The organism is Micromonospora costi (genome assembly GCF_003626655.1).
GTDB lineage: Bacteria > Actinomycetota > Actinomycetes > Mycobacteriales > Micromonosporaceae > Micromonospora > Micromonospora costi.
Genome location: NZ_RBAN01000009.1, coordinates 57,407 through 105,181, shown reverse-complemented (window position 1 = coordinate 105,181; position 47,775 = coordinate 57,407). Strand labels below are relative to the sequence as shown.

At 74.5% G+C, this 47,775-nt stretch carries 26 protein-coding genes (1 of these 26 running past the window's edge); 21 read left to right on the top strand and 5 right to left on the bottom strand.

Annotated features, from left to right (window positions below):
- The 12 genes from D7193_RS31160 to D7193_RS31105 form a co-directional block, all read left to right on the top strand.
- Positions 1–2,829: carboxyl transferase domain-containing protein (locus D7193_RS31160; RefSeq protein WP_277749934.1), on the top strand; the 2,829-nt coding region annotated here is incomplete at its 5' end.
- A gap of 159 nt (positions 2,830–2,988) precedes the next feature.
- On the top strand, positions 2,989–3,387 hold the full coding sequence (locus D7193_RS31155; RefSeq protein WP_120783247.1) for an NUDIX hydrolase: 399 nt from the start codon (positions 2,989–2,991) through the stop codon (positions 3,385–3,387).
- A gap of 580 nt (positions 3,388–3,967) precedes the next feature.
- Entirely contained in the window at positions 3,968–4,366 is a 399-nt protein-coding gene (locus D7193_RS31150) for a DUF2267 domain-containing protein (RefSeq protein WP_120783246.1), read from the top strand.
- A 326-nt stretch (positions 4,367–4,692) separates the two neighbouring features.
- Entirely contained in the window at positions 4,693–8,247 is a 3,555-nt protein-coding gene (locus D7193_RS31145; RefSeq protein WP_120783245.1) for an AMP-binding protein, read from the top strand.
- Positions 8,244–11,408, top strand: a complete 3,165-nt coding sequence (locus D7193_RS31140; RefSeq protein WP_120783244.1) for a thioesterase domain-containing protein — start codon at positions 8,244–8,246, stop codon at positions 11,406–11,408. The genes D7193_RS31145 and D7193_RS31140 overlap by 4 nt, the downstream gene beginning before the upstream one ends.
- The gene (locus tag D7193_RS31135; RefSeq protein WP_120783243.1) at positions 11,405–13,714 is read left to right on the top strand and encodes a lantibiotic dehydratase; all 2,310 of its coding nucleotides are present in this window, start codon (positions 11,405–11,407) and stop codon (positions 13,712–13,714) included. Before D7193_RS31140 ends, D7193_RS31135 begins: the two co-directional genes overlap by 4 nt.
- Entirely contained in the window at positions 13,711–17,220 is a 3,510-nt protein-coding gene (locus D7193_RS31130; RefSeq protein ID WP_120783242.1) for a non-ribosomal peptide synthetase, read from the top strand. The genes D7193_RS31135 and D7193_RS31130 overlap by 4 nt, the downstream gene beginning before the upstream one ends.
- 11 nt (positions 17,221–17,231) lie before the next feature.
- Positions 17,232–22,709, top strand: a complete 5,478-nt coding sequence (locus D7193_RS31125) for a type I polyketide synthase (RefSeq protein WP_120783241.1) — start codon at positions 17,232–17,234, stop codon at positions 22,707–22,709.
- A 24-nt stretch (positions 22,710–22,733) separates the two neighbouring features.
- The gene (locus D7193_RS31120; protein ID WP_120783240.1) at positions 22,734–23,687 is read left to right on the top strand and encodes a TauD/TfdA family dioxygenase; all 954 of its coding nucleotides are present in this window, start codon (positions 22,734–22,736) and stop codon (positions 23,685–23,687) included.
- Positions 23,687–23,875: an MbtH family protein gene (locus D7193_RS31115; protein WP_120783239.1), complete on the top strand. Its 189-nt coding sequence runs from the start codon at positions 23,687–23,689 to the stop codon at positions 23,873–23,875. Before D7193_RS31120 ends, D7193_RS31115 begins: the two co-directional genes overlap by 1 nt.
- Positions 23,872–26,997 carry a non-ribosomal peptide synthetase gene (locus D7193_RS31110; protein ID WP_120783238.1) on the top strand — a complete coding sequence of 1,042 codons (3,126 nt, stop codon included), beginning with the start codon at positions 23,872–23,874 and terminating at the stop codon, positions 26,995–26,997. The genes D7193_RS31115 and D7193_RS31110 overlap by 4 nt, the downstream gene beginning before the upstream one ends.
- A complete protein-coding gene (locus D7193_RS31105) occupies positions 26,994–32,516 on the top strand; it encodes a non-ribosomal peptide synthetase/MFS transporter (RefSeq protein ID WP_120783237.1) in 5,523 nt (1,840 codons plus the stop codon). The genes D7193_RS31110 and D7193_RS31105 overlap by 4 nt, the downstream gene beginning before the upstream one ends.
- A gap of 212 nt (positions 32,517–32,728) precedes the next feature.
- Here D7193_RS31105 and D7193_RS31100 read toward each other — a convergent pair whose 3' ends face one another.
- On the bottom strand, positions 32,729–33,973 hold the full coding sequence (locus tag D7193_RS31100; protein ID WP_120783236.1) for a hypothetical protein: 1,245 nt from the start codon (positions 33,971–33,973) through the stop codon (positions 32,729–32,731).
- Between the two features lie 193 nt (positions 33,974–34,166).
- On the opposite strand from D7193_RS31100, the gene D7193_RS31095 reads away from it, so the two are divergent.
- From D7193_RS31095 to D7193_RS31085, 3 genes are read left to right on the top strand one after another with little or no spacing between them, the layout of a single operon-like run.
- Positions 34,167–36,365: a hypothetical protein gene (locus D7193_RS31095; RefSeq protein ID WP_120783235.1), complete on the top strand. Its 2,199-nt coding sequence runs from the start codon at positions 34,167–34,169 to the stop codon at positions 36,363–36,365.
- 4 nt (positions 36,366–36,369) lie between these two features.
- Positions 36,370–37,392, top strand: coding sequence for a hypothetical protein (locus D7193_RS31090; protein WP_120783234.1), 1,023 nt, complete (start codon positions 36,370–36,372; stop codon positions 37,390–37,392).
- Between the two features lie 35 nt (positions 37,393–37,427).
- Positions 37,428–37,913 (top strand): type II toxin-antitoxin system PemK/MazF family toxin, encoded by a 486-nt coding sequence (locus D7193_RS31085; protein WP_120783254.1) that lies wholly within the window; start codon positions 37,428–37,430, stop codon positions 37,911–37,913.
- A 9-nt stretch (positions 37,914–37,922) separates the two neighbouring features.
- On the opposite strand, the gene D7193_RS31080 is transcribed toward D7193_RS31085, so the two are convergent.
- Complete coding sequence (locus D7193_RS31080; protein ID WP_120783233.1) at positions 37,923–38,573, bottom strand: flavodoxin family protein; 651 nt, start codon at positions 38,571–38,573, stop codon at positions 37,923–37,925.
- A 178-nt stretch (positions 38,574–38,751) separates the two neighbouring features.
- On the opposite strand from D7193_RS31080, the gene D7193_RS31075 reads away from it, so the two are divergent.
- On the top strand, positions 38,752–39,225 hold the full coding sequence (locus D7193_RS31075; RefSeq protein ID WP_120783232.1) for an SRPBCC family protein: 474 nt from the start codon (positions 38,752–38,754) through the stop codon (positions 39,223–39,225).
- A gap of 97 nt (positions 39,226–39,322) precedes the next feature.
- Here D7193_RS31075 and D7193_RS31070 read toward each other — a convergent pair whose 3' ends face one another.
- The 3 genes from D7193_RS31070 to D7193_RS31060 form a co-directional block, all read right to left on the bottom strand.
- Positions 39,323–42,628: a polysaccharide deacetylase family protein gene (locus tag D7193_RS31070; RefSeq protein ID WP_120783231.1), complete on the bottom strand. Its 3,306-nt coding sequence runs from the start codon at positions 42,626–42,628 to the stop codon at positions 39,323–39,325.
- Positions 42,625–43,209 carry a hypothetical protein gene (locus D7193_RS31065; RefSeq protein ID WP_147434483.1) on the bottom strand — a complete coding sequence of 195 codons (585 nt, stop codon included), beginning with the start codon at positions 43,207–43,209 and terminating at the stop codon, positions 42,625–42,627. The genes D7193_RS31070 and D7193_RS31065 overlap by 4 nt, the downstream gene beginning before the upstream one ends.
- Positions 43,210–43,492: 283 nt before the next feature.
- Complete coding sequence (locus D7193_RS31060; RefSeq protein ID WP_120783229.1) at positions 43,493–44,185, bottom strand: GGDEF domain-containing protein; 693 nt, start codon at positions 44,183–44,185, stop codon at positions 43,493–43,495.
- A 259-nt stretch (positions 44,186–44,444) separates the two neighbouring features.
- On the opposite strand from D7193_RS31060, the gene D7193_RS31050 reads away from it, so the two are divergent.
- The 5 genes from D7193_RS31050 to D7193_RS34675 form a co-directional block, all read left to right on the top strand.
- Positions 44,445–44,684, top strand: a complete 240-nt coding sequence (locus D7193_RS31050; protein ID WP_120783227.1) for a DUF397 domain-containing protein — start codon at positions 44,445–44,447, stop codon at positions 44,682–44,684.
- Positions 44,685–44,805: 121 nt separating this feature from the next.
- A complete protein-coding gene (locus tag D7193_RS31045; RefSeq protein WP_377456382.1) occupies positions 44,806–45,678 on the top strand; it encodes a helix-turn-helix domain-containing protein in 873 nt (290 codons plus the stop codon).
- Between the two features lie 101 nt (positions 45,679–45,779).
- On the top strand, positions 45,780–46,847 hold the full coding sequence (locus tag D7193_RS31040) for a LacI family DNA-binding transcriptional regulator (protein WP_120783225.1): 1,068 nt from the start codon (positions 45,780–45,782) through the stop codon (positions 46,845–46,847).
- 2 nt (positions 46,848–46,849) lie between these two features.
- The gene (locus tag D7193_RS31035) at positions 46,850–47,053 is read left to right on the top strand and encodes a hypothetical protein (RefSeq protein WP_174242781.1); all 204 of its coding nucleotides are present in this window, start codon (positions 46,850–46,852) and stop codon (positions 47,051–47,053) included.
- Positions 47,054–47,272: 219 nt separating this feature from the next.
- Positions 47,273–47,775: the 5' end (the start) of a serine/threonine-protein kinase gene (locus tag D7193_RS34675; protein ID WP_120783223.1), read on the top strand. The gene runs 958 nt beyond the window's last position; 503 of the gene's 1,461 nt are visible here — the first part of the coding sequence; it begins with the start codon at positions 47,273–47,275; the stop codon falls past the right edge of the window.

Below are 47,775 nucleotides of genomic sequence, written 5' to 3'. Positions count from 1 at the left end.
CGCTGGGCCGCCCAGCCGATGCTGCGCCGCAAGCGCGCCGAGGTGTACGCGGGCGTGCGTGGCCACCTCCGGTACCTCGACCGGAACCCGGCGGCGCCCGACCGCGCCGAGCGGATCGCGAAGATGGTCGCCTCGCCCGAGCCGCTGGTCCGGCTGCTCGGCCAGCGGATCGGCAAGCCGGGCGTCGACCACGGCCCGATGCTCGAAGTCCTGAGCCGCCGCTACTACGGCAACCGGGGCGCGAGCGACGCGCGCTGCGTCGAGGTGGACGGCGACTCGTATTTCACCGCCGAGTACGACCGCGACGGCGAGCGCTTCCGGCTGGTCGCGGCGGCCACCGACCTCGCCGGGCTGCCCGCGGTCCTGGAGAAGGTCGCCGGACTGTCCACGGCGGACTCGGTGGCGGACGTGTACCTGACGTGGGCCGACCAGCCCGACGCGGACGCCATGGCCGCGATCCTCCGGGAGATTCTCGACCGCGCCGGGCTGCTGGACGTGCTCCAGCGGGTGACCGTCTCGGTGGCCGGGCACACCGGCACCGTGATGCACCACCACTTCACGTTCCGTCCCGGGGTGGGCGAGGACCGGGTCATCCGCGGGCTGCACCCGCTGATCGCCCAGCGCCTGCAACTGCCGCGGCTGCGCACCTTCGACCTGACCCGGCTGCCGTCCGCCGACGAGGAGGTCTACGTCTTCCACTGCGTGGCGCCGGACAACCCGGCCGACGAGCGGCTCGCGGCGATGGCCCAGGTCCGCGACCTGACCCCGCTGCGCGACGTCGACGGCCGGATCCTGGCCCTGCCCGCGGCCGAGGGCGCGCTGGACGCCTGCCTCGACGCGATCCGTACGGTGCAGGCGCGGCGGCCCGCGAAGAAGCGCTTCGACACCAACCGGATCACCATCTACGTCTGGCCGCCCAGCGAGCTGACGATCGAGGAGCTGAAGGCCGTGGCCCAGCGCGTCCTGCCCAGGACGGCGGGCGCGGGTCTGGAGGAGGTCCTCTTCCTCGGCCGCCAGCGCGACGCGGCCACCGGCGAGCTGACCGACATCGCCGTGAAGATCTCCTACGACGCCGGCATGCGGGTGTCGGTCACCGAGCCGACGACCGAGCCGATCCCGCCGGTCGACGACTACCGGCAGAAGGTGCTCTCGGCGCGGCGGCGCGGCACCACGTACCCGTACGAGCTGACCGACATGCTGGCCGGCCCCGGCGGCACGTTCACCGAGTACGACCTCGACGACGCCGGTGCGCTGGTCCCGGTCGAGCGGCCGAAGGGCCGCAACCGGGCCGGCATCGTGGCCGGTGTGGTGAGCACGCCGACCGAGCGGTACCCGGAGGGCGTCACGCGGGTGGCGCTCCTCGGCGACCCGACCCGGGCGCTCGGCGCGCTGTCCGAGCCCGAGTGCGCCCGGGTGATCGCGGCGCTCGACCTGGCCGAGCGGATGCGCGTACCGGTCGACTGGTTCGCGCTGTCGGCGGGCGCACGGATCGCGATGAACTCGGGCACCGAGAACATGGACTGGGTGGCGGCCGCGCTCAAGCGGATCGTGGAGTTCACCCAGAACGGCGGCGAGATCAACATCGTGGTCGCCGGCATCACCGTGGGCGCCCAGCCGTACTGGAACGCGGAAGCCACGATGCTCATGCACACCAAGGGCATCCTCGTGATGACCCCGGACTCGGCCATGGTGCTGACCGGCAAGCAGTCGCTGGACTTCTCCGGCGGCGTGTCGGCCGAGGACAACTTCGGCATCGGCGGCTACGACCGGGTGATGGGCCCGAACGGCCAGGCCCAGTACTGGGCACCGGACCTGCGGGGCGCCCGCAACGTGCTGATGGCGCACTACGACCACGCGTACATCGCGCCCGGCGAGTCCCGGCCGCGCCGGGCGGTCACGTCGGACCCGGTCGACCGGGACATCTCCGACTACCCGCACGCCGTGCCGGACAGCGACTTCGCCACCGTCGGCGAGATCTTCTCCCGTGAGCGCAACCCCGACCGGAAGAAGGCCTTCGACATCCGTACGCTCATGCGGGCCCTAGCCGACCAGGACCACGCGGTCCTGGAACGGTGGGCGGGCATGGCCGACGCGGAGACCGCGGTGGTGCAGGACGTACACCTCGGCGGGATCCCGGTGTGCCTGCTCGGCATCGAGTCCCGGTCGGTGCCGCGGCGCGGTTTCCCGCCCACCGACGGACCGGACACCTACACGGCGGGCACGCTGTTCCCGCGCTCGTCGAAGAAGGCCGCGCGCGCGATCAACGCGGCCAGCGGCAACCGGCCGCTCGTGGTGCTCGCGAACCTGTCCGGGTTCGACGGCTCGCCGGAGTCGATGCGGCAACTGCAGCTGGAATACGGCGCGGAGATCGGTCGTGCCATCGTGAACTTCCGCGGCCCCATCGTGTTCTGCGTGATCTCGCGGTACCACGGCGGCGCGTTCGTGGTGTTCTCGAAGGCGCTCAACCCGAACATGACGGTGCTCGCCGTCGAGGGCTCGTTCGCCTCGGTCATCGGCGGGGCGCCCGCGGCGGCCGTGGTGTTCGCCGGTGACGTCAACGCCCGTACGGCGAAGGACCCGCGCGTGGCCGACCTGGAGGCCCGGGTCGCGGCGGCGACCGACGCGGAGCGGGCGGCGCTGGTCCCGCAGCTCATGGACGTGCGGGCCGCGGTCCGGGCGGAGAAGCTGGGTGAGGTGGCCGCCGAGTTCGACGCGGTGCACAGCATCCAGCGGGCCGTCGAGGTCGGCTCCGTGGACGCCATCATCCGGCCCGAGGAGCTGCGCCCGCAGATCATCGCGGCCATCGAGCGGGGTCTCGCCGTCGCCTGACGGAAGGGCCGGTCCGCCGGTCGTACCGGCTCGCCGCGGCGGCCCGGTACGACCGGCGACCACGACGGCCGGCGCGCGTGCCGAGGCCGAGGGTGTCGGTTGTGGCGGTCCGTGTCTCGGCTTGACCGAGGACTTCGACACCCTAAGGGGGAGATGTCAGTGCGTGAGATCGACAAGGTGGCCTGGATCCTGCTCGTGGACGGGCGGATCCTGAGCACCCGGTCCCGGGGCCGGGACGTCTGGTACCTGCCCGGCGGCAAGCGCGAGCCGGGCGAGAGCGACCAGGACACCCTCCGCCGCGAGGTCGCCGAGGAACTGAGCGTCGAGGTGGACGCGGAGGGCGCCGTGCACGTCGGCACGTTCACCGCGCCGGCGCACGGCCAACCGGTCGGCACGACGGTGCGGATGACCTGCTACCGGGCGGACTACCAGGGCACCCTGCGGCCGGCCGCGGAGATCGCCGAGGCGGCGTGGCTGGCGTACGCCGATCGTCCCCGGGTCTCGCCGGTCGACCAGATCATCTTCGACCACCTGCACGCCGCGGAGCTGCTGCACTGAGCGCCGGTCACCCCGGCGTTGCCTGACCCGCCGCAGGGTGATCCACACCAGATCGGCGAAATGGCGGGCTCCCTCTCGCTGGGACCCCGCCATATCGGCGAAAGGGAGTCGATCACGTGCTATTTCCGGTCTGTGTGTCGGTGATCGACTCGACGTCCTTGAAGTCGCGGTGTTCACCTGGCCCGGATGCCGCGAGATGCACGTAACTCGTGTCGATCACCGGCCGCGAGTCGGCCGGGAGGGCTGAATTCCCGCAGGCGCCGGGATGGTCCCCTTCCGTCCACCGGGTTCCTCGCCGGATCGGCGATGTGGGGGGCCCTCGCCGGGTCGGCGATATGGCGGAGTCCCTTTCGCTGGGACCCCGTCATATCGGCGAAAGGGAGTCGATCACGCGCTATTTCCGGTCTGTGTGCCGGTGATCGACTCGACATCCGTGAAGTCGCGGTTCACCTGGCCCGAACACCGCGAGATGCACGTAACTCGTGTCGATCATCGGCCGCCTGGAACCGGCGGTCCGGGTTCATCGTTTGTCGTCCGGGCCGCCGGGTAAGCGCGGTGCCGGTGACGAAGGAGGGGCGGCGTGCGGTTTCCCCGCTTCATCGACGCGGTGTCCCGCCGGTCCGGGCTCGCGCCCGAGCAGGCCGCCACCGTTGCCCGTGCCGTGCTGCAGACGATGGCCGAGCGCGTCACCGGCGATCCGGCGGACGACCTGGCCGGGCGGTTGCCCGACGAGGTGGACGACTACCTGGGCGGACCGGCGGCCACGCCCGGCGGGTCGGCGGTCGGGCCGGCGGAGTTCCTGCGCCGGGTGGGGGAGCGGGCCGGGGTCGACGAGGCGACCGCCCGGGTGGGCACGGGCGCGGTGTTCGCGACCCTGCGAGAGGCCGTCACCGTCGCCGAGTTCCGGGAGATGGTGGCCCGTTTGCCGCGCGGCGGCGGCGGCATCGAACCGGTGCCGCCCTCACCGTACGATGGCTGAGCGGGCCAGCCCGACCCATCCTGTCCAAGGTCCGACATGCGCCCACCTTGTGGGAAATTTGCCGGTCAGGCGTCTTAACAACCGTAAGATTACTTGCCAGTACCGGCGTATGCGGTAATTCCTCTAATCGGTAGCCGGATGATCGGACCGTTTACGCGGCCCGTCGACCGAGGCGCCGATCGGCCCTTCGGCCGGACTCTCATCGATGATCTTTCGGCCCAGGCATCGAGCCCTATGCTGCTTCCATTGTGAAGTCCTGGGGGGGATCATGATCACGGTTGTCGAACTCTGCGCGAAAGTCCTTTGTGGAGTGCGCGCGTTCTGACATGGCGAACGAGACGCTGATCCATCGCTTCGGCGATGTCGCTGCCGCCTGCCCCGACCACGCCGCCGTCCTCGGTGAGACCCAGCAGCTCAGCTACGCCGAGCTGGCCGGTCTGGCCGGTGGGTACGCGGATGCGCTGCTCGGGGCCGGGGCGCGCGCGGGTGACCGGGTCGCGCTGCTGACCGCGCACGGCCCCCGGACCATCGCCGCCATCCTCGGCACGCTGGCCGCCGGGTGCGCGTACGTGCCGCTGGACCCGAACTTCCCGCCGGCGCGGCTGCGGCACATGCTCGCGACCGCGGAGGTGACCACCGTCCTCTGTGGGGCCGAGCACGAGGACCTCGCCCGCGCGCTCGGCGCCGACGCCTCCGCCCCGCACGGCGCCGACGCCTCCGCCCCGCACGGCGCCGACGCCTCCGCCGCGCTCGGCGCCGACGTGTCCGCCCCGCGCGTCGTCGTCGTGGACGACCCGCGGCCCGCGCCGCTGCGGCCGGTTCCCGTCGACCCGGACGCGCTCGCGTACGTGCTGTTCACCTCGGGCTCGACCGGCGTGCCCAAGGCGGTCGGGCAGACCCACCGCAACCTGCTGCACGTGGTGCGCAACCAGATCCACACGCTCGACCTCGGCCCCGCCGACCGGCTCAGCCTGCTCGCCTCGTTCAGCTTCGACGCGGCCATCCCCGACCTCTACCCGGCGCTGCTCACCGGCGCCGCCGTCGTCCCCGTCGATCTGAGACGGCACGGCCTCGCCCACGCCGTCGAGCAGCTCGCCCGGCACGGCGTGACCGTCTACCACTCGACCCCGACCGTCTACCGTTTCCTGCTCGACACCCCCGGCGTCGAGCGGCTCGACCGGGTCCGTGTGGTGCTGCTCGGTGGCGAGCAGGCCACCCACGCCGACGCGGCGCGCGGCCGGGGCCGTTTCGCCCCCGGCTGTCTGCTGGTCAACGGGTACGGCGCCACGGAGATGACGTTCGCGGCCCGGTACGCGCTGCCGCTCGCCGAGGCCGACCCGGGCGCCGCCGGCCCGCTGCCGATCGGCACCGCGCTCCCCGGCTACCAGCTGCGCCTCGCAGACAACGGCGAGATCGTGGTGCGCGGCCCCCACCTCGCGCCCGGCTACCTCGACCGGGACAGCGACCGGTTCTTCACCGACGCCGACGGCGTGCCCGCGTACCGCACGGGTGATCTCGGCGAGCGGCTGCCCACCGGTGAGCTGGTCTGCCTGGGCCGGCTCGACCGGCAGGTCAAGGTGCGCGGCTTCCGGGTCGAGCTGACCGAGATCGAGGCCCTCCTCGTCGCCGATCCGGGTGTCGCCGGGGCGCGGGCCATCGCCCGCGACGGCGAGCTTCTGGCGTACGTACGCCCGGCCGCCGGCCCGCTGGCCCCGGCCGCCCTGCGCGCCGCGCTGGCCCGCCACCTGCCCGACTACGCGCTGCCGCGCGCCGTCGTCGCGGTCGACGAGTTCCCGCTCACCGTCACCGGAAAGATCGACGAGCGGGCGCTGCCCGACCCGGCCCCGGTGGTGCCGGAAGGCGCGGGCCCGGCGACGCCGACCGAGCGGGCCGTGCACGACATCTGGTGCGGGGTGCTCGGCCGCCCGGCCGTCGGCCGCACCGACAGCTTCTTCGACGTCGGCGGCCAGTCGCTTCTGCTCGGCCAGGTGCAGCAGCGCATCGCCGAGCGGTTCGGCATACGGCTGCCGATGCTGCGCCTCTTCGAGCACCCCACGATCGCGGCGCTGGCGCGGCTGCTCGACGATCCACCGGTGGCGGACCGGGCGCCGGTCCCCGCGCTGGCCGCCCCGCCCGCGCCGTCGGCCGCCGCCCGCGAGTACACCGGCGACGAGATCGCGGTGGTGGGCCTCGCCGGCCGTTTCCCCGGTGCCCCCGACGTGGCGACCTTCTGGTGGAACCTCTGCGCGGGCGTCGACGCGATTCACGATCACACCGACGCCGAGCTGGCGGCGCTCGGCATCGGGCCGGCGCTGCGGTCCGACCCCCGGCACGTACGGGCCGCCGGCCGGCTCGACGGGGTCGCCGACTTCGACGCGGAGTTCTTCGCGTTCGGCGAGCAGGAGGCCGCGCGTACCGACCCGCAGCACCGCCTGTTCCTCGAGACCGCCTGGGAGGCCCTCGAGGACGCCGGCCACGACCCCACCCGCTTCCCCGGGCTGGTCGGCGTGTTCTCGGCGACCTCCGCCAACCGCTACTTCCTGTTCCACCTCATGGACAACCCGGCCGTCGTCGGTGACGTCGACCCGGACGACTGGGAGGCCCGGCTGATCGGCCGGCAGTTCACCGACCACCTGCCCGGGCAGGTGGCGTATCGGCTGGGGCTGACCGGGCCGGCGGTCGCCGTGCAGAGCGCCTGCTCCAGCTCCCTGGTCGCGGTCTGCCTCGCGGCGCAGAGCCTCGCCGACTACCAGTGCGACATCGCCCTCGCCGGAGGCGTCAACGTCACCTGGCCCCGCTACCGGCACACCCCCGGCGGTCTCGCCTCGCCCGACGGGCGGTGCCGTGCCTTCGACGAGGCGGCCAGCGGCTCCGGCTTCGGCTCCGGCGCCGGGGTGGTCGCGCTGCGCCGGCTCGCCGACGCCCAGGCCGACGGTGACCGGATCTACGCGATCCTGCCCGGCTGGGCGGTCACCAACGACGGCCCGGACCGCGCCGGCTTCGCGGTGCCCGGCCCCGCCGGGCAGGCCGCCGCCGTGGCGAACGCGCTCGCGGCCGCGGAGGTGGCGCCGGGCGAGGTGCGGTTCATCGAGGCGCACGGCAGCGGCACCCCACTCGGTGACGCCATCGAGGTGGCCGCGCTGCACGAGGTGTACGCGGGCGGCCCGGCCGAGACCTGCGCGCTCGGCTCGGTCAAGACCAACATCGGGCACCTGGACGCCGGCGCGGGCATCGCCGGGCTCATCAAGGCGGTGCTCGCCGTGCAGCACGGCGTGATCCCGCCGAACCTGCACTACACCCGCCCACACCCGGAGATCGACCTGGCCAGCGGCCCGTTCTACGTCCCCACGAAGGTGCGGGACTGGCCCGAGGCGCCGCGCCGGGTCGCCGGGGTCAGCTCGTTCGGGCTCGGCGGCACCAACGCGCACGTGGTGGTCGAACAGCCGCCGCCGGTGGACCCGGTAGACGGGCCGCCGGCCGCCGCGCACCTGCTGCCGGTGTCGGCGCGTACGCCAGCCGCGCTGCGCGACGCGCTGTCCCGGCTGCGGCGGCACCTGGCCGGCGCCGCGCCCGCGCTGCCCGAGGTGGCGGCCACGCTGGCCCTGGGCCGGCGCGCCCTCGACCACCGCGCGGCCGTGGTCGCCACCGACCTGGCCGGTGCCGTGGCCGCCCTCGACGACCTGCTGGAGACCGGCGCCCGGGTGGCCGGGGCCGGGGAGCCCGCAGAGCTGCGCGAGCTGGCCGCGGCGTGGGTGGCCGGCCGGGACGTGGACTGGACGGCGCTGCACCCCGAGGGCGGTGTGCGGCGCACCGGCCTGCCGACCTACCCGTTCCAGCGGCAGCGCTACTGGATCGACCCTCCTCAGAAAGGCGCACGGTGAACTGGTTCGTCTCGCCCGGAGGCCGTGACGCGGCGCCGGTCCAGCTCTTCTGCCTGCCGTACGCCGGCGCCGGCGCCAGCGCGTTTCGCCGCTGGCAGGACGGCCTCGGCCCGGACGTCGAGGTGTTGCCGGTACAGCTGCCGGGGCGGGAGAACCGGATCACCGAGGACCCGCGGTTCGAGGTGGCCGACGTGGCGCGCGCCATCGCGGGTCGGGCCACCGGCCCGTACGCCCTCTACGGGCACTCGATGGGCGGCCGGCTCGGGTTCGAGGTGGTCCGCGAGCTGCGCCGGCAGGGTCAGCCGCTGCCGCTGCGCCTCTACGTCGGCGGGGCCCGCGCCCCGCACGTCACCGCTCCCAGCCTGTTCGACGGCCTGTCCCGGGTGGACGACGACGAGCTGCTGCGCCGGCTCGGCGTGGGCGGCGGCCTTCCCGCCGAGGTGCTCGACCACCCCGAGCTGGTGGAGCTGCTGCTGCCGCTGCTGCGTGCCGACTTCGGGCGTGTGGACGGCTACCGCTACGTCCCGGGCGAGCCGCTGCCGGTGCCGATCGTCGTGTTCACCGGCCGCCACGACCGTGCGGTGACCCGGGAGCACAGCGCGGCCTGGCGGGAGCACAGCGCGGCCGGCTTCACCCTGCACGAGATCGACGGCGGGCACTTCTTCCTGCACGACGCGCTCGACGACCTGCTCACCACGATCCGCACCGACCTCGACGCCGCCGTTGCCGACGCCGCCGCCGCCGACACCGCCCGCAGCGGCACCGCGGCCGGCACGAGCACCGGCACCGCGGCCGGCACCAGCACCGCGGCCCGCAGCGGCACCGCCGCACCCGCCGGCCGGGCCGGCGGGCACCGCGTCCCGCTGGGCGACACCGGTTGGTCGGTCTGGCGGGACGCCATCCTGCGCACCACCGGCTTCCCCGCCGACGGGCTCACCATGCTCTCCGCCCCGCACGCCGCGGCGGCCGCCGACGAGCTGCTCTCCACCGGCGCCGGCGAGGAGCAGTTCGACAAGGAGTTCGCCGAGGCGGTCACGGCTGCCGGCCGCCGGTTGACCGAGCTGGCCGGTGACCCGCTGCTGCGCGAGGCGGTCATCTGGCAGAACCGCAACGCGATGCTCGCCCTCGACGGGCTGCGCCGCGGCGGCCCGGACGCGCCCCGCAACGTGCGCCGGCGGGACCGGGAACGCGCCCTGCTCAAGTACTGGCAGCGGTACTGCGGCAAGAACGAGACGGTCGGCTTCTTCGGCCCGGCCTGCTGGGCCACCGTCGACCCGACCCGGCCGGACGCCGCCGAGGTGCGCCCCGGCGCGGCGCTCACCCGCCGCCGCTGGGTGTGGTTCGAGTCGTGGGCGCTGACGGCGTACGCCGATCACGTCGGCCGCGACCTCGCGGTGCGCTCCTGGTGGCCGCCGAGGCTGGCCGCGCACCTGCGCCTCGTCGACCGCGCGGTGCTGCGACCCGGCCGGCCGCCGGTGGCGCTCTCCCCGGTCGAGGCGGCGCTCCTGGCCGCCGCCGACGGCCGTCGCGCGGCCCGCGACCTCGTCACCGACCCGGCCGTCGGGCTGCGCCGGCCGGAGGACGGGTACGCGCTGCTGGACCGGCTCGTGGAGCGCGAGCTGATCACCTGGGACGCCGCCCTGCCGGTCAGCCCGGAGGCCGAAGGCGTGCTGCGGGAGCGCATCGCGTCCGTCGGCGACCCGGTCGCGCGGGAGGCCGCCCGGGCCGGCTTCGACCGGCTCTGCGCGGCCCGCGACGCCGTCGCCGACGCGGCCGGTGACCCGGACCGGCTGCGCGCCGCGCTCGACGGCCTCGACGCGACGTTCACGGCGCTGACCGGCCAGCCGCCGCGCCGCCGCGAGGGCCAGATGTACGCGGGCCGCACGCTTTGCTACGAGGACACCAGCCGGGACCTCGACGTGGTGTTCGGCGCGTCGCTGCTGGACGGCGTCGCCGCGCCGCTCGGCGTGCTGCTCCAGGCCGCCCGCTGGCTGGCCGCGGCGCTGGAGGACGCGTACGGCGCGGTGTTCCGCGAGTTGTACGACGAGTTGCGCGCCGAGGCCGGCGACCGCCCGGTGGCCCTGTCCGACCTGTGGTTCCTGGTGCAGGGGATGTTCTGGGGCGACGGCGAGCGACCCGTGGACGCGGTCGCCGCGGAGTTCGCCGGCCGGTGGGCGGGCCTGTTCGGGCTCGACGCCCTGCCCGACGGGACCACCGACGTGCGGCTGCGGGCGGCCGACCTGGCGGCGCGGGTCGCCGAGGTGTTCCCAACCGTCCACCCGGGTTGGAGCAACGGCCGGCTGCACAGCCCGGACCTGCAGATCTGCGCGGCCGACGCGGCGGCCCTCGCACGCGGCGACTACACCGTGGTGCTCGGGGAGCTGCACACCGCCTGGCCGTCCTTCGACTGCCAGGTGTTCACCCCGTCGCACCCGGACGTGGAGCGGCTGCGCGCCGCCCTCGCCGAGGACCTGGGGGAGCGGCGGATCCGGCTGTTGTTCCCCACCGACTGGCCCCGGCGCACCAGCCGGGTCGCGGAGGCGCTGATCGGCCCCACGGACCGGCAGCTGGCGTTCCTGCCGGCGCCCGGCGCCGACCCGGCGCGGGTGCTGCCCACGGTCGCGCTCGCCGTCACCGACGACGCCGGCCGGCTGGTCGCGACGGCACCGGACGGCCAGCGCTGGCCGCTGACCGAGGTCTTCTCCGGCCTGCTCGCCGCGCACGCCGTCGACGGGTTCAAGCTGGTGGCCGCCGCGCCGTACACGCCCAGGATCACCCTGGACCGGCTGGTGGTGGCGCGGCAGACGTGGCGTACCACGGTCGGGGAGTGCGGCCTGGGCACGGTGACCGGGGAGCGGGAGCGGTTCCTGGCCGTCCGCCGCTGGCGCCGCCGGCTCGGCCTGCCGGAGTGGGTCTACGCGAAGCTCGGCACCGAGACCAAACCGTGCTTCGTCGACCTGAGCAGCCCGGCGTTCGCCAACATGTTCTGCGCCATGGTGCGGGCCGCCCGCGCCGACGGCGGCGACGCCACCTCCCTGGTGGTCAGCGAGATGCTGCCCACCCCCGACGACGCCTGGGTGCCCGACGCGCACGGCCGGCGCTACTTCAGCGAACTGCGGTTGCACATCGTGGACGCCGAAGAAGCGGAGGTGGCGCGGTGAGCCACCGGATCCCGCTCGGCGACACGGGCTGGTGGGTCTGGCGCGACGTCGTGCTGCGCACCGCCGGTTTCCCGGCCGCCGGGCTGGAGACGTTCGCCGCACCGGAGGCCGCCGCGGCGGCCGACGCGCTGCTCGACGGCGAGGGCACCCCGGACGTGTTCGACAAGGCCTTCCGGTCGGCCCAGCTCGACGCGTCCGCGCGGGCCGACGCCATCGCCGCCGACCCGCTGCTGCGCGAGGCGGTCACCTGGCAGAACCCGGACATGCTGGTCGCGCTGGACGGGCTGCTGCGGACCGACCCGGCGGCGCGGAACTGGCGTCGGCGCACGCGCGAGTCGACCCTCCTGCGGTACTGGCAGCGCTACTGCGGCAAGGCGGAGACCATCGGCTTCTTCGGCCCGGTCTGCTGGGGCCGCCTCGACCCGGACGACCCGGCCACGCGGCTGCGCCCCGGGCCGGGCCTGGTGGCCCGTCGGGAGGTCCACTTCGAGGCGTGGGCGCTGATCGCGTACGCCGACCGGCTCGCCGACGACCCGGCCGTACGCCGCTGGTGGGCGCCCGCGGTGCCGCCGCACCTCAGCGTGTCGGGACGGCAGCTGCACCGGCCGCCGCACCCCCCGGTGGAGGTGAGCGCCGCCGAGGCGCGGCTGCTGGCGTACTGCGACGGCCGGACACCGGCCGCGACGGTGGTCGCGCGCGCCCGCGCCGACGCCGACAGCGGCCTGCGCTCCGAGGCCGACGGCTTCCTGCTGCTCGACCGGCTCGTCGAACGGGCCCTGCTCACCTGGGACGCCACGCTGCCGATCAGCCCGCGTGCCGAGCAGGTGCTGCGGGACCGGCTCGCCGCGATCGGCGACCCGGCGTTGCGCGCCGCGGTGACCGGGGACTTCGACCGGCTGTGCGCGGCCCGGGACGCGGTGGCCGCCGCGTCGGGCGACGCGGACCGGCTGGGCGCGGCGCTCGCCGCGCTGAACGCCGAGTTCACCGCGGTCACCGGGCGGCCGGCGACCCGGCACGCCGGTCAGATGTACGCGGGCCGCACCGTGCTCTACGAGGAGACCGCCCGGGACCTCGACGTCACCGTCGGGTCGGCGGTGCTGGACGCCCTCGCCCCGCCGCTGGCGATCGTGCTCCAGGCCGCCCGCTGGCTCACCGCCGAGACCGGCGCGGCGATGCGCCGCCTCCTCGACGACCTGTACGCGGAGCTGGCCGGCGACGGCCCGGTCCGGCTGGCCGACGTCTGGCCGCTGGCGCAGGGGCTGCTGCTCGCCCCGGACGGCCCGCTCGCCGCGACCAGCGCACGGTTCACCGCCCGCTGGGCGGACCTGTTCGGCCTCGACGCGGTGGCGCCCGACCAACCGGAGCTGCGGCTGCGCAGCGCCGACCTCGCCGGGCGGGCCGCGACCGTCTTCGCGGCGGCGGGCCCGGGTTGGCCGTCGGCCCGCATCCACAGCCCGGACGTGCAGATCAGCGCCCCGGACGTCGCCGCCGTCAACCGCGGCGAGTTCCTGCTCGTGCTCGGCGAGTTGCACCCGGCGTACCTGCCGTTCGACAGCGCGGTCCTCACGCCGTTCCACCCCGACCCGGTGGCGCTGCGCGCCGCGTTCGACGCCGACCTGGGGCCGTCCCGGGCGCGGGTGGTCTACCCGGAGGGCTTTCCCCGGGTCACCACCCGCACCACCTACGCGACGACCGGCCCGGCCGACCGCGAGATCGGCCTCGACACCGCCCGCGGCGCCGACGTCGACCGGCTCGTCCCGTCGGCCGCGGTGCGGGTGGAACCGGACGGGGACGACCTGGTCGCCGTGCTGCCGGACGGCAGCCGGTGGCCGCTCGTGGAGATCTTCGGGCAGCTGCTCGGCCCGCTGCTGCTGGACAGCTTCAAGCTGGTCGCGCCGGCCCCGCACACGCCCCGGATAACCATCGACCGGCTCGTGGTGGCCCGGCGCACGTGGCGGACCACGGTCGGGGCGAGCGGGCTCGCGGGCGTCGCCGGCGACGCCGAGCGGTTCCTGGCCGTCCGCCGGTGGCGGCAGCGGCTCGGGCTGCCGGAGCGGGTCTTCGTGAAGGTCGGCACCGAGGTCAAGCCGTGCTACGTCGACCTGACCGCCCCGCTGTACGCGCAGTCGCTGTGCTCGATGGCCGACGCCGCCGCGAGGAGCGGCGCGGACGTGTCGGTGGTGGTCAGCGAGCTGCTGCCGGCGCCGCACGACTCCTGGGTGACCGACGCGCAGGGCCGTGGCCACGTGAGCGAGGTGCGGCTTCAGATCACCGATCCGATGACCTACCGGGGAGAGAACGGGTGACCGACATCCTGTCCATCAGCGCGGTGCAGGGGGAACCGCTGCCCTGGCCGGACGCGACGCTGGCCGAGCTGATCGCCGCGCAGGCCACCCGCACACCGGACGCGGTGGCCGTGCGGCAGTGGGACGCCCGGCTCACCTACCGGGACCTGCTGGCGCGGGCCGCCGGGGTGGCGGCCGCGCTGCGGGGGCGCGGCGTGGGCCGGCAGACCCGGGTCGGGGTCTGCGGGCACCGCCGCCCCGAGCTGGTCGCCACCGTGCTCGGCGTTCTCCTCGCGGGCGCCTGCTACGTGCCGCTGGAGCCGGGCGGTCCCCGCCGGCGGCTCCGCGAGATCGCCGAGGACGCGGGCGTCACCGTGGTGGTGGGTGACGCCGCCACGGCGGAGTTCGGCGACGTGCCGGGCGTCGAGGCGCTCGACCTGCCCGGCCCGGCGCCGCTCGCGCCGTGCCCGGCGCTCCCCGGCGACCCGGCGTACGTGCTGTTCACCTCCGGCTCCACGGGGCGCCCGAAGGGCGTGCTCACCACCCACCGCAACGTGGTCGAGTTCGTCCACGGGGTGGTCGCGCTCAGCGGCACGGACGCCGGCGTCCGCAGCCTCGGCATCGCGTCGCTCGGATTCGACGCGGCCACCATGGACCTGTTCGTCCCGCTGCTGCTCGGCGGCTCGGTGCAGCTGCTCGACGCGGACGACCGGGCCGACCCGGTGCGGCTCGCCCGGTTCATCGCCGCGCACGAGGTGAACTGGGGTTTCATCACGCCCACGGTGCTGTCCATGCTGGACCCGGCGCAGCTGCCCGGCTGGCGGGTGGTGCTCTGCGGCGGCGAAGCCGTCCCGGCCGAGCTGGCCGCCCGCTGGGCGCCCGGCCGCACGTTCCTCAACGGGTACGGGCCGACCGAGACCACGGTGCTCGCGGTCAGCGGCCCGTTGACCGCCACCGAGAGCGACCCGGTGCCGATCGGCGTGCCGTTGCCCAACCACCGCGCGTACGTGGTGGACGCCGACCTGAGCCCGGTCGCCCCCGGTATGACCGGCGAGCTGCTGATCGGCGGCCCCGGCCTGGCCGACGGCTACCTCAACCGGCCGGGCCTGACCGCCGAACGGTTCGTGCCTGACCCGTGGTCGGGGCGGCCCGGCGAGCGGCTGTACCGCACCGGCGACCGGGTCCGGCTCGACGCCGACGGGCGGATCGTCTACCTGGGCCGGGTCGACCGGCAGGTCAAGATCCGCGGCCAGCGCATCGAGTTGGGCGAGGTGGAGGCCGTGCTGGGCGGGCTGCCCGGCGTGGACGCGGTCGCCGTCGAGGCGGTGCCCGGGCCGGCCGGCACCGAACTGGTGGCGTTCCTCGCCCCGGCCGACGCGCCCGACGACGCGCGGCTGCGGGCGTACGCCGGGCCGCGGCTGACCACCGCGATGCTGCCGGCCCGGGTGGTGCGGCTCGCCGCCCTCCCGGTCAGCGCCACCACCGGGAAGCTGGACCGGCCGGCGCTGCGCGCGCTGGCCGCCGCCGACCGCCCACTGCCCGACGCGCCGGCCGGCGCCGACGAGCCCGTGGACCGCGCCGTGGCGCGGCTCTGGGCACGGCTGCTCGGCGCGGCGCCCGAGCCGGACACCGACTTCCTGGCCGCCGGTGGCAACTCGATCGCCGCGATGCGGCTGGTCGCGGCGCTCCGCGCGGACCTCGGCCGGCACGTCGACACACGGGACGTGTTCACCGCCCGCACCTTCGCCGGACTGGTGGAGCGGGTGGCCGCCGCCGCACCCGCCGACGGCGACGGGCTCACCACCGGCAACCCGCCCACGCTCTCCCCGCCGCAGCGGCGCCTCTGGTTCGTCGACCAACTCGCGCCGTCCAGCGCGCCCTACAACATCGCGGTGGCGCACCGGCTGCACGGGCCCCTGGACGTCACCGCGCTCGGCGCGGCACTGCGCGCTGTGGCCGAGCGGCACGACGTGCTGCGCTGGCGGATCCCGCAGACCGCCGGCGTGCCGTACGCGGTCCGCGAGGAGCCGACCGACGTGGCCGTGCCCGTGGTGGACCTGACCGGCGGCGCCGACCCCGAGGGCGAACTCGCCGCGATGCTCGCCGCCGGCGCGGGCCACGCGTTCGACCTGGCCACCGGCCCGCCGTGGCAGGTGACCGTCTACCGCCTCGCCGAAGCCGAGCACGTCCTGGCGATCACGCTGCACCACGCGGTGTTCGACGGCTGGTCCGAGGCGGTCCTGTACGACGACCTCGCGACCGCGTACGCCCGAGCGGTGGCCGGGCGGACGCCCCGGCTGCCCGCGCTCGCGGCCACGTACGCCGACTACGCGGTGTGGCGGGCGGAGCGGGACCGCCGCCGCGGCGACGCGGACCTGGCCTGGTGGACCGCGCACCTGACCGGCGTGCCGACCGTGCTGGACCTGCCGCGGGACCGCCCCCGGCCGGCCGTGCAGACGTACACGGGCGCCGAGGCCGCCGTGCGGTTGCCCGAGGCGACCGACCTCGCGGTGCGCGAGCTGGCCGAACGGCGCGGCACCACCGTCGCGGCCGTGCTGCTGGCCGCCTTCGGCGAGCTGCTCGCCCGGCTCACCGGCGGCGACGACCACCTGCTCGGCGCGATCGTCGCCGACCGCCGCCTGGCCGCGTTCGACGACGTGGTCGGCTTCTTCATCGACACCGTGCCGGTCCGGGTCCGCACGGGTGGGGCGACGTTCGCCGACCTGGTCGACCGCTGCGCCGCCGAGCTGCACGAGGTGACCACCCACCCTGGCGCGCCGCTGGAACGGATCGTCGAGGCGCTCGGCGTCGGCCGCGACACCTCCCGCGCGCCGCTGGTGCAGGTGCTGTTCAACGTGCTCAACTTCGTCCCGCCCCGGCTGTCGCTGACCGGCCTGGCCGGTGAGCCCGTCCCCGTGCCCAAGCCCGGATCGCCGTTCGACATCACCGTCTACGTGGTGGAACGCGCCGGCTGCGTGGGCGTCGAGGTCGTGCACAACCCGGACCTGTTCGACGCCGAGCGGATCGACGCGCTGCTGGCCGACCTGGCCGCCCTGGTCGGCGCGCTCGCCGCCGACCCCGGCAGGCCGGCCCGCGACGTGGCCGTCGAGCTGCCCCGGCCCACCGTCCGGGTGGCCGGGCTCGGCGCGATGACAGTCGCCGCGGCCGAGCAGCCGCGGGCCGTGCTTCCGGCCGGCCCGGACGGGCTCACCGACACCGAGGACCTGATCGCCGGCATCTGGCGGGAGGTGCTGGAACGCGACCGCGTCGGCGTGACCGACAACTTCTTCGACATCGGTGGCCACTCGCTGGCCCTGGCCGAGGTGCACGCGCGGCTGACCGCCGCCACCGGCCGCTCGATCACGATGCTCGACCTGTTCCGCCACCCCACGATCCGGGCGCTCGCCGCCAGCCTCGACGGCGCCGCCGACCGGCCGGAACTCGCCCGCGCCGCACTGCGGGCCGCCGCACGCCGAAGCCGTACCCGCCGTAACCCACCCCGCCGCCCCGGCGGCACCGCGCACTGAAGGACACCGTGATGGACGATTCGACCGCAACCGAACTGGCCGGCGACGGCGACGGCATCGAGCCGATCGCGATCGTCGGGCTCGCCGCCCGTCTGCCCGGCGCCGCCGACGTGAGCGAGTTCTGGCGCAACCTGGTCGACGGGGTGGAGTCGGTCACCGAACTCACCCGCGACGAGCAGATCGCCCGGGGCGCCTCGGCCGAGGAGGTGGACGACCCCGGCTGGGTCAACCGCGCGCCGCTCGTCGACGGGTACGACGAGTTCGACGCCGGCCTGTTCGGGATGACCTCCCGGGAGGCGGAGATCACCGACCCGCAGCACCGGCTGTTCCTGGAAACCTGCCACACAGCGCTGGAGGACGCGGGCTACGACCCGGGCCGGTACGACGGCGCGATCGGCGTGTACGCGGGCACCGGCGGCAACACCTACCTGCACCGGTACGTGCTGCGCAACAAGCGCGTCGGCGGCAGCCCGCACGGCGCCGTCTCCATCGCCACCGGCAACTCGCCGAACTACGTGGCCACGAACGTGTCGTACCGGCTGGACCTGCGCGGACCGAGCCTCACCGTGCACACCGCCTGCTCGACGTCGCTGGTGGCGTTCCACCTGGCCTGCGAGGCGCTGCGCAACGGCGAGTGCGACATGGCCCTCGCCGGTGGCGTCAACATCGAACTGCCGCACGTCGGCTACCTCGGCATGGACGGCTTCACCTCACCGGACGGCCGGTGCCGGCCGTTCGACGCCGGCGCGAACGGCACCGTCTGGGGCAGCGGCGTGGGCGTCACCCTGCTCAAGCGCCTCTCCGACGCGATCGCCGACGGCGACGCCATCCGTGCCGTGGTGCTCGGCAACGCCATCAACAACGACGGCGCCGGCAAGGTGGGCTTCACGGCCCCGAGCATCGACGGCCAGATGGAGGCCGTCGCCCAGGCCGTGGCAATGGCCGGCGTGGACCCGCGCACCATCAGCTACGTCGAGGCGCACGGCACCGGCACCGCCATGGGCGACCCGATCGAGGTGGGCGCGCTCTCCGCCGTGTACACGAAGGACACCGACGACCGGGGCTGGTGCGGCATCGGGTCGGTGAAGTCGAACATCGGCCACCTCAGCCAGCCGTCCGGCATCGTGAGCGTCATCAAGACGGTGCTCGCCATGGAGCACGGCCTGATCCCGCCGACGGTCAACTACGAGAGCCCGAACCCGGCGATCGAGTTCGCCGACACCCCGTTCTACGTGGCGAACACCCTCACCAAGTGGGACACCGACGGCGGTCCGCGCCGCGCCGGGGTCAGCTCCTTCGGCATCGGCGGCACCAACGCCCACGTGGTGCTGGAGCAGGCGCCCGCCGCGTACCGGGTGCCCCGCCGGGTGCGCCCGGCCCAGCTGCTGCACGTCTCGGCGCAGACCCCCACCGCGCTGGAGAGCGCGGTGCAGCGGCTCGCCGCGCACCTGACCGCCGCGGCCGACGCCGGGCCGGAGTACCTCGCTGACGTGGCGCACACCCTGCGGGTCGGCCGCCGGGAGTATCCGCACCGGGCCGCGGTGGTCGCCACCGACGTGCCGACGGCGGCCACCGCCCTCCTCGACCCCCGGCGCGGGCACCGGGGGTCGACCGACGGCCCGGCCCCGAGGCTGGCCTTCCTGTTCAGCGGGCAGGGCGCGCAGTACGCCGGGATGGGCGCCCAGCTCTACGCCGAGGAGCCCGCGTTCGCGGCCATCGTCGACGAGTGCGCCGAGCTGCTCCGTCCCGAGCTGGGGCTGGACATCCGCGACCTCGTCCTCGGCCGCGACCCGGAGGCGGGGGAGCGGCTCACCGAGACCCGCTACACCCAGCCCGCGCTCTTCGTGGTCGAGTACGCCCTGGCCCGGCTCTGGCAGGACGCCGGGGCGCGGCCGGCCGCGATGATCGGCCACTCGATCGGCGAGTACGTGGCCGCCACCGTGGCCGGCGTGCTGAGCCTCCCCGACGCGCTGCGGGTGGTCGCGGCCCGCGGTCGGCTCATGCAGTCCCTGCCGTCCGGCTCGATGCTCGCCGTCTCGCTCGACGAGAAGGCGATCGCGGAACGCCTGCCGGAGGGGCTGTCCATCGCCACCGTCAACGGCCCGGGCACCTGCGTGGTGGCCGGCGAGAGCGAGGCCGTCGCCGCCTTCGCCGAGCTGCTCAAGGGCAAGAGCAAGATGCTGCGCACCTCGCACGCGTTCCACTCGCCCATGATGGAGCCGATCCTGGACGACTTCACGGCGCTGATGGCGTCGGTGCCGCTGCGGGCGCCGTCGGTGCCGTTCCTGTCGAACGTGACCGGCGCCTGGATCACCGACGCGCAGGCCACCGACCCGGCGTACTGGGCGTCGCACCTGCGCCAGCCGGTCCGGTTCGGTGACTGCGTGGCCACCCTGCTCGCCGAGGGCACCTGGCAGCTCGTCGAGTGCGGGCCGGGGCGGCAGCTGGCCAACCTGGCCCGGATGCAGGTCGCCAAGGCATCGGCCGAGCAGCGCGGGCTCACCCCGCTGGGCAGCCTGCCGGGCCCCGGCGAGTCCACGGGCGACCTGGCCACCCTGCTCGGCACGGCCGCCGCCCTCTGGTGCGCCGGCGCGCCCGTACGGCTCGGCGCCGACCCGCAGGCGCGGCGGGTGCCGCTGCCCACCTACCCGTTCGAGCGGCGCCGCTACTGGGTCGACCCGGACCCGGAGCAGCCGCTGGCGGCGACGCCCGCGCAGACCGGTCCGCGCCCGCTGGCCGAGTGGTTCGCGGTGCCGGTCTGGCGGCAGGCCGCCCCGGAACCGCGTACCGAGCCGCTGGGCCGCTGCCTGGTCCTCACCGGTGGGCCGCGCGGGGACGCCCTGCTGGCCGGGCTGCGGGCCGCGGGAGCCGAGCCGGTCGAGGTACGCCCCGGCGACGCCTTCGCCGCGACGGAGGGCGGCTACCGGCTGCGCCCGGGGGCGCGGGAGGACTACGACGCCCTGGTCGCCGCGCTGGCCGCCGACGGTGTGCCGGCCCGGCTCGTGCACGCGTTCACCCTCGACGGCCCGGCCACGGGCACCGACATCGCGGCCACCTGGGCGGCCCAGGACCGCGGCTTCTTCAGCGCGCTGCACCTCGTGCAGGCGCTCGCCGGCGCCGGCCTGACCGCCGACGACGGCGGACTCCACCTCGACCTGGTCACCGCCGGCATCGGCGACGTACGCGGCGACGACCTGGTCCGCCCGGAGCACGCCACCCTCGCCGGACTGGCCCGGGTGCTCCCGGCCGAACTGCCCGGGCTGGCCGTCCGGCTGGTCGACGCCGACCCGGCCGACGACGGCGGGCGCGCCCTGGTGGCCGAACTGCGCCGCCCGCGGGACCCGCGGCGGGCCGAACTGGCGCTGCGCGGCGGACGCCGCTGGGTGGCCGACCACGAGCAGGTCACCCTCGACGCCGAGGGCGAGCCGGGCGCGCTGCGCGAGGGCGGCCGGTACGTCGTCACCGGCGGTCTGGGCGGTATCGGCATCACCCTGGCCGAGGACTTCGCCCGGCACGCCCGGGCCCGGCTCGTGCTGCTGTCCCGCTCGGGGCTGCCGCCGCGCGACCGGTGGGACGAGCACCTGGCCGTGCACGGCAGCGACGACCGGGCCGGGCGAGCGATCGCGGCGATCCGCCGGATGGAGGCCGCCGGCGCCGAGGTGCTGGTGCTCGCCGCCGACGTGACCGACCCGGCCGACCTGCGCCGGGTACGGGCGGCGACGGAGGAGGCGTACGGCGGGATCGACGGGATCGTGCACGCGGCCGGCCTGCCCGGTGGCGGCATGGCCGAGGTGAAGGAGCGGGCCGAGGCGGAGCGGGTGCTCGCGCCGAAGCTCGCGGGCACCCTGGCGCTGGCCCAGGTCTTCGGTGACCTCCCGCTGGACTTCGTGGTGCTCTGCTCGTCCATCACCGCGGTCATCGGCGGGTTCGGGCAGGTCGACTACTGCGCGGCCAACGCGTTCCTCGACGCGCACGCCCGGGCCGGCGCCGGCTGGCGGGCCCCCGTGCTGTCCCAGAACTGGGGCGGCTGGGCCGAGGTCGGCATGGCCGTGGAGACCGCGTCGCCGGCCGGCTTCCGCGCCGCCGGGCGGGACACCGTCACCACGACCGTCGACCACCCGGTACTCACCACCCGCGTCACCGGCCCGGACGGCACGGTGGTGCACGGCCTGGTCTCGGCCGCCACCCACTGGGTGCTCGACGAGCACCGCATCGGCGGCGTGCCGGTGGTGCCCGGCACCGCGCACCTGGAGTCGGTGCGGGCCGCGGTGGCCGCCGCGGTGCCCGCGCCCGCGGGTGACGCGGTCGTGGAGCTGCGCGACGTGGTGTTCCTGGAGCCGTTCGCGGTGCCGGACGGCACGGTGGCGCAGTACCGCGTGGAGCTGACCCCGACCGAGGACGGGGTGGACTTCGCCGTCCGGAGCCTCGCCGCCGGCCAGGAGCGCACCCACGTGCGCGGCGCGGCCGGCTGGACCGTCGAACCGGCGCCGCCGGCGCGGGAGGTGGCCGCCCCGGGCCGCCGGGTCGACGACGACGCGTCGTTCGGCCGGGGCCGGACCAGCATGCTGACGTTCGGCCCGCGCTGGAAGGCGCTGCGCGAGCACCACCTCGGCGACGGCGAGGAACTGGCCCGGATCGAGGCGCCCGCCGAGGCGGCCGGTGACCTGGCGTCGTGGGGTCTGCACCCGGCGCTGCTCGACGTGGCCACCGCGTTCGGCCGTGGCCAGGGCTCCGGCACGTACCTGCCGCTGTCGTACGGCCGGATCGTGGTGCGCGCGCCGCTGCCGGCCTCGTTCACGAGCCACCTGCGGCACCGGCCCAGCGCCACCGACGAGGTGGTGGCCGCGGACCTGAGCCTGCGCGACGAGGCTGGCCGGGAGCTGGTCGCCATCAGCGACTTCGTGTTGCGGCGCGTCGACCAGGGCGCGGTCACGGGCGGCCTGGCGGCCACGCCCGGCGGGACGGCCACGGAGTCCCCGGCCGGGCCGACCGAGGACATCCGGCCGGTCGACGGCGCCGAGGCGTTCCGCCGCAGCGTCAGCGCCGGCCTCGGCGCCCAGGTCGTGATCGCCACCCGCACGGTGGCCGACATCCGTGACCGGGCCGGCCGGGTGACCACGGAGAGCCTCGAGGAGGAGCCCGAGACGACGGCCGCGACCCCGTCGCTGACCGGCGGCGGATCGGCGGCGCCGCGCACCGACCTGGAGATCGCCATCGCCCAGGTCTGGCGGGACGCGCTCGGGGTCGCCGAGGTGGGGGTCGACGACGACTTCTTCTCCCTCGGCGGCAACTCCCTCGTCGCCGTGCAGCTCATCGCGGCGATGCGCAAGGCAACCGGCGTCCGGCTGCCGATGCGCAGCCTCTTCGAGACGCCCACGGTGGCCGGCCTCGCCGCCCGCATCGAGGAACTGCGGGCGGCCACGCCCGCCGCCGACGAGCCGGCGGCCCCCGCGACGATCCCCGCCATCCCGCGACTGCCGCGCGCCTGACCCCGAGAAACAGGAGAAGAGAGCATGAGCGACACGATCGCCACACTGCCGGTGGTCGTCGAGAACGACGGCCGCGACCTCACCGACCTCATCGCCGAGCGCCGGGCGGAGCTGCGCGCGGCGCTGGCCGAGCACGGCGGGCTGCTGTTCCGCGGCTTCGAGGTCGGCGGGGTGGACGGGTTCGACGCGGTGGTCCGCGCCCTGTCCGGCGAACCGCTCACATACACCGAGCGGTCCTCACCCCGGCACAGCATCAAGGGCCGGGTCTACACCTCGACGGACTACCCGCCGGACGAGGAGATCTTCCTGCACAACGAGAACTCGTACCAGGCCCGCTGGCCGCTGACCCTGTTCTTCTACTGCATCACCCCGCCGGAGACGCAGGGCGCCACGCCGCTGGCCGACGTGCGCCGCGTCTACCGGGAGATCGACCCGGCGGTGCGGGAGGAGTTCGTCCGGCGCCGGTGGATGCTGGTGCGCAACTTCCACGCCGACTTCGGCACGCCGTGGCAGCACGTGTTCAACACCGAGGACCGGGCCGAGGTCGAGGCGTACGCGGCGGCCAACCACATCGAGCTGGAGTGGCGCGGCAGGGACGGGCTGCGCACCCGGGCCGTGCGCGACGTGGTGCACCACCGCCCGGGCTCCGACACCCCGCGCTGGTTCAACCACGCGACGTTCTTCCACATCAGCACCCTTCCCAAGGACTACCAGGAGGGGCTGCTGGCCATGTTCGGCGCCGAGGAGCTGCCGTCGAACACCTACTACGGCGACGGCGGCGAGATCCCCGCCGACGTCATGGACCACCTGCGGGCCGCGTACCGGGCCGCGAGCGTCCGCTTCGACTACCAGCGCGACGACGTGCTGGTGGTCGACAACATGACGGCCGCGCACGGGCGCGAGCCGTTCACCGGCCCCCGCAAGATCGCGGTGGCGATGGCCGAGCCGCACACCCCCGAGAGCAACGGAGCACAGTGATGGCCGAATCCCGATTCCTGGTCGTCCGCAACGACGAGGAGCAGTACTCGATCTGGTCGGCCGACCGGGAGCTGCCGGCGGGCTGGCACGAGGCCGGGTTCGCCGGCACCCGCGAGGAGTGCCTCGCGCACATCGACACCGTGTGGACCGACATGCGTCCCCGCTCGGTACGGGAGGCCGTCTCATGACCCGCGAGTGGACCTTTCCCGCCTCGTTCGCCCAGGAGCGGGTGTGGATCGCCAACCAGCTCGACGCGGATTCGCCCGTCTACAACGTCTCCAACCCGTGGCGGTTCCCTGTCGGGACGACCAGCGCCCAGGCCACCGAGGTGTTCAACCGGGTGGTGGCCCGCCACGAGGCGCTGCGCACGTACCTGCGCGTCGACGACGGCGCGCTGGTGCAGGTGGTCCGCGAGGCCGAGCCGGTCGAGCTGCCCGAGATCGACCTGCGCGGCTTCGCCGGGGTCGAGCAGGTACGGCGGTTCGACGCCGAGCTGACCGCGCTGGCCCGTACGCCCATCCCGCTGGACGCCCCGCCGCTGTGGCGGGTGCGGCTGGCCCGGTTCGCCGACGACCAGGTGGCGCTGCTGTTCGTGGTGCATCACGCGGTGTTCGACAGCCACTCGGCGGTGCTCTTCACCGACGAGTTGGCCGCGTTCAGCCGGGAGGCGCTGAACGGCGCCCCCGCGGAGGTGGCCGAGCTGCCCATCCAGTACGCCGACTTCGCGGTCTGGCAGCGCGAGCAGCTGGCCGGCGCGGAGCTGGACCGGCAGCTCGCGTTCTGGCGCGCCCACCTGGCCGGCGCTCCCGCCGTGACCGGGCTGCCGCTGGACCGGCCCCGCCCGGCGCAGCTCGGCTTCGCCGGCGACGAGGTCCACTTCGCCCTGCCGGAGGGGCTGTTCGACCGTGTCGGCGAGGTGGCGGCCGGTGCCGCGGCCACGCCGTACATGGTGCTGCTGGCCGCGTTCGCGGCCCTGCTGTCCCGCGTCTCCGGTGACGAGGACGTGGTGGTCGGTGTCTCCACCGCGGGCCGGGACAATCCCGACCTGGCCCGGCTGATCGGCATGTTCGTCAACCCGGTGGCGCTGCGCTGCGACCTCGGCGGCGACCCCACCTTCGGGGAGCTGCTCGGGCGGGTCCGCGACGGGCTGGTCGACGCCATGGACCACGGGCAGACGCCGTTCCAGCGCATCGTCGAGGCGGTCGCGCCGCAGCGTGACCCGTCCGTGCAGCCGATCTTCCAGACCGCGTTGAACTTCATCCCGGACTCGGGGCTGGACCCGGTGGCGCTGGGCACCACGAAGGACGACCTGGCCTTCGACATCACCACCACGACCAGCCGGCTGGTCTACCGCACGGCGCTGTTCGACCGGGCCACCGCCGAGACGCTCGCCGCACGCTACGTCCGGCTCCTGGAGGCGGCCGTGGCCGAGACCGGGCAGCGGGTCTCCGCGCTGCCCCTGCTCGACGACGCCGAGCGGGAGCGGGTGCTGGGCACCTGGAACGACACCGCCCACGAGGTGCCGGCCACGACCGTGGTCGAGCAGGTGCAGCGGCAGGCGGCGGCCACCCCGGACGCCACCGCGCTGGTCCACGAGGGCGTCGCGCTGTCGTACGGCGACCTGAACGCCCGCGCCAACCGGCTCGCCCGGCTGCTCGTGGCCCGGGGCGCCGGCCCGGAGACCCGGGTGGCGCTGGCGTTGCCCCGCTCGGCGGAGCTGGTGGTGGCGATCCTCGCGGTGCTCAAGTCCGGTGCCGCGTACGTGCCGGTCGACACCGGCTACCCGGCGGGGCGGATCGCGTACCTGGTCGAGGACGCCGGGCCGGCGCTGGTGCTGGCCACGGCGGAGACCGGCGGTCTGGTCCCGGCCGGCGCGCTGGTGCTCGACGCCACCACGGCCGCCGGGCTGCCCGACACCGACCTGTCCGACGCCGACCGGCTCGCCCCGCTGCGCCCGGAGCACCCCGCGTACGTGCTCTACACGTCCGGTTCGACGGGCAAGCCCAAGGGCGTGGTCGTCGAGCACCGCGCGGTGGCCGCGTACCTGGCCTGGGCCCGGCACACCTACCCGGGACTCGCCGGCACCGCGCTGCTGCACTCGCCGGTGTCGTTCGACCTCACCGTGACGGGCCTGCTCGGCACGCTCACCGCCGGCGGCACCGTCCGGCTCGCCGCGTTCGACGACGCCGCGGCCCGCGCGGGCGGGCGTCCGTCGTTCCTCAAGGTCACCCCGAGCCACCTGCCGCTGCTGGAGCCCGAGCTGTCGCCCACCTCCGACCTGGTGGTCGGCGGGGAGGCACTCACCGGCGAGCAGCTGGCCGGCTGGCGGGCCGGGCACGAGGACGTGGCGGTAATCAACGAGTACGGTCCGACCGAGGCGACCGTCGGCTGCGTGGCGGCCCGGTTCGCGCCGGGGAAGGCCGTGCCGGCCGGGCCCGTGCCCATCGGCCGCCCCACCTGGAACACCCGCGCCTACCTGCTCGACGCGGCGCTGAATCCGGTGCCGCCGGGCGTGGTGGGTGAGCTGTACGTGGCCGGCGCGCAGCTGGCCCGGGGCTACCTGGGCCGGCCCGGCCTCACCGCCGAGCGCTTCCTGCCCTGCCCGTACGGGGAGCCGGGGCGGCGCATGTACCGCACCGGCGACCTGGCCCGCTGGCGGGCCGACGGGACGCTGGAGTACCTGGGCCGCCGCGACAACCAGGTGAAGGTCCGGGGCATGCGGATCGAGCTCGGCGAGATCGAGTCGGCCCTGCTCGCCCGGCCGGACGTGCGGGAGGCCGCCGTCGTGGTCCGCACCGACTCCGGCGAGCCGGACCTGGTCGGCTACCTGGTCGGCACCGCCGACCCGGCGAGCCTCGCCACGGACCTGGCCCGGGAGCTTCCCGCGCACCTGGTGCCGTCCGCGTTCGTCCGGCTGGACGCCCTGCCGCTCACGCCGAACGGCAAGCTGGACGTCGCGGCGCTGCCCGCCCCGGTGCCGGCCGCCGCGGCCGACGACGGCTTCGTCGCCCCGCGCACCGAGGCCGAGGCGCTGGTCGCCGAGGTCTACGCCGAGATCCTCCAGGTGGAGAAGGTGGGCGCGCTGGACGACTTCTTCGCCCTCGGCGGCAACTCGCTGCGGGGCATGCGGGCGATGGCCCGCATCCGCGCCGAGGTCGAGGTGGAGCTGCCGATGCGGGCCCTGTTCAGCAGCCCGGTGGTGGCCGACCTGGCCGCCCAGATCGAGCAGCGCATCGCCGCCGAACTGGACGGGCTCTCCGACACCGAGGTCGCCGCGCTGCTCGCGGCGGAGAAGGACGACCCCTCATGACCGACCTGAAGGACCCGGCCCGGGACGCCGCCCGGCAGGCCCTCATCGCGCAGCGGCTGCGGCGGCGGCAGGCCGCCGCGTCCGCGGCGCGGATCACCCCGCGCCCGGCCGACGCCGAGGTGCCGCTGTCGTACGCCCAGGAGCGGGTCTGGTTCATGGACCAGCTCGCGCCGGGCGAGGCGGCGTACCACATCGCGGTGCCGCTGCGGGTGCGCGGCCCGTTGGACGTGCCGACGCTGCGCGCGGCTCTCGACGGGCTGACCCGGCGGCACGAGTCGCTGCGTACCCGCTTCCCGGCGGACGCCGACGGCCGGCCGACGGCCGTCATCGAGGAGACGGTGGCCGTTCCCCTGACCATCGTGGACGCCGCCGACACCGATGCCGCGCAGGAGCTGGTGGAGGCCGCCGCCGCCGAGCCGTTCGACCTGGCCCGCGGGCCGCTGCTGCGTGCCCTGCTGATCCGCCTCGCCCCTGACGAGCACGTGCTCTTCCTCGGCAAGCACCACATCGTCGGGGACGGCTGGTCGGTGGACGTGCTGCTGCGCGACCTCATCACCCTCTACCGCGGCGGCGAGCCGCCCGCCCTGCCCGTGCAGTACGGCGACTTCGCGCTCTGGGAGGCCCGGGAACTGGCCGGGCCCGCCGCCCAGGGGCACCTGGAGTGGTGGAAGCAGCGGCTGTCCGGGATCACGCCGCTGGAGCTGCCACTGGACCTGCCCCGCCCCGCCACCCAGACCTACCGGGGCGACTTCGTCGAGTTCACCCTCGACAGGGCGACCACCGACGGGCTCAACGCGCTGACCCGCGCCCACGGCGGCACCCTGTTCATGACGCTGCTGGCGGCGTACCAGGTCTTCCTCTCCCGCCACGCCGGGCAGGACGACTTCGCGGTGGGCGCCTCGGTCGCCGGCCGCTCCGCACCGGAGCTGGAGAACGTGGTCGGCATGTTCATCAACATGCTGCCGCTGCGCGCCGAGCTGGCCGGTGACCCGACGTTCACCGAGCTGCTGGAGCGTACGCGGCGCAGCGTGCTCGACGCGCTGGAGCACGGTGACGTGCCGTTCGCCCGGGTGGTGCACGAGCTGGGGCTGCCCCGCGACGTGAGCCGGTCGCCGGTGTTCCAGGCCATGTTCGTGCTCCAGAACTACGACATGGGCCGGTACGCCGAGGTGCCGGGCACCAGCGACGTGGAGTTCGACTGGAAGCCCATGGAGCTGCGCGCCACCCGGTTCGACTTCGAACTGCACGCGGTGGAGACCGTCGACGGGCTCTGGGGCAAGCTGGTGTTCAACACCGACCTGTTCACCCGGGACACCGTGGAACGCATGGCCGGCCGGCTCGGCGCGCTGCTGCGGGCCGTGGTGGCCGCGCCCGACACCCCGGTCTCCGCCCTGGCGCTGCTGGCGCCGGACGAGCGGGCCCTGCTGGCCGCCTGGAACGACACGGCGGCCGACTTCCCGCGTACGCAGACCCTGCACGGGCCCGTCGAGGAGCGGGCGGTCCGCACCCCGGACGCGGTCGCACTGCGCTTCGAGGACCGGTCGGTGACGTACGCCGAGCTGAACACCGCCGCGAACCGGATCGCCCACCGGCTGCGCGCCGCCGGCGTGGGCCCGGAAACCCTCGTCGGCGTCTGCGCGGAACGGTCGGTGGAGCTGGTCGCCGGCCTGCTCGGCGTGCTGAAGGCGGGCGGCGCCTACCTTCCGCTCGATCCGGAGTACCCGGCCGACCGGCTCGCGTTCATGGTCACCGACGCGGCCGCGCCCGTGGTGCTCGTGCAGGAGCACCTGCGCGACGTGCTGCCGGACACGGGCGCCACGGTGCTGGCCCTGGACGACGCGGGCGTCTGGGCCGACCAGCCGGTGACCGACCCGACGCCGGTGGCCGATCCGGAGCACCTCGCGTACGTCATCTACACCTCCGGCTCCACCGGCCGACCGAAGGGTGTGCCGAACACCCACCGGGGCATCGTGAACCGGCTCGACTGGATGCAGAAGACCTACCGCATCGGCCCGGCCGACGCGGTGCTCCAGAAGACGCCGGCCAGCTTCGACGTGTCGGTGTGGGAGTTCTTCTGGCCGCTGCGGGAGGGCGCCCGCCTGGTGCTGGCGAAGCCCGGCGGCCACAAGGACGCCGGCTACCTGCGGGACCTGCTGGTCACCGAGGCGGTTACGACCGCCCACTTCGTCCCGTCCATGCTGACCGTGTTCCTCGCCGAGGACGGTGTCGAGGCGGCGACGGCGCTGCGCCGGGTGATCTGCTCGGGTGAGGAGCTGCCGCTGGCCACCGCCACCGACTTCACCGTCCGACTGCCCTGGTGTGGGCTGCACAACCTGTACGGCCCGACGGAGGCCGCCATCGACGTCAGCTCCTGGCACTGCGATCCGGAGCTGCTGGCCGGCCTCACCAGCGTGCCGATCGGCGCGCCGATCGCGAACCTGCGGCTGCACGTGCTCGACGCGGCCGGCAACGAGTGCCCGGTCGGGGTCGCCGGCGAGCTGCACATCGGGGGCGTCGGCCTGGCCCGCGGCTACCACCGCCGGCCGGCGCTGACCGCCGAGCGGTTCGTGCCGGACCCGTTCTCCGGGGAGCCGGGCAGCCGGCTCTACCGCACCGGCGACCTGGCCCGGTGGCGGATCGCACCCGGCGCCGCGACCGGCGGCCGGCCGTCGGGAGTCATCGAGTTCCTGGGGCGCATCGACCACCAGGTGAAGCTCCGCGGCCTGCGTATCGAGCTGGGCGAGATCGAGAGCGCGTTGCGCGACCAGCCCGGGGTGACCGAGGCCGCCGTCATCGTCCGGGAGGACACGCCCGGCGACAAGCGGCTGACCGCGTACCTGGTGGGCGCGGCCGAGCACGCCGACGTGAAGGCGGCGCTCAAGGAGACGCTGCCCGAGTACATGGTGCCGGCGGCGTTCGTCACCCTCGACGCGCTGCCGCTCAGCCCGAACGGGAAGCTGGACCGCAGGGCGCTGCCCGCGCCGGTCGTCACCCGCGCGGCGTCGGTGGCGCTCGTCGAGCCGCGCGACGACACGGAACGGCTGCTGGCCGGGATCTGGTCGGAGGTGCTGGGCGTGCCGACGCTCGGCATCGACGACGACTTCTTCGACCTCGGCGGCCACTCCATGCTCGCCACCCAGGTGGTCGCGAAGATCCGCAAGGCCGGGCACGGCGGCCGTCCGGTCGGCGTCATGGACCTGTTCCAGCAGCGCACGATCCGGGAGCTGGCGGCCTTCATGTCGGGCGCGGCCGGCGAGGAGGGGCCGCGCCGGCTGCTGTACGAGCTCACCAAGCCGATCCCGGCGGCGCAGCGCGTCGTGTCGTACGTCTGCGTGCCGTACGGCGGTGGCAGCGCCATCGTCTACCAGCCGCTCGCCGACGCGCTGCCGGCCGGGCACGCGCTGTGGTCGCTGGCCATCCCCGGTCACGACGTGGGGCTCAGCGAGGACGCGCTGCCGTTCGACGAGCTGACCACGCGGGTGGCCGAGGAGATCCTGGAGCGCGTCGAGGGCCCGCTCGTGCTCTACGGCCACTGCGGGGTGGGCAGCGCGATCGTCACCGAGGTGGCCCGCAAGGTGGAGGCCGCCGGCCGCGAGCTGGACGCGCTCTACATCGGCGCGATGTTCCCCTTCGCGCGCCCGAAGGGTCTGTTCGCGGCGGTCCGCGCCCGGCTGGAGAAGCTGCGCAGCAACAAGCACTACGCGAGCTGGCTCAAGTCGATGGGCGTCGACACCGACGAGCTGGATCCGGAGCAGGCGGACCGGATCATCAGCAACATGCGGGCCGACTCCCGCGCCTCGGAGGAGTACTTCACGGGGCTGCTCGACCGCCGGGCCACGAAGCTGCGGGCGCCGATCGTGTCGGTGGTCGGCTCCGAGGACCCGGTGACCGACTACTACACCGAGCGGTACACCGAGTGGCAGTTCCTCAGCGACACGCTGGCGCTCGTGGTGCTGGACCAGGCGGGGCACTTCTTCCTGAAGTACCGGGCCGACGAGCTCACCGAGATCGTCACCCGCACGCACCGGGCCGTGGCCGACGGCGACGTGGCGGAGCTGACCCGCGAGGCGCGGGGCGAGGACGCCGGCTGGGCCGTGCACGACACCCTGCGTGTCGGCGCGGACGAGCGGCCGAGGCGGGACGCGGTCAAGCCGAGCATGGCCCGCTTCGTGGCGGTGACCGCCGGGCAGCTGGTCTCCAGCACCGGCTCGGCGCTCACCGCGTTCGCGCTGCCCATCTGGTTGTTCACGCAGACCGGGTCGGTGGCCGACCTGGGGATGCTCTGGGCCCTCGCCCTGATCTGCGGTGTGCTGATGCTGCCGGTGGCCGGGGCGATCACCGACCGGGTCAGCCGCCGGAAGATCATGATGATCGCCAGCAGCAGCGCCGGCTCGATCCAGGTGGTGCTCGCCGCGCTGCTCTGGACCGACAACCTGGCGCTGTGGCACATCTACGGTCTCGTGGCGCTGAGCCAGGTGGCCGGGTCGTTCCAGCGGATCGCGTTCCAGTCGGCCGTTCCGCAGCTGGTGCCGAAGCGCTACCTCGGCCACGCCATGGGCATCACGCAGCTCTCCAACGGCTTCGCCATGCTGCTCATGCCGGTCTTCGCGGCCGGCCTGCTCGCCGCCATCGAGCTGAAGGGCATCCTGCTGCTCGACGTGGCCAGCTACCTCGTGGCGGTGCTCACCCTGGCCGTGGTCCGCTTCCCGGACTCGCTGGGCTGGCGCCCGCGGGAGCGGCTGCTGGTGGCGATCGCCAACGGGCTGCGCTACTCCTGGCAGCACCGCGGGTTCCGGCTGATGCTCGGCTACTTCGCGCTGGGCAACATCTTCCTGGCGCCCGCCCTGGTGCTCACCACGCCGCTGGTGCTGTCGTTCGGCACCGCGACCCAGGTGGCCCAGGTGGCGCTCGCGGAGGCGTTCGGGGCGGTGGCCGGCGGCGTGCTCATGTCGGTCTGGGGCGGCCCCCGGCACCGCCGGATGATCGGCGTGCTGATCGGCAACCTGGGCACCGCGATCGGGTGCGTCCTCATCGGCCTGGACGCCTCGGTGGCGATGATCTGCGTCGGGGCGTTCTGGCTGGCCATGGCGATGACCACCGCGCAGTCGATCTACGCGACGATCGTGCAGGTCAAGGTGCCGCAGCGCTTCCACGGCCGGGTGTTCAGCCTCAACCAGACCATCTCCTGGTCGACCCTGCCGATCGGGTTCGCGCTGCTGGCCCCGGCGACCACCAGCCTCTTCGAGCCGATGCTCGCCCCGGGCGGCGCCCTGGCCGACTCGGTGGGCGCGGTGATCGGCACCGGACCGGGCCGGGGGATCGGTTTCGCGTACGTCTGCTTCGGCGCGGCGCTGGTCCTCATCACCCTCGGCGGCTTCGCGATCCGGCTGCTGCGGCGTTTCGACATCGAGGTCGAAGACTCGCTGCCGGACGACCTGATCGGCGCCCAGGAGCGGGAGCGGCGTCTCGCCGCCCGCGCGGCCGAGCGGGAGGCGGAGAAGGTGCCGGTCGCCGTGTGAGCGGGAGCCTCCGGTCACCCGGGGCGGACGGGGCCGTCGGGTGACCGGGGGCGGGCGGGGTCTCCGGGTGACCGGGGGCCCCGACCCGAGCGCCGAGCCGAGCCCGGCGGAGGCCACTACTTCCCGGATGTTGCGCCCTCAGTGCCGGTGGGAGGGCACTACTTCAGGGAAGTCGTGCCGATTCTGGTGCAGGTCTGGCGCGCAGGCCACTGTCAGAAGGCGGTGGGCGGATCGGCGAGGTCCGCCTCCGGCAGCTCCGACGGCTCCGCCACCCACGCCGAGTAGACCGGCAGGCCGTGCCAGGGCCCGGCCGGCAGACCGTCGCGGGTGTCGGTGGTCACCGCCACGACGGCGTACGGGTGACCGAAGCGCAGCTCGGCGATGCGGGCGACACCCTCGGGCGGAAGCCCGGTCGCCGCCGCGAACGCGGTCACCGCGGCGGCCTCGAAGCCGTACCGGCCGTAGCGGGCCGTCGCGGCCTGGGCGGCCTCGTAACGCAGGGCGGGCATGCCCATCAGCTCGCCGAGGGCGCGCGCGGCCGCACCGAAGCCGAACGCGGGGTCGGTCAGGTCGTGCCGGCTCTCGGCCGACCAGCACGGCAGCACCGCGCTGAACCGTTCCTCCCGGCCGCCGTACGTCCGCGTCGGCTCCTCCCGCAGCGTCCACAGCGCGGTGTCGCCGAGCGGCAGGTCGTAGAGCGAACGGCGCCCGGTCGGGCCGCCGGGCAGGGACGCGGCCGCCTCGCCCGCCACCTCGTACGCGGCGGCGAGGACGTCGGCGGCGGGCACGCCCGGCTCCGCCGCCACCGAGACGACCAGCATCCCGGCCTCCCGGCCGTCGACGGTCTCCGACCGGACCGGCGCGGCGTGCACGGCCACGTCGCCGGCGCGCCCGGTGCCCGCGATCCAGCAGCGGTGGCCGTGCCACGGCGTACGCAGCGCGTGCCGCACACGGCCCGCCCACGCGCCGCGGCCGAGCGCGTCGCCGGACGCGACCTGGAACGGGTCCACCCACGAGACCCGGGTGGCCAGCGCGGTCGCCAGGATCAGGACCGTCTCCGGCGACACCGTGAGCGGGAACCTCTCGATTAGGCCGAGGGTGTGCTCGCGCGCCCACGCGTCGAGCGCCGGCTGGTCCGGCAGGGGGCCGGTCGCGGTGCTCTCCGGCAGCGTGGCCCGCCACCCGGCGAGGCCCTCGGCGGCGGACCGCTCCCACAGGGCGCTCGCCGACGCCACGAGCGGGTGCGGCGCCGACAGCAGGGCGCGCGCCGTGTCGGCGGCCCGGGCCGCGTCCGTGCCCAGCGCCTCCTCCATCTCCGCGCGGGCGGCGCCGGCGGCGGCCGGCGCGACGAGGGCCAGCAGCAGCCACGCGCCCAGGGGCGAGGCCACGTGGTGCCCGCCGCCGACGAGGCCGTGCACCCGCTCCGCGTATCGGGCCACCGGCCCGCTGAGAACCATCACCGCTCCACTGTGCCCGCTGACCGCGCGGACGTCAGCCCCGACGCGTCCTCCGGCTCGCCGGCGGCCCGGCGACGGGACACATCACATCGAAATATTTCACTATCATCTGCCTCGCCCCTGATTCACCGACAGACGGAGGGAACGCATGCGCATCCATGCGCGATGGCGAAGAAAGAGACTCGCCGCGACGGTGGCCACGGTCGTCGTGGCCCAGCTGGCGCTCTTCGGCGCGGAGGCGGCGGCGGACGCCACGCAGCTGTGGGAGGTGGAGGTCGCGAAGATCCCCACCGCGGAGTACACGCGGGACGCGAAGCTCTCCGTCACCGAGGCCACGCAGGCGTTGCGCCCGTACGTGGGCGACGGGCTCGGTGACAGCCGGATCGACCCGGTGCTGGCGGACGTCGACAGCCGCTACTTCGACGGCGCGCGGCTCAACAGCGCCGCGAACGGCGAGATCGCGTTCGACAACCTGCAACACCTGGAGTCGTTCCTGAAGAGCCGGCTGACCGGCGCCAGCCCGCCCAACGGCGAGGCCGAGCAGGCGCACGTCCGGGCCCTGGTGGACACGCTCACCGGCGTCCGGCTGCTCGCCGACGCGGCGATCCAGGACGCCGAGGCGACCATCGGTCCGTTCCGGGCCAGCCCTCCACCCGCGCCCGCCCCGGAGGGGCTGACCGAGGCGTTCGCGGACCTGGAGGCGGCGAAGGTCGACTTCGCCAAGGCCGACGACATGCTGTACAAGGCCAACCCGGAGCCGGCGACCATCCAGGCCGGCAACGCGTGGGCCAACGGCTTCCACGTCCTGGCCCGGCTCGGCATCACGTACGAGGGTGACCACGACAACGACGGCGTCGTCGACGTCGTGGAGCTGCGGCTCGGCGCGAGCCCGCTGCTGGTCGACTCCGACGGCGACGGCCTGACCGACAAGTTCGAGATCACCGAACTCGTCGGCTGGACGATGCCCAACGCGGTCGACACCGACCGGGACGCGATCGCGGACGGCGCCGAGGACGTCGACAACGACGGGCTCACCAACCTCCAGGAGCAGGACCTCGGCACCTCGCCCACCAACCCGGACACCGACGGCGACGGGGTGAACGACGGCACCGAGGTGGCCCGGGGCAGCAACCCGCTCGTGGCCGACCAGCCCCGTGCGCCGCCGGTCTCCGGTGACCTGCCGCCGATCGTCCCCGCGCCGGATCTCACGGACACCGACGGCGACGGGCTGACGGACATCGCCGAGGACGAGATTCTCACGGACGTCACCAACGTCGACAGCGACGGCGACGGCCTGTCCGACGGCACCGAGGTCGACGAGTGGGGCATCAACGCCCTCTCCCAGGACACCGACGGCGACGGCCTGCGCGACGACTACGAGGTGGCGCACGCCGCGGACCAGGAGCTGGACCCGGGCCGCCCGGACGAGCAGACCAGCAAGTGGACGTACGTCACCGACTTCGCCCTCGGCCTGGTGGCGGGCGAGTTCGCGATGCGGGACTCGATGGCGTGGCTCGCGGGCAACCTCTGCTCCGGGGCGCTGAGCTTCATCCCGGTGGTCGGCTGGATCGCCGGTGCGATCACCGACATCCGGGACGCCGTGGCGTCGGCGATCCGCGGCGACTGGGTCAGCGCGGGCTTCAGCGTCCTGGGTCTGATCCCGTACGCGGGTGACGCCGTCGCGATCCCGGCCAAGGCCGCCAAGTTCGCGCTGCGGTACCTGCACCGGATGGACGCCGTGGTCCGGCTCGTGGCGCGCTACGACAAGCTCCCCGACACGGTCAAGGACCTGGCTCTCGAGCTGATCCTCACCGGGACCTACGAGTATCTGCAGAGCGGCGACCAGACGCTCGGCTTCGGGACGCTGGCCGCGGGTTCGCGGTTCAGCGACGCCGACATCCGCCAGCTGTCCCGCGGGGACCGCACGAAGTGGAAGTCGATCGAGGAGGCCATGAAGCTTCCCAACCACAAGCCGGGCGTGCCCGTGCCGGCCCAGTGGAACTTCAAGGCCGGTGAGGCGTACCTGAAGACGATCCTCGGCGGCAACTGCCGCGAGCAGCACCTCGTGCCGACGACGGGCTACCCGAGCCCGAGGTCGAAGCACCGCAAGGCCGACTGCGCCGAGGTCGACCCGACCGACGGGTCGATGACGCTGCACGAGGTCAAGGTCGGCGTGCCGACCTGGACGGAGAGCCTGATCGACGAGTGCCTGAAGGACGCCTGGATCGTCACGCCCGAGGGCAAGGCCGTCCACAAGCAGGACGTCAAAAAAGTACACTGGCACTTCTTCGCGAGTGCCTCCTTCAACAGCATCGGGATCCACCCGCCGCTGCTGGAGTGCCTGAAGAACAACAACATCGATTTCACGATCCACGCACCAAGCGGAGCGTAATGCGGTGAGCCTGGACATGGGCGTCGTCCCGTCCGGGGCCGAGCTGAGCAGGGCGACGGTGGTCGCCCTGCTCAGCAGGCTGCTGGGCGACGACCGCGATCTGCACGAGGGTGTCGCCGCCGGGGAGTTCGCCGAGCTGGTCTGGGAGGGCGAGCGGATCGGGACGCAGTGGTTCGTCCATCCCGGCGCGACGGGCGTCAGCGAACTGGTCGTCTCGATCTTCGACGCTTTCCCCCTGCGGCCCGCCGCGGAGTACCGCGCCGAGGTGGCCCGGGTCGTCGAGGTGCTGCGGGAGCTGGCGCAGGCGACCGGTGGCCGGTTCCTCGTCGAGGAGGGCGACGTCACGGACGCCCCGCTCGGCGAGGTGCTCGACCTGGTCTCGCCGGACGCGGCCGCCACCACGCCCGCCGGCATGGTCCTGAGCACCACCACCGAGTCCCCGGAGGACTTCCTGCGCCGCTACCTGGCCGCCGGGGCCGAGCGGTTCGCCCTGCTGCGGGAGCGGACGGCCCGGGCCGGCGAGCCACCGCGGCTCGACCTCTCCCGCGACAGCCTGGTCCCGCTGTGGGCGTTCGCCATCGACCACCTGGCGCCGCGGGCCGTCGACGCGCCGCTGGAGAAGGTGATCCTCGACGGCGGGGACGTGTTCCAGCGCCCGAAGGATGCCGTCCTGCCCATGTGGTACGGCCGCAGCGCGTTCCTCGCCCCGTACGTCTGGTCCGACGGGTCCCTCGCGCTGGTCGACGCGATCTCGTTCTACGCCGTGGAGTGCGTGCGTCACGCCGTGCCGGGGCTGACCTGGCAGGTCGGGCACGAGGAACCCCGCGGCTACATGCACGAGGGCCAGCCGGTGCTGGCGGGGCGTGGCCCGGACCTCCAGCCGGTCACCTCGATGATGCCGCTCCTGGGGAGGGTCTACTACCTGCGCCGACCCGACCCCACGAACCCTCGGACGCCACCCGCCCCGGAGGACCTGCGGGACTGGTTCGACGCCGCGGTGGCGGAGCGCCGGCCCACCGGCGGGTGATCGTCGCCGCGGCGGGCCGGGATAGGCTCCCCGCCGTGGCAGGTCTGTTGAGGAGCGTGGCGGCCCGCATCGGCGGCGCCGTCGTCCCCCGTCCCCGTCGTTCCGGGCCCGCGCCGGCCCAGGTGGCCCGCCGGCGCCAGGTTGCCGCGCTGCAGCGCCGCGAGCTGACGTACGCCCCCGAACTCGACGGGCAGGCCGACCCGGGCGAGATCGTGTGGACCTGGGTGCCGTACGAGGACGACCCGCGCCAGGGCAAGGACCGCCCGGTGCTGGTGGTGGGCCGCCACAGCCGCACCCTGTACGGGCTCATGCTCTCCAGCCAGAGCGACCGGGACGGTCAGCGGCACTGGCTGGCGCTCGGGCCGGGCGCCTGGGACCGGGACAACCGGCCGAGTTGGATCCGGCTGGACCGCGTGCTGACCATGCGGGAGGACAGCATCCGCCGCGAGGGCGCCATCCTGGACCGCACCCGTTTCGACCGGGTGGGCCGGGCGTTGCGCGCCGGCTACGGCTGGCGCTGACGCCGCCCGTCAGGCCGGTTCACGGCTGGGCCCGACCGCGGCGGACCGCGCGTCCGGCGGCGGGTACGGCTGCTCGGCCAGCAGCCGCGCCAGGTGGGCGCTGTTGAGCGCCAGGGCCGTCGTCGTACGACCGGTCGTGTCCGGCTTCGGCCGGACGTCGATGTAGTCGACCTTGTGCAGCGCCTCGCCGACCCAGTAGGTGGCGCCGGCCGCGGGGCAGGTGAAGCCGACCTCGTTGAGCGCCTGCTGCACCTGGCCGATGGTGTGGTGGGCGCCGTCCTCGTTGCCGACGACCGCCACCCCGGCCACCTTGCCGTAGGTGAGCAGGCGGCCCTCGGCGTCGGTCTCGGAGAGTTCCGCGTCGAGGCGTTCCAGCACCATCTTCGTCACCGCAGAGGGCTGGCCGAGCCAGATCGGCGTGGCGATGACGAGGATCTGCGCGGCCATCAGCTTCGCCCGGATGGCCGGCCACCCGTCGCCGTCGCCCTCGTCGGTGGAGACGCCGAACCGCACGTCGTGGTCGACGACCCGGATCAGCTCACCCTCGACGCCCTGGTCGCCCAGGGCGTCGAGCACCTCGCGCCCGAGCACCTCCGCGCTCGACGGCGCCGGTGACCGCTTGAGGGTGCAGTTCAGGACCACCGCCCGGATCTTCGCCACGTTCGTTCCCCTCCTGCCGGTGCCGCCCGTTCTGACCGGTTACCCACCCGGCGGGTCGGAACACCTCGCGCGCCGGCACCCGATCGGTGGGCCGTCCGTCGGCCGGCCGCGCCGTACGCCTCGCGGCGACCGTTACCCACGGGGGACGCCTGCCCGCCCGACCGGAAGGAGAGCAACGATGAGCGAGCCCAGCGACATGGTGGTCGACCTGCCGTCGGACCACGAGATCACCCTGACCCGGACCTTCGCCGCACCACGCGACCTGGTGTTCGCCGCGCACACCGAGGCGGAGCACCTGAAGCGCTGGTGGGGGCGGGGCAACCCGCTGGACGTCGAGATCGACGCCCGGGCGGGCGGGCGCTACCGCTTCGTGGAGCACACCGGTGACGGCGACGCGTACGGCTTCCGGGGCGAGTTCCGCGAGGTCGTGGCGCCGGAGCGCATCGTGCAGACGTTCGAGTTCGAAGGCCTGCCGGGGCATGTGGCGGTGGAGACGCTCGTCTTCACCGAGCGGGCCGGCCGCACGGTGGTCACCGGCACCACCCGTTTCGACACGAAGCAGGAGCGCGACGGCATGCTCGACTCCGGCATGACCCAGGGGGCCGCCGAGTCGTACGCCGCGCTGGAACGGCACCTGGCCACCCTGGTCTGAGCGCTGCGCCCGCGCGGCCACCGACGACGCAGCGGGTTCCGGCCGACCGGCCGGAACCCGCCACTCGTCTCTCCTCCTTTCTCGCTGTGACCCGTGGTCAGGTCCGGGTGCTCGCCCGGACCTGCCGCGTCGAGGCGGGGACCGGCGCACGTCGGGCGCGCACGGTCGCCGCGGGGATGGCCGGTCGCCAGCCGACCAGCCGGGGGCGGCGGCGGGCACTGACGTCCTCGATCCAGCCGAACGCCAGCACGACGAGGACGATCAGCACGAGTGCCACCGCCAGGTACCCGACCTGCCCGACCCGCCAGGCGTCGAGCCGGTCGCCGAGCCCGAAGCAGACCGCGATGGCCGCGTTGTGCCAGAGGTAGATGGTCAGGGCGCGGCTGCTGAGCCAGGTGACCAGCCGGTCCAACGGCCGGATCCGGGCCAGCCAGGCCATCGGAGGGCGCGCCCGGAGCAGCAGGAGCACGAAACCCAGCGAGTAGAACGCCTGCGCCAGCGGGACGTCGTTGAGGTCGTACCCACCCTCCGGGTGCGTCACCGTCCAGCCGACGCCGACGCCGAGGCACACCGCGGCGGCGGCCACGAGGGCCGCGAGGGGGATCCGGCGCAGCGCGCCGTCGCGGTGGGCGAAACCGGCCAGCCAGCAGGCGCCGAAGGTGGCCAGGTCGGTGACGACCGACCCGACCGGACCCCCGAGCGTCGGGTACGCCGTCTGCAGCAGCACGACGCCGGCGAGCGGGAGGAGCACGGTCGGCAGCGGCCAGCGGCGGTAGAGCGTGAGCAGCGTGGGGGAGAGCAGGACGAACCAGAGGTACGCGACGAGGTACCACAGCACACCGGTGACGTCCGCCGCCCAGGCGTTCCCCGGCGGCTGCGCGACCGGGAACAGCCACGTGAGGAGTTCGGGCCACGCGGGCCGGTCGGCCCAGCCGTGCCAGATCATCACGGGTATGAGCACCGCGCCCAGCGCCCACAGCGCCGGCAGCAGCCGCCGGAGCCGGCCGTACACCGCCTGACCCGGCGCGCGGTCCAGCGACCGGGCCATGAGCGAGCCGCCGAGCGCGAACATGACCCCCATGGCGGGGAAGGCGAAGCTCAACCAGGCCACGGTGAACATGTGGTACGTGATCACCCGAGCGAGCGCGAGCCCGCGCAGGGTGTCGAACCAGCGGTCCCGGCCGTCGCCCGCCGCACCCCCGGCCGTCATCGCGTCCCCGCCGGCCGGGACGTGGTGGTCGGCCGGGTCACCGGCGCGTTTCAACTTGCGCCACCGCAGCCGGGTGCCGGTCAGCGCGGTCACCGTCGACCGCAGCAGGACCAGGTACATCAGTTGCCGGTACGCGAACTGCTGCAACGGCAGCGCCAGCAGCGGGAGGAGGCGTTCCCGGTCGAGCCGGAAGGCCACGACCGCGGTGACCGCCTGCACGGCCAGCATCAGCAGCCACGCCTTCGCCGTGTCGCTCGTGCCGAGGAAGAACAGCCCGTAGAGGGCCATCACGTCCAGGACGGGCCCGAGCAGCGGCAGCACCACCCCGAACAGCGCGAGCATCGGCAGGCCCACGCGGCCGAACCGGCCGGACGCGCCGCGTTCCCGCACCGCGCGGCGGTGCTTCCACATCGCCTGCATCGTGCCGTAGCTCCAGCGGTAGCGTTGGCGCCAGAGCTGGGTGAGCGAGGCGGGCGCCTCCGTCCAGGCGCGGGCCCGCTTCTCGTACACCACCCGCCAGCCCGCGCGGAGCACGGCCATGGTGATGTCGGTGTCCTCGGCGAGGGTGTCGTCGCTCATCCCACCCGCGGCGACCAGGACGCGGCGGCGGAACGCGCCGATCGCGCCGGGCACGGTCGGCATGCAGCCGAGCGTCTCGTACAGCCGACGGTCCAGGTTGAAGCCGATGACGTACTCGATGTGCTGCCACCACCCGAGCGGGCCGCGCCGGTTCGCGACCTTCACGTTGCCGGCGACCGCGCCCACCGTCGGGTCCGCGAAGGGCTGCACCAGTCGGCGTACGGAGTCGCGCTCGAACACGGTGTCGCCGTCGACCATCACGATGATCTCGTGGCTGGCGTGGGCGATGCCGGTGTTGAGCGCGCTGGACTTGCCGCCGTTGGGTTTGCGGATCACCCGCACGTTGCGCAGCCCGAGCCCCTCGACCAGATCGGCCGTGCCGTCGGTGGAACCGTCGTCGACGACGATCACCTCGATGCCGCGGTGGTCCCCGTTGGCCAGTGACCGGACGCTGTCGACGATTCCGGCCTGTTCGTTGTACGCCGGCACGATGATCGACACCGGTTCGGTGACCGGCGGACCCCAGTACCCGCGCCGGCGTCGCCAGGCCAGTCGGGGCGCGAGGACGAGGAGGAGCAGCGTACGGGCGAGCATCAGCAGGCCCACCAGCACGAACACCACGCGGAGCGCGGCGAGGAACAGGTCGGCGATCCGTACCGCCACGACGACCCCGCCCGCCCGCCACCGCTCGAGTTCGGAGATCGGCTGGTTGCCGGGGATCGGCGGGAACGACTCGTCGTCGCCCTCGAACCGGCCCTGGTCGACGGCGTCGCTCACCGTCGTGAACGTGTAGCCGCGGGCGATCATCGCGGGGATGAACCGGTCGAGGGCGGCGACGGTCTGTGCCCGGTCCCCGCCGGCGTCGTGCATCAGCACGACCGCTCCCTGGCCGGGTGGCGGGGTCATGTTCCGCACGATCGCGTCCACCCCGGGGCGGGCCCAGTCCTGGCTGTCGGTGTCGTTCACCACGGTCAGGTAGCCGAGGTGACCCGCCTCCCGGATCGCCGCCCAGGCGTCGTCGTCGACCGCGTCGGCCGTGGACGAGTAGGGGAAACGCAGCAGTTTCGTCCGGACGCCGGCGGCGTTCATGATCGCCCGCTGGGTCTGGGTGTACTCCAGTCGCCGTCGCCAGGCCGGTAGCAGGGTGGCGTCCGGGTGGCTGAAGGTGTGTACGCCCAGCTCGTGTCCCTCGGCCGCGATCCGTTCGGTGAGGTCGGGGTGGCGTGCCACCTGACTGCCGATCACGAAGAAGGTCGCCTGGGCCCGGTGGCGGCGCAGCACGTCGAGGACCTGCGGCGTCCACACCGGATCGGGACCGTCGTCGAAGGTGAGGGCGATGGTGCGCGGCGGGACCCGGTGGGACGTGGGCCGCTCGCCGGTCGTGTCGATGAGCGGTCCGCCCGACCTGATTCCGGCCGGCACCCGGCCCTGGTCGCCCGTCTCCCGCACGTGGTCGGGGGTGAACTCGGAGTTCGCGTACGCCTCGACCAGCAGCACGCTGAGCAGGACGGTCAGCAGGGTCCCGTACACCACCCAGCTCGTCCGCAGCGGGAGCCGGAGCCGGCGGCGGGCCCGGGGCCGGTCGGACGCCGGACGCGTCGTCGTCCGGGTCATTGGGCCAGCAACCGCTCGACGAGCCCGGGACCGGCCGGGACCGTGGGCGGCGGCGTCCCGGGGGACGGGCTCGGCAGCGGGCCGGACGGCGACGGCGGAGCTGGTGGGGTCGGTGACGCGGTCGTGGGGGTGGGCGAGGCCGGTGATCCGTGGGGCGGCCGGGGGGTCGCCGTGCCGGTGCCGCCGGGGAGGGCCGTGGGCGTCCGGTTCGGCGTGGAGGCGGCGGCCGGTGCCGTGTCGGGTGCGGCCGGGACCGGCTCCTCGATGTCGTTCGCTGTTGACGTGACGGGGGGAACCAGCAGCCCGACCCGTTCGGGCGGTGGGGGCGGTTGGTCGGCGGTCTGGACACCGCTCTCGTCGTCGACGAGCGGCGTGTCGGAGACCACCGGTCCACTGAGCACCGCGATCCCGACGATCGGCAGGTAGACGAGGGCGCCGGCCGCGAGGGCGACGCCGCAGCGACGCATCAGGCGGCGGCGTCGTCCGGTGGCGTCGACGAAGACGGGGACGGGTGCTCGGGTCGGTGAGGCGGGAGCATCGCCGGCGACGGGAGCGTCACCACCAGGAACGTGAACGGCCACCCGGACGAGGCTAGGAGGGACATAAACCCTTTATGTCCACTTTGTCGTAGCCACATCTCGGGACGAATTTCGTCATCCGAACAACCGGATGAACAGCGGCGTACGGGCATGAACGCGGCGACAACTCCCATTCATGTCGCGAAGTGTCGAAGAAGGGTCAATCTTCCGCACACCCCCGGTCCCGGCGATCATGCAGTTGTGGTGCCTGTCGTGCGGAGATATACCCCGTTCATCCCCCACCACGACTGCATGATCGACGAGGCTAGGGGCGGTCGCGTCGCCCTCATGCGGGGTGGCCGGCCGTCGCTTCCGTCGCGTGGGTCCACGGGTCCGGGTGGCCGTCGTCGATCGCGCAGACCGACCGGGTCGACGAGCCGGCGCCCAGGCTCTTCGCCCGGTACATGGCCGCGTCCGCCCGGTGCAGCGCCTCGGTCAGCTGGGCCGGGCCGGTGACCGGCGCGATGCCCACCGAGGCCGTGACGCTGAGGCTGAGGCCGCCGAGCCGGATCGGCGCCGCGAGCATCTCGCACAGCCGCCGGGTGGCGTGGTCGATCCAGCGGCGGTCCACAGTGGGGCTGACCAGCAGGCCGGCGAACTCGTCGCCGCCGAGGCGGGCCACCAGGTTGTCCCCGGCGAAGGCGGCGAGGCGCTCGGCGACGCTGATCAGCACCTGGTCGCCCGCCGCGTGCCCGTACCGGTCGTTGACCTGCTTGAAGTCGTCCAGGTCGAGCACCACGGCGATCAGGGGCCGCCCGGCGGCGTCGGTGAGCAGCGCCGCGGCCAGGCGGTGGAAGGCGCGCCGGTTGGGCAGGCCCGTCAGGGGGTCGTGGCTCGCCGCGTGCCGCTCCGCGGCGAGTTCGGCCTGGAGGTGTTCGATCTCGGCCTCGGCCCGGAGCGCGCGGCGGCGCAGCTGCCACGAGGAGAGCACCGCCCCGGCGGCGCAGATGCCGGACGCGATACTCACCGGATCCGGCACGAGCCCTCCCGTCACGCCACCGCCCGGGCCCCGTCGCCGCCGACGCGCCCGTGCCGGCTCTCGTTCTCCCTGGTCACGACCCAGGTCAGGTAACTCACTGTGAACGGATGGGTACCGTACACGTGGGTTATCATGCTCGCCGTCCGATGCAGATGCAAGAGCAGATGCACGTGCAGCAGCGTCCGATGTCGACCGCCCCTCCGCGCCGCCACCGCTCCTCCCCACGGCATCGGCCGGCACCCTGAACAGGAAGACCCTCATGCAGCAGCCGAGAAACGGCGTCCCCGCCAGCCAGCTTCCCCCGCTGAACTGGCAGAAGAGTCGTCGGAGCAACCCGAGCGGCAACTGCGTCGAGCTGGCCGAGCTGCCCGGCGGAGCGGGCATCGCCGTACGCAACTCCCGGCACCCCGACGGGCCGGCGCTGATCTACACGGTCGACGAGATCGCCGCCTTCGTGCTCGGTGCCCGCGACGGCGACTTCGACCACCTGATCGCCTGAGCCGCCGTCCGGCGGGCCACGGCTCGCCGCGCGGAGGAGTGCTCCCACCACCGGTCCGTGGCATGCTTACTCGTCGGCCGGGCCGGTGTCCGGCGTGGTACGCGGAGGTCGGCACGTGACGATGGTTCCCGCCGACGGCGGCCCGACAACCGGGCCGACCGTGCTGCGCATGCTGCTCGGCGCCCAGCTCCGGCGACTGCGCGAGTCCAGCGGAGTCACCCGGGAGGGCGCCGGGTGGGAGATCCGCGCCTCCGAGTCGAAGATCAGCCGAATGGAGCTGGGCCGGGTCGGGTTCAAGGAACGCGACGTGGCCGATCTGCTCACGCTCTACGGCGTGACCGACGCCGAGGAGCGCGAGGTGCTCCTCACGCTCGCCCGGGACGCGAACAGCCCCGGCTGGTGGCACCGGTACGGCGACGTGCTGCCCAGCTGGTTCCAGTCCTACCTGGGGCTGGAGGCCGCGGCGGCGCTGATCCGCACCTACGAGGTGCAGTTCGTTCCCGGGCTGCTGCAGACGCCCGCGTACGCCCGGGCGGTCGTGCTGCTCGGGCACGGCGCCGCCGCGCCCGACGAGATCGACCGTCGGGTCGCGCTGCGCATGCGGCGCCAGGAGTTGCTGCGCCGGGCGGACCCGCCGCAGTTGTGGGCCGTGGTGGACGAGGCGGCGTTGCGCCGCCCCATCGGCGGCCCGGACGTCATGCGCGACCAGCTGACGGCGCTCATCGAGGCGACACGCTCGCCGAACATCCGGCTGCAGATCATCCCGTTCGCCGCGGGCGGGCACGCGGCGGCCGGCGGCGCGTTCACCATCCTGCGCTTCGGCGACCAGGACCTGCCCGACATCGTCTACATCGAACAGTTGACCAGCGCCATCTACCTGGACAAGCGGGACGACCTCGACCACTACGCGCTGGCCATGGAACGGCTCTGCATCGAGGCGGAGCCGCCCGAGCGGACTCCGGAACTCCTCGGCCGGCTGCGCGACCAACTCTAGGCGGCCGGACCGGTTCCGGCGCTCTTTCGTGTTGACGCGTGTCGACGCGTCCCGCTAGTCTCTGAATCGATACAGTTCTGAATCGATACAGAGGGGGATCGGTGAAGCCCACCCTCCAGGCCGTGGCCGACGCGGTCGGCGTCTCGCGCAGCACCGTGTCCAACGCGTACGCCCGCCCCGACCAGCTCTCGGCCGCCCTGCGGCAGCGGATCCTCGACACGGCCAAGGCGATCGGCTACCCCGGCCCCAACCCGACGGCCCGGTCACTGCGCCGCGGCTTCGTGGGCGCCATCGGCGTGCTGTTCACCTCGCAGCTGTCGTACGCCTTCACCGACCCCTTCGCGGTCCGCTTCCTCGCCGGCGTCAGCGCGGCGGCCGAGCGGCACGGCACGAGCCTGCTGCTCGTGCCCCTGTCCGAGTCCTCCGCCGACGCCCGCACGGCCGTGGAGAACGCGGCGGTCGACGGTTTCTGCGTCTACTGCGTCGGCGACGAGACGTGGGCCCTGGACGCCATCCGCGACCGCGGACTGCCGTTCGTCACCACGGCCTCCCGCCTGGGCGCCGCCGGCCGCGACATCCGGTACGTCGGCATCGACGAGCGGGCCGCCGCGAGGGGGATCGCCGCGCACGTCGCGGCGCTCGGCCACCGGCGCGTCGCCCTGCTCGGCGACACCGTGCTACCCGACGCCCCGTCCGGTCCGCTGCGGCTGCCCACCGTCGACGTCGTGCCACGCCCCACCACCCACGACCGGCTCGCGGGCTTCGCCGACGCGTTCGCCGAGGTCGGCGTGGCCTGGCCGGACCTGACAGTGCTCACCGCGCGCGGCAACAGCCGCCCGGCCGCCGCCGCGGCGGTCGCCGGCCTGCTCGACCGGCCCGACCCGCCGACCGCCGTACTGGCCTGCTCCGACGTGCTCGCCCTCGGTGCTCTCGACGCCCTGGCGGGGCCGCAGCACGCCGGGCATCCGCCGATCTCGGTCACCGGCTTCGACGACATCGCCGAGGCCGCCGCGGCGGGCCTCACCACCGTGCGCCAACCGGCCGAGGAGAGGGGGCGCCTCGCCGCCGAACTGCTGCTCGACCCACCCGCCGACCCCGATGCCGGCCACATTCTGCTGCCCACCGAACTCGTCGTCCGGACCTCCACCGGACCCGTCCCGAGGAGTTGACCATGGAAAGCGCCACCGGCTTCGTCACCGCGATCGACGCCGTCACCCGGCACGTCAACTCGGCCCGGCCCGACGCGCCGGTGCGCGCCGAGCACCCCCGACCGGCTCGGCTCGCGCCCACGCGGCTGGCCGCGGCCGGCGCCCTGCGCCGCCTCGCCGACCGCATCCAGCCCCGGCCCGTCCCGTCCGCGCCCCGCTGCTCCTGATCGGTCCACCCCGGGCGGCCGGCGCCGCATCCGGCCCGCGCCGCCCCGCGTTCCCGTCCGGCCCCCGGCGCCCCGCCTTCCCGTCCGGCCCGCAGCGCCCTGCGTGCCCCGGACGGCTGACGCGGTAACCGGCCATCCGGGCACGGACGGGCCGGCCGGCGCCGCAAACGGGCGCGGCGGGTGGTGGGTGACCACGCGAGGCAGGCACACTGGACTCCCATGTCGCCGTTCGCATCCACCCTCCGGCTGCACGACCGGTACGTCCTGCACGAGCGCATCGGCCTCGGCGGGATGTCCGAGGTGTGGCGTGCCGAGGACGAGGTGCTCGGCCGCCCCGTCGCGGTCAAGGCGCTCGCCGCGCAGCTCGCCACCGACCCGCAGCTGCGGGCCACCATCCAGCGCGAGGCCCGCGCCGCCGCCCGGCTGACCCACCCACACATCACCCAGGTGTACGACTACGGCGAGGCGACGCTCGCCGGTGGCGAGGTCGTGCCGTACCTCGTCATGGAGCTGGTCGACGGCCACAACCTCGCCGACCGGCTGGCCGGCGGCCCGCTCCCGTGGCGCGAGGCCGTCCGGGTGGCCGGGCAGGTCGCCAGCGCGCTCGCGGCCGCCCACCGCATCGGCGTGGTGCACCGCGACATCAAGCCGGGCAACGTCATGCTCACCGAGACCGGCGCCAAGGTGCTGGACTTCGGTATCGCCGCGCTCGCCGGCCCGCA

Excerpts from the sequence above, each read along its gene's own strand:
- D7193_RS31035 (WP_174242781.1), top strand. The coding sequence starts at position 46,850 with ATGGAAAGCGCCACCGGCTTCGTCACCGCGATCGACGCCGTCACCCGG.
- D7193_RS31050 (WP_120783227.1), top strand. The coding sequence starts at position 44,445 with ATGCAGCAGCCGAGAAACGGCGTCCCCGCCAGCCAGCTTCCCCCGCTG.
- D7193_RS31070 (WP_120783231.1), bottom strand. The coding sequence starts at position 42,628 with ATGACCCGGACGACGACGCGTCCGGCGTCCGACCGGCCCCGGGCCCGC.
- D7193_RS31045 (WP_377456382.1), top strand. The coding sequence starts at position 44,806 with ATGGTTCCCGCCGACGGCGGCCCGACAACCGGGCCGACCGTGCTGCGC.
- D7193_RS31125 (WP_120783241.1), top strand. The coding sequence starts at position 17,232 with ATGGACGATTCGACCGCAACCGAACTGGCCGGCGACGGCGACGGCATC.
- D7193_RS31145 (WP_120783245.1), top strand. The coding sequence starts at position 4,693 with ATGGCGAACGAGACGCTGATCCATCGCTTCGGCGATGTCGCTGCCGCC.
- D7193_RS31075 (WP_120783232.1), top strand. The coding sequence starts at position 38,752 with ATGAGCGAGCCCAGCGACATGGTGGTCGACCTGCCGTCGGACCACGAG.
- D7193_RS31120 (WP_120783240.1), top strand. The coding sequence starts at position 22,734 with ATGAGCGACACGATCGCCACACTGCCGGTGGTCGTCGAGAACGACGGC.
- D7193_RS31110 (WP_120783238.1), top strand. The coding sequence starts at position 23,872 with ATGACCCGCGAGTGGACCTTTCCCGCCTCGTTCGCCCAGGAGCGGGTG.
- D7193_RS31115 (WP_120783239.1), top strand. The coding sequence starts at position 23,687 with ATGGCCGAATCCCGATTCCTGGTCGTCCGCAACGACGAGGAGCAGTAC.
- D7193_RS31105 (WP_120783237.1), top strand. The coding sequence starts at position 26,994 with ATGACCGACCTGAAGGACCCGGCCCGGGACGCCGCCCGGCAGGCCCTC.
- D7193_RS31100 (WP_120783236.1), bottom strand. The coding sequence starts at position 33,973 with ATGGTTCTCAGCGGGCCGGTGGCCCGATACGCGGAGCGGGTGCACGGC.